At 62.7% G+C, this 51,767-nt stretch carries 62 protein-coding genes, 2 tRNA genes, 1 rRNA gene, 1 other RNA gene and 1 pseudogene; 36 read left to right on the top strand and 31 right to left on the bottom strand.

What is annotated here, in order from left to right:
- From rrf to NDI56_RS16130, 4 genes are all read left to right on the top strand, one after another.
- Nucleotides 1–120, top strand: a 5S ribosomal RNA gene (gene rrf, locus NDI56_RS16145); the annotation flags it as partial.
- 103 nt (nt 121–223) lie between these two features.
- Nucleotides 224–481, top strand: coding sequence for a DUF5789 family protein (locus tag NDI56_RS16140; protein ID WP_310920681.1), 258 nt, complete (start codon nt 224–226; stop codon nt 479–481).
- 46 nt (nt 482–527) lie between these two features.
- Nucleotides 528–603: transfer RNA gene (locus tag NDI56_RS16135), tRNA-Cys, on the top strand.
- Nucleotides 604–822: 219 nt separating this feature from the next.
- Nucleotides 823–3,051: an N-6 DNA methylase gene (locus tag NDI56_RS16130; protein ID WP_310920679.1), complete on the top strand. Its 2,229-nt coding sequence runs from the start codon at nt 823–825 to the stop codon at nt 3,049–3,051.
- Here NDI56_RS16130 and NDI56_RS16125 read toward each other — a convergent pair.
- Nucleotides 3,037–3,723: a hypothetical protein gene (locus tag NDI56_RS16125; RefSeq protein WP_310920678.1), complete on the bottom strand. Its 687-nt coding sequence runs from the start codon at nt 3,721–3,723 to the stop codon at nt 3,037–3,039. The genes NDI56_RS16130 and NDI56_RS16125 overlap by 15 nt on opposite strands.
- A 269-nt stretch (nt 3,724–3,992) precedes the next feature.
- On the opposite strand from NDI56_RS16125, the gene NDI56_RS16120 reads away from it, so the two are divergent.
- Complete coding sequence (locus NDI56_RS16120; RefSeq protein WP_310920677.1) at nt 3,993–4,853, top strand: hypothetical protein; 861 nt, start codon at nt 3,993–3,995, stop codon at nt 4,851–4,853.
- A 16-nt stretch (nt 4,854–4,869) separates the two neighbouring features.
- Here NDI56_RS16120 and NDI56_RS16115 read toward each other — a convergent pair whose 3' ends face one another.
- From NDI56_RS16115 to NDI56_RS16100, 4 genes are all read right to left on the bottom strand, one after another.
- Complete coding sequence (locus tag NDI56_RS16115; RefSeq protein ID WP_310920676.1) at nt 4,870–5,085, bottom strand: DUF8123 family protein; 216 nt, start codon at nt 5,083–5,085, stop codon at nt 4,870–4,872.
- 250 nt (nt 5,086–5,335) lie between these two features.
- A tRNA-Lys gene (locus NDI56_RS16110) sits at nt 5,336–5,409 on the bottom strand.
- Between the two features lie 34 nt (nt 5,410–5,443).
- Nucleotides 5,444–6,109, bottom strand: a complete 666-nt coding sequence (locus tag NDI56_RS16105; RefSeq protein ID WP_310920675.1) for a DUF7119 family protein — start codon at nt 6,107–6,109, stop codon at nt 5,444–5,446.
- Between the two features lie 46 nt (nt 6,110–6,155).
- Nucleotides 6,156–6,305 (bottom strand): hypothetical protein, encoded by a 150-nt coding sequence (locus NDI56_RS16100; RefSeq protein ID WP_310920674.1) that lies wholly within the window; start codon nt 6,303–6,305, stop codon nt 6,156–6,158.
- Nucleotides 6,306–6,572: 267 nt separating this feature from the next.
- Here NDI56_RS16100 and NDI56_RS16095 point away from each other — a divergent pair, with 267 nt between their 5' ends.
- Both NDI56_RS16095 and NDI56_RS16090 read left to right on the top strand, forming a co-directional pair.
- Nucleotides 6,573–6,911 carry a DUF8134 family protein gene (locus tag NDI56_RS16095; protein ID WP_310920673.1) on the top strand — a complete coding sequence of 113 codons (339 nt, stop codon included), beginning with the start codon at nt 6,573–6,575 and terminating at the stop codon, nt 6,909–6,911.
- Between the two features lie 97 nt (nt 6,912–7,008).
- Nucleotides 7,009–8,772 carry a nitrite/sulfite reductase gene (locus NDI56_RS16090; RefSeq protein WP_310920672.1) on the top strand — a complete coding sequence of 588 codons (1,764 nt, stop codon included), beginning with the start codon at nt 7,009–7,011 and terminating at the stop codon, nt 8,770–8,772.
- Nucleotides 8,773–8,809: 37 nt separating this feature from the next.
- Here the strand turns inward: NDI56_RS16090 and NDI56_RS16085 are convergent, their stop codons facing one another.
- The gene (locus NDI56_RS16085) at nt 8,810–9,052 is read right to left on the bottom strand and encodes a hypothetical protein (protein WP_310920671.1); all 243 of its coding nucleotides are present in this window, start codon (nt 9,050–9,052) and stop codon (nt 8,810–8,812) included.
- A gap of 101 nt (nt 9,053–9,153) precedes the next feature.
- Here NDI56_RS16085 and NDI56_RS16080 point away from each other — a divergent pair, with 101 nt between their 5' ends.
- Nucleotides 9,154–9,969 (top strand): hypothetical protein, encoded by an 816-nt coding sequence (locus tag NDI56_RS16080; protein ID WP_310920670.1) that lies wholly within the window; start codon nt 9,154–9,156, stop codon nt 9,967–9,969.
- A gap of 21 nt (nt 9,970–9,990) precedes the next feature.
- Here the strand turns inward: NDI56_RS16080 and NDI56_RS16075 are convergent, their stop codons facing one another.
- Nucleotides 9,991–10,662, bottom strand: coding sequence for a helix-turn-helix domain-containing protein (locus NDI56_RS16075; protein WP_310920669.1), 672 nt, complete (start codon nt 10,660–10,662; stop codon nt 9,991–9,993).
- A gap of 184 nt (nt 10,663–10,846) precedes the next feature.
- On the opposite strand from NDI56_RS16075, the gene rnpB reads away from it, so the two are divergent.
- The 5 genes from rnpB (at nt 10,847) to uvrB (ending at nt 15,772) form a co-directional block, all read left to right on the top strand.
- Nucleotides 10,847–11,232: RNase P RNA component (gene rnpB, locus NDI56_RS16070), an RNA gene on the top strand.
- Between the two features lie 103 nt (nt 11,233–11,335).
- Nucleotides 11,336–11,944: a rubrerythrin family protein gene (locus NDI56_RS16065; protein WP_310920668.1), complete on the top strand. Its 609-nt coding sequence runs from the start codon at nt 11,336–11,338 to the stop codon at nt 11,942–11,944.
- Nucleotides 11,945–11,987: 43 nt separating this feature from the next.
- The gene (locus tag NDI56_RS16060) at nt 11,988–12,887 is read left to right on the top strand and encodes a helix-turn-helix transcriptional regulator (RefSeq protein WP_470303418.1); all 900 of its coding nucleotides are present in this window, start codon (nt 11,988–11,990) and stop codon (nt 12,885–12,887) included.
- A 353-nt stretch (nt 12,888–13,240) separates the two neighbouring features.
- Complete coding sequence (locus NDI56_RS16055) at nt 13,241–13,549, top strand: hypothetical protein (protein WP_310920666.1); 309 nt, start codon at nt 13,241–13,243, stop codon at nt 13,547–13,549.
- A gap of 165 nt (nt 13,550–13,714) precedes the next feature.
- Complete coding sequence (uvrB, locus tag NDI56_RS16050; protein ID WP_310920665.1) at nt 13,715–15,772, top strand: excinuclease ABC subunit UvrB; 2,058 nt, start codon at nt 13,715–13,717, stop codon at nt 15,770–15,772.
- A 13-nt stretch (nt 15,773–15,785) separates the two neighbouring features.
- Here the strand turns inward: uvrB and NDI56_RS16045 are convergent, their stop codons facing one another.
- Nucleotides 15,786–17,225 (bottom strand): aldehyde dehydrogenase family protein, encoded by a 1,440-nt coding sequence (locus NDI56_RS16045; protein ID WP_310920664.1) that lies wholly within the window; start codon nt 17,223–17,225, stop codon nt 15,786–15,788.
- Nucleotides 17,226–17,395: 170 nt separating this feature from the next.
- Here NDI56_RS16045 and NDI56_RS16040 point away from each other — a divergent pair, with 170 nt between their 5' ends.
- The 3 genes from NDI56_RS16040 to NDI56_RS16030 all read left to right on the top strand — a co-directional run bounded on the left by NDI56_RS16040 (nt 17,396) and on the right by NDI56_RS16030 (nt 19,342).
- Nucleotides 17,396–17,884: a cation:proton antiporter regulatory subunit gene (locus NDI56_RS16040; RefSeq protein WP_310920663.1), complete on the top strand. Its 489-nt coding sequence runs from the start codon at nt 17,396–17,398 to the stop codon at nt 17,882–17,884.
- Between the two features lies 1 nt (nt 17,885).
- Complete coding sequence (locus NDI56_RS16035) at nt 17,886–19,073, top strand: cation:proton antiporter (RefSeq protein ID WP_310920662.1); 1,188 nt, start codon at nt 17,886–17,888, stop codon at nt 19,071–19,073.
- An 89-nt stretch (nt 19,074–19,162) separates the two neighbouring features.
- The gene (locus NDI56_RS16030) at nt 19,163–19,342 is read left to right on the top strand and encodes an HVO_0416 family zinc finger protein (protein WP_310920661.1); all 180 of its coding nucleotides are present in this window, start codon (nt 19,163–19,165) and stop codon (nt 19,340–19,342) included.
- A gap of 181 nt (nt 19,343–19,523) precedes the next feature.
- Here the strand turns inward: NDI56_RS16030 and NDI56_RS16025 are convergent, their stop codons facing one another.
- A complete protein-coding gene (locus NDI56_RS16025) occupies nt 19,524–19,979 on the bottom strand; it encodes a PadR family transcriptional regulator (RefSeq protein WP_310920660.1) in 456 nt (151 codons plus the stop codon).
- 174 nt (nt 19,980–20,153) lie between these two features.
- On the opposite strand from NDI56_RS16025, the gene NDI56_RS16020 reads away from it, so the two are divergent.
- The 4 genes from NDI56_RS16020 to NDI56_RS16010 all read left to right on the top strand — a co-directional run bounded on the left by NDI56_RS16020 (nt 20,154) and on the right by NDI56_RS16010 (nt 23,058).
- Entirely contained in the window at nt 20,154–20,504 is a 351-nt protein-coding gene (locus tag NDI56_RS16020) for an ArsR/SmtB family transcription factor (RefSeq protein ID WP_310920659.1), read from the top strand.
- Nucleotides 20,505–20,526: 22 nt separating this feature from the next.
- The gene (locus tag NDI56_RS16015) at nt 20,527–20,826 is read left to right on the top strand and encodes a DUF7521 family protein (RefSeq protein WP_310920658.1); all 300 of its coding nucleotides are present in this window, start codon (nt 20,527–20,529) and stop codon (nt 20,824–20,826) included.
- A gap of 89 nt (nt 20,827–20,915) precedes the next feature.
- A complete protein-coding gene (locus NDI56_RS21875; RefSeq protein WP_470303417.1) occupies nt 20,916–21,074 on the top strand; it encodes a DUF7563 family protein in 159 nt (52 codons plus the stop codon).
- Between the two features lie 142 nt (nt 21,075–21,216).
- Entirely contained in the window at nt 21,217–23,058 is a 1,842-nt protein-coding gene (locus tag NDI56_RS16010) for a UvrD-helicase domain-containing protein (RefSeq protein ID WP_310920657.1), read from the top strand.
- A gap of 3 nt (nt 23,059–23,061) precedes the next feature.
- Here the strand turns inward: NDI56_RS16010 and NDI56_RS16005 are convergent, their stop codons facing one another.
- Nucleotides 23,062–23,313 (bottom strand): DUF7533 family protein, encoded by a 252-nt coding sequence (locus NDI56_RS16005; RefSeq protein ID WP_310920656.1) that lies wholly within the window; start codon nt 23,311–23,313, stop codon nt 23,062–23,064.
- 200 nt (nt 23,314–23,513) lie between these two features.
- On the opposite strand from NDI56_RS16005, the gene NDI56_RS16000 reads away from it, so the two are divergent.
- Entirely contained in the window at nt 23,514–24,005 is a 492-nt protein-coding gene (locus NDI56_RS16000; RefSeq protein ID WP_310920655.1) for a metallophosphoesterase, read from the top strand.
- On the opposite strand, the gene NDI56_RS15995 is transcribed toward NDI56_RS16000, so the two are convergent.
- The 3 genes and pseudogenes from NDI56_RS15995 to NDI56_RS15985 form a co-directional block, all read right to left on the bottom strand.
- Complete coding sequence (locus NDI56_RS15995; protein WP_310920654.1) at nt 24,006–24,431, bottom strand: HVO_A0114 family putative DNA-binding protein; 426 nt, start codon at nt 24,429–24,431, stop codon at nt 24,006–24,008.
- Nucleotides 24,428–24,709, bottom strand: a complete 282-nt coding sequence (locus tag NDI56_RS15990) for a toxin-antitoxin system TumE family protein (protein WP_310920652.1) — start codon at nt 24,707–24,709, stop codon at nt 24,428–24,430. The genes NDI56_RS15995 and NDI56_RS15990 overlap by 4 nt, the downstream gene beginning before the upstream one ends.
- Nucleotides 24,710–24,784: 75 nt before the next feature.
- A pseudogene (locus NDI56_RS15985) lies at nt 24,785–24,907 on the bottom strand (NAD(P)-dependent oxidoreductase); the annotation flags it as partial.
- A gap of 116 nt (nt 24,908–25,023) precedes the next feature.
- Here NDI56_RS15985 and NDI56_RS21770 point away from each other — a divergent pair.
- Nucleotides 25,024–26,064, top strand: a complete 1,041-nt coding sequence (locus tag NDI56_RS21770) for a tyrosine-type recombinase/integrase (protein WP_417936025.1) — start codon at nt 25,024–25,026, stop codon at nt 26,062–26,064.
- A gap of 51 nt (nt 26,065–26,115) precedes the next feature.
- Here NDI56_RS21770 and NDI56_RS15980 read toward each other — a convergent pair whose 3' ends face one another.
- On the bottom strand, nt 26,116–26,634 hold the full coding sequence (locus tag NDI56_RS15980) for a hypothetical protein (protein WP_310920651.1): 519 nt from the start codon (nt 26,632–26,634) through the stop codon (nt 26,116–26,118).
- 1,390 nt (nt 26,635–28,024) lie between these two features.
- Between NDI56_RS15980 and NDI56_RS15975 the strand changes: the two genes are divergently transcribed.
- Nucleotides 28,025–28,699 (top strand): hypothetical protein, encoded by a 675-nt coding sequence (locus NDI56_RS15975; protein ID WP_310920650.1) that lies wholly within the window; start codon nt 28,025–28,027, stop codon nt 28,697–28,699.
- Nucleotides 28,700–28,923: 224 nt separating this feature from the next.
- Here NDI56_RS15975 and NDI56_RS15970 read toward each other — a convergent pair whose 3' ends face one another.
- Both NDI56_RS15970 and NDI56_RS15965 read right to left on the bottom strand, forming a co-directional pair.
- Nucleotides 28,924–30,222, bottom strand: coding sequence for a hypothetical protein (locus NDI56_RS15970; protein WP_310920649.1), 1,299 nt, complete (start codon nt 30,220–30,222; stop codon nt 28,924–28,926).
- Nucleotide 30,223: 1 nt separating this feature from the next.
- Complete coding sequence (locus NDI56_RS15965; RefSeq protein WP_310920648.1) at nt 30,224–30,643, bottom strand: hypothetical protein; 420 nt, start codon at nt 30,641–30,643, stop codon at nt 30,224–30,226.
- A gap of 385 nt (nt 30,644–31,028) precedes the next feature.
- Between NDI56_RS15965 and NDI56_RS15960 the strand changes: the two genes are divergently transcribed.
- Entirely contained in the window at nt 31,029–31,382 is a 354-nt protein-coding gene (locus tag NDI56_RS15960; protein WP_310920647.1) for a hypothetical protein, read from the top strand.
- Nucleotides 31,383–31,512: 130 nt separating this feature from the next.
- Here the strand turns inward: NDI56_RS15960 and NDI56_RS15955 are convergent, their stop codons facing one another.
- Both NDI56_RS15955 and azf read right to left on the bottom strand, forming a co-directional pair.
- Nucleotides 31,513–31,926, bottom strand: a complete 414-nt coding sequence (locus tag NDI56_RS15955) for a hypothetical protein (RefSeq protein WP_310920646.1) — start codon at nt 31,924–31,926, stop codon at nt 31,513–31,515.
- Between the two features lie 479 nt (nt 31,927–32,405).
- Entirely contained in the window at nt 32,406–33,179 is a 774-nt protein-coding gene (azf, locus tag NDI56_RS15950) for an NAD-dependent glucose-6-phosphate dehydrogenase Azf (RefSeq protein ID WP_310920645.1), read from the bottom strand.
- 167 nt (nt 33,180–33,346) lie between these two features.
- Between azf and NDI56_RS15945 the strand changes: the two genes are divergently transcribed.
- The 3 genes from NDI56_RS15945 to NDI56_RS15935 all read left to right on the top strand — a co-directional run bounded on the left by NDI56_RS15945 (nt 33,347) and on the right by NDI56_RS15935 (nt 35,369).
- The gene (locus tag NDI56_RS15945) at nt 33,347–33,703 is read left to right on the top strand and encodes a dihydroneopterin aldolase family protein (RefSeq protein WP_310920644.1); all 357 of its coding nucleotides are present in this window, start codon (nt 33,347–33,349) and stop codon (nt 33,701–33,703) included.
- A gap of 39 nt (nt 33,704–33,742) precedes the next feature.
- Complete coding sequence (locus tag NDI56_RS15940) at nt 33,743–34,822, top strand: DUF7544 domain-containing protein (protein WP_310920643.1); 1,080 nt, start codon at nt 33,743–33,745, stop codon at nt 34,820–34,822.
- 106 nt (nt 34,823–34,928) lie between these two features.
- A complete protein-coding gene (locus NDI56_RS15935; RefSeq protein ID WP_310920642.1) occupies nt 34,929–35,369 on the top strand; it encodes a DUF5790 family protein in 441 nt (146 codons plus the stop codon).
- Here NDI56_RS15935 and NDI56_RS15930 read toward each other — a convergent pair whose 3' ends face one another.
- On the bottom strand, nt 35,370–36,077 hold the full coding sequence (locus NDI56_RS15930) for a creatininase family protein (protein WP_310920641.1): 708 nt from the start codon (nt 36,075–36,077) through the stop codon (nt 35,370–35,372).
- 59 nt (nt 36,078–36,136) lie between these two features.
- Complete coding sequence (locus tag NDI56_RS15925) at nt 36,137–36,658, bottom strand: DUF6789 family protein (protein WP_310920639.1); 522 nt, start codon at nt 36,656–36,658, stop codon at nt 36,137–36,139.
- 111 nt (nt 36,659–36,769) lie between these two features.
- On the opposite strand from NDI56_RS15925, the gene coxB reads away from it, so the two are divergent.
- From coxB to NDI56_RS15910, 3 genes are read left to right on the top strand one after another with little or no spacing between them, the layout of a single operon-like run.
- The gene (coxB, locus tag NDI56_RS15920) at nt 36,770–37,558 is read left to right on the top strand and encodes a cytochrome c oxidase subunit II (protein WP_310920638.1); all 789 of its coding nucleotides are present in this window, start codon (nt 36,770–36,772) and stop codon (nt 37,556–37,558) included.
- The gene (locus NDI56_RS15915) at nt 37,555–40,167 is read left to right on the top strand and encodes a cbb3-type cytochrome c oxidase subunit I (RefSeq protein ID WP_310920637.1); all 2,613 of its coding nucleotides are present in this window, start codon (nt 37,555–37,557) and stop codon (nt 40,165–40,167) included. The genes coxB and NDI56_RS15915 overlap by 4 nt, the downstream gene beginning before the upstream one ends.
- Nucleotides 40,164–40,430 carry a cytochrome C oxidase subunit IV family protein gene (locus NDI56_RS15910; protein ID WP_310920636.1) on the top strand — a complete coding sequence of 89 codons (267 nt, stop codon included), beginning with the start codon at nt 40,164–40,166 and terminating at the stop codon, nt 40,428–40,430. Before NDI56_RS15915 ends, NDI56_RS15910 begins: the two co-directional genes overlap by 4 nt.
- Before the next feature lie 42 nt (nt 40,431–40,472).
- Here NDI56_RS15910 and NDI56_RS15905 read toward each other — a convergent pair whose 3' ends face one another.
- Nucleotides 40,473–40,901: a hypothetical protein gene (locus NDI56_RS15905; RefSeq protein ID WP_310920635.1), complete on the bottom strand. Its 429-nt coding sequence runs from the start codon at nt 40,899–40,901 to the stop codon at nt 40,473–40,475.
- Nucleotides 40,902–41,042: 141 nt separating this feature from the next.
- On the opposite strand from NDI56_RS15905, the gene NDI56_RS15900 reads away from it, so the two are divergent.
- Nucleotides 41,043–41,201: a hypothetical protein gene (locus NDI56_RS15900; RefSeq protein WP_310920634.1), complete on the top strand. Its 159-nt coding sequence runs from the start codon at nt 41,043–41,045 to the stop codon at nt 41,199–41,201.
- A 48-nt stretch (nt 41,202–41,249) separates the two neighbouring features.
- Here the strand turns inward: NDI56_RS15900 and NDI56_RS15895 are convergent, their stop codons facing one another.
- Both NDI56_RS15895 and gap read right to left on the bottom strand, forming a co-directional pair.
- Nucleotides 41,250–42,458, bottom strand: coding sequence for a phosphoglycerate kinase (locus tag NDI56_RS15895; RefSeq protein WP_310920633.1), 1,209 nt, complete (start codon nt 42,456–42,458; stop codon nt 41,250–41,252).
- Nucleotides 42,459–42,572: 114 nt separating this feature from the next.
- The gene (gene gap / locus NDI56_RS15890; protein WP_310920632.1) at nt 42,573–43,580 is read right to left on the bottom strand and encodes a type I glyceraldehyde-3-phosphate dehydrogenase; all 1,008 of its coding nucleotides are present in this window, start codon (nt 43,578–43,580) and stop codon (nt 42,573–42,575) included.
- 175 nt (nt 43,581–43,755) lie between these two features.
- On the opposite strand from gap, the gene NDI56_RS15885 reads away from it, so the two are divergent.
- Both NDI56_RS15885 and NDI56_RS15880 read left to right on the top strand, forming a co-directional pair.
- On the top strand, nt 43,756–44,142 hold the full coding sequence (locus tag NDI56_RS15885) for an Hsp20/alpha crystallin family protein (RefSeq protein WP_310920631.1): 387 nt from the start codon (nt 43,756–43,758) through the stop codon (nt 44,140–44,142).
- Between the two features lie 11 nt (nt 44,143–44,153).
- Nucleotides 44,154–45,017 carry a hypothetical protein gene (locus tag NDI56_RS15880; RefSeq protein WP_310920630.1) on the top strand — a complete coding sequence of 288 codons (864 nt, stop codon included), beginning with the start codon at nt 44,154–44,156 and terminating at the stop codon, nt 45,015–45,017.
- A gap of 160 nt (nt 45,018–45,177) precedes the next feature.
- Here NDI56_RS15880 and NDI56_RS15875 read toward each other — a convergent pair whose 3' ends face one another.
- The 3 genes from NDI56_RS15875 to NDI56_RS15865 form a co-directional block, all read right to left on the bottom strand.
- On the bottom strand, nt 45,178–46,050 hold the full coding sequence (locus tag NDI56_RS15875; protein ID WP_310920629.1) for an ATP-grasp domain-containing protein: 873 nt from the start codon (nt 46,048–46,050) through the stop codon (nt 45,178–45,180).
- Nucleotides 46,051–46,108: 58 nt separating this feature from the next.
- Nucleotides 46,109–46,318 (bottom strand): hypothetical protein, encoded by a 210-nt coding sequence (locus NDI56_RS15870; protein WP_310920628.1) that lies wholly within the window; start codon nt 46,316–46,318, stop codon nt 46,109–46,111.
- 432 nt (nt 46,319–46,750) lie between these two features.
- The gene (locus NDI56_RS15865) at nt 46,751–47,284 is read right to left on the bottom strand and encodes a 50S ribosomal protein L16 (RefSeq protein WP_310920627.1); all 534 of its coding nucleotides are present in this window, start codon (nt 47,282–47,284) and stop codon (nt 46,751–46,753) included.
- Between the two features lie 165 nt (nt 47,285–47,449).
- Between NDI56_RS15865 and NDI56_RS15860 the strand changes: the two genes are divergently transcribed.
- Nucleotides 47,450–48,451, top strand: coding sequence for a glutathione S-transferase family protein (locus NDI56_RS15860; RefSeq protein ID WP_310920626.1), 1,002 nt, complete (start codon nt 47,450–47,452; stop codon nt 48,449–48,451).
- 2 nt (nt 48,452–48,453) lie between these two features.
- Here NDI56_RS15860 and NDI56_RS15855 read toward each other — a convergent pair whose 3' ends face one another.
- Nucleotides 48,454–49,161, bottom strand: a complete 708-nt coding sequence (locus tag NDI56_RS15855) for a sugar phosphate nucleotidyltransferase (protein WP_310920625.1) — start codon at nt 49,159–49,161, stop codon at nt 48,454–48,456.
- 74 nt (nt 49,162–49,235) lie between these two features.
- Here NDI56_RS15855 and NDI56_RS15850 point away from each other — a divergent pair, with 74 nt between their 5' ends.
- Nucleotides 49,236–49,976, top strand: a complete 741-nt coding sequence (locus NDI56_RS15850) for a DUF429 domain-containing protein (protein ID WP_310920624.1) — start codon at nt 49,236–49,238, stop codon at nt 49,974–49,976.
- A gap of 72 nt (nt 49,977–50,048) precedes the next feature.
- On the opposite strand, the gene NDI56_RS15845 is transcribed toward NDI56_RS15850, so the two are convergent.
- Genes NDI56_RS15845 through NDI56_RS15835 form a run of 3 tightly spaced genes read right to left on the bottom strand, consistent with a single transcriptional unit; the run spans nt 50,049 to nt 50,637 of the window.
- Complete coding sequence (locus tag NDI56_RS15845) at nt 50,049–50,243, bottom strand: cold-shock protein (protein ID WP_123537499.1); 195 nt, start codon at nt 50,241–50,243, stop codon at nt 50,049–50,051.
- 2 nt (nt 50,244–50,245) lie between these two features.
- The gene (locus NDI56_RS15840; protein ID WP_123537499.1) at nt 50,246–50,440 is read right to left on the bottom strand and encodes a cold-shock protein; all 195 of its coding nucleotides are present in this window, start codon (nt 50,438–50,440) and stop codon (nt 50,246–50,248) included.
- Nucleotides 50,441–50,442: 2 nt separating this feature from the next.
- Nucleotides 50,443–50,637 (bottom strand): cold-shock protein, encoded by a 195-nt coding sequence (locus tag NDI56_RS15835; RefSeq protein ID WP_004515390.1) that lies wholly within the window; start codon nt 50,635–50,637, stop codon nt 50,443–50,445.
- A gap of 168 nt (nt 50,638–50,805) precedes the next feature.
- On the opposite strand from NDI56_RS15835, the gene NDI56_RS15830 reads away from it, so the two are divergent.
- A complete protein-coding gene (locus NDI56_RS15830) occupies nt 50,806–51,315 on the top strand; it encodes a hypothetical protein (RefSeq protein ID WP_310920623.1) in 510 nt (169 codons plus the stop codon).
- A 26-nt stretch (nt 51,316–51,341) separates the two neighbouring features.
- Here the strand turns inward: NDI56_RS15830 and NDI56_RS15825 are convergent, their stop codons facing one another.
- Nucleotides 51,342–51,599 (bottom strand): hypothetical protein, encoded by a 258-nt coding sequence (locus NDI56_RS15825; RefSeq protein WP_310920621.1) that lies wholly within the window; start codon nt 51,597–51,599, stop codon nt 51,342–51,344.
- Between the last annotated feature and the right edge of the window lie 168 nt (nt 51,600–51,767).

Below are 51,767 nucleotides of genomic sequence, written 5' to 3'. Positions count from 1 at the left end.
GGCGGCCATAGCGGTGAGGTTGCCTCCCGTACCCATCCCGAACACGGAAGATAAGCTCACCAGCGTTCCGGCGAGTACTGGAGTGCGCGAGCCTCTGGGAAATCCGGTTCGCCGCCACCATTCATTCCGGTTTTTCAGCCTACTGCGGAGAGTCATCTCTCCGCAGTGGGCTTTCCCTATTTATGCAGAGTGTAACTACTGTGTCGCGCGTAGAAGCATCAGTATGGCTCGCGAAGTCAAACTGAACGAACTGACGGAACTGCTCGATTCCGCGTCGTATCCACTGTCGGTCGATACCGCTCGACAGGAGTTCGAGGACGTGGAACTCGTCTATGCCGACGGCACCGAGTCGCTACGCGATGTGCTCGACCGTGTCGAGGACAACCGGTTTGACTCGGTGGACGAGGCCCAGTCGTCGATTCTCAACACCGTCCCGGTCGAAGGCGTCGGCGAACCCGGGCAGTCCGAGGGCGAGGGCTAGCGGAATTCGCTACTCTTAAGCGACTCACTCTTTTACTGTGAACTGCGCCAAGGTGGCAGAGTCCGGCCTAACGCAGCGGCCTGCAGAGCCGCCCATCGCCGGTTCAAATCCGGCCCTTGGCTTTCTGTGACGAACAGTCGGTGAGCGGCAGCCACGCGCATCTGTCACTCTGAGAGAAGCCTCTATCGGGACTGCGCTTTCGAGTTGTTAGCCGGACAGCAACAGTCTCCCCGTGGAGATACGCGTCCACCTTGCAGGGCCGTTACCCGATACTTATCTTACCGTGCAGAGTACAAGAGCCAATACGTAGCAGATCCCGGCTGCCGGCCAATCTTATAACTATGAACGAACTGCAACAATTCGACCAGTGGGGTCGTGACAGTCAACTGTACGCGGATTTCGTCGACAACGCACAACGTCTTCTGGCCGAGGATAGGGAGTTCCAGACGGCACGAGACGAGTGGCAGGCGTTTTTCACTACCAGCCACGGGGACATCTTCGGTTCGCTGCCGCTGGATAACCCGGTAGATGACCTGTTCATCGACTCACTGTACTACGATTTCGTCGTCGACCAGCTCATCGAGTTCGCGGAGCAGTCCTTCGAGTTCACCCTCGTCAATCAGGAACCGCGGGTCAACACCGAGACGCTCTCGTTCAGCTTTCAGGCCCTGCACGAACGTGTCCTCGCTACCGACACCCTGACAGATACGTTTGCGACAGCGCTCTCGAAAGACGACCTCCGCAACGCTGACACCGAGTTCCTTCGGTCGCTCTACGAGACTGTCTTCCCGCGCGAAATCCGACTCGCCCTCGGGGAGTACTACACACCGCGGGGCGTCGCCGAACTCGCCGTCGACGCGATGGAGGTCGCTGATATGGCGAGCGCCTCGTTTCTCGACCCCGGATGCGGGTCCGGCGTGTTCACCGCCGTCTGTATCGACCGGAAAATAGCTGCGATGGAAGCGACACACGAACCGGACGAAATCCTGTCCAGCGTCACGGCTTCGGTCTTCGGTATGGACCTCAACCCCGTCGCGGTGAAAAGCACGAAGCTCAACTATCTGTTGACACTGCTTCCGGTTATCGAGGAGGCGGACGCTGAAACGGTCGAAATACCGGTCTTCTTGACGGATGCACTCAAACTGACGCGGGACGAACCGATGACGGTCGACGGTACGGCCTTCGAACCGTCGGTCACCCACCTCGTCGGCAATCCGCCGTGGATTACCTGGGGGCGGCTCTCCGAGGACGTGAAAAGCCAGTGGCGCGAAACGTACGTCGACCAGCTCGACCTCCTGCCACACGACGGCGCAGTGTCACGGCTCGGGCACGGGAACGACGACATCGCCGTTCCGTACATCTGGGTCTGTGTCCACCACTACCTGCAGGAGAACGGCCAGGCCAGTTTCGTGCTGAAGCGCGACATCATGAAGGGGCCGGCCGGGAAGTTACTCCGAACGCTCACAGTCGCGGACCGACCGCTGGATGTGAGCCACATCCACGATTTCAACAAACTCCAGCCGTTCGGCGACCAGGTGGGAGCGAACGCCGCTGTCTACACGCTGTCGGCGGACACGGAGCCGACGTTCCCGATAGACACGACGTCGTGGACGGCCGATAGCGCTGTCACCGATTTCGCCACGACTGGGGCCATTCGAGAGACGCTGCGGGCGAGGGAAACCACCATCGTGCCGCTCGACGAGGACGATAGCACTTCGGCGTGGATTCGAGCCGACGCGGAACGGGGCGCGCTCGGCGACTGCGACCAGGAGATTCGCCACGGCGTAAAGGACGATGCACAGGACGTGTTCTCGATCGACCGGGAGCAACTCGATACCCTGGAGCCGGACCACGTCTACCCGTACATCAAATCGAAACACGTCGTCAAATACGGGCTGTTCGGTCACGAGCTCAGACTCGTCCCGATCCGGAAGGCAAACGAGGACAACGAGGACGAACTGCGAAGCAACTCACCGAAAACGTATCAGTATCTCGCGGACCGTCGGGAACAGCTCGAAGACCGGGCGTCGTCGTGGCTGGAGCAGGGTCCGTTTTACAACGTCTTCGGTCTCGGCGACTACACGTGGGCCGATTACAAGGTGGTCTGGTGTCGACTCGGGTTCAAACCGAACTTCGCCGTCGTCTCGACGGTCGAGGACGACGACCTGGGCGAAAAGATGGTCGTTCCCGGCGACCACTACATGTTCATCGGGACGGATTGCGAAGAGGAAGCCCACTTCCTCTGTGCGCTGCTGAACTCAGCTATCTACCAGCGCTCGCTGAAGGATATCGCCTCGGAGGGGAAGGCGAGCCTCTCTAAGTCAGTGGTCTCCCAGCTGGAACTCCCGGCGTGGCACGAGACCGAAGAGAGCCTGCGTCTGGCGGAACTCTCGATGGAGGCACACGATATCGTTCCGGCGTATACGGACACGAGCAAGCGCTCGTACAACAAGACCACTATCGAAGAGCTGGAACCGGTTCAGGCGGAGATCGACCGGACTGTCGAAGAGATGCTGTCAGCGGGGACGCTGTTCCCCGAGGTGGGTCAGCGCACGCTATCCACGTTCTGAGGTGTACACCCGGTCAGCGCCTTCCGGGACCTCCCCTTTCATCTGCGTGTAACTGAAGCGCCACTGGACAGCGGGACTAATCGTGATAACACCGGGTTTCGGCGGGTTTTCGATCATGCTCTCGAGCTCGGTTTCCTTGATCTCTGTCACGTCGTCGGACTTCTCTGAGACGAGATCTTCGAGCGCTGTGCGGAGTTCGGGTCGCGATATCTCGTCGTCGTTGTACGCCTGAATCCGCTGTGCTGCTGCGACGCTCTTCCGGTGGTCACCCGTCCGTTCTTTCGGGATATAGACGCAGTTCTCGAAGGTGTACCGCTCACCGCCCTCGACGTCTTCCCGACTGTAGACGATAAGGAGGATGTTGTACGGAACACCGACCAGGCGTTCCCCGAACGCTCGAATCTTACTCGACGACTGCGGGCGCGTGATGCGCGTGGTTTTCACGTCGACGTTGAAGTGCGGGAGGTCGATACCGGACGCTGCGCTACCGCGCCGTTCTAATTCGAGGGCCTCGTTCAGGTGCGCCCGCAGCGAGTCCTCGAAGTGGGTACCGATGTCTTTCGACTTGGTGGATTCGAGAACCGTCCCGTCGTTCGCCCCACACCAGTCGGCGACGAGATCGAGATGGTTCCGAAGATCTACGACCTTTTCAGCGTCCGAACTACCTGTCATACCTGTAGGTCACCGACTTGGTCTCAGTAGTCGCTACCGAAGAAACCACGCCTAAGAGTCGATATATCGTCAGTTACTTTCTAACGGGGGCTCTGTACACCGTGTCTACCTGGGAACGAACCACGGCTCCGCGTCGAAGCAGCGATACCCGGACAGATGCGTACGGATTTCGTCCGGAGTGGCGGGCCGTCCCTGCGCGCGTGACGGCCATGGCTGGCTGTACGGTCGAAAAGTAATCATTAAACCTCGCGGCGTCTGACCGTTGGAACATGCAACGACGAGCCGCGGCGGCATACTTCGTGTTCTTCCTCGTCGTCAGTGTCGCAGCGTATGCGTACATTGGCGTCGCGGAGAGTCAGCGGCCGGAGGTGGAACTCGACGGGGCGGAGCTGTCTAACGATTCCTCGTTCACCATCGACGGGCAGACCTACACTGTCTCGAACATCCACATGTCCGGTGGCGGCGGTGGTCACGGCGGTGGCGGTGGGTCGATGGCGGCCGACCTATCGTGGACGAACAACTCCTCACAGTACACTGCGACGGTAGAGGCAGGGTCTACGACGACGCTCGACAACACGACCTACAACGTCTCAACCGACAACTCGACGGGCACGCTGACGCTTACGGCCCAGCAGAACGTGACCCAGCTGCTCCGCGCGGACAGCGCCGTCGAGAACTCGCTGGCGACGCAGAACGGTACGGAGTACGTCGTCTACCGCCAGAACGACTCGCTCCGCCCGGTTTCGGAGTGGCTCCCGGAGCCCGAGACCCGGACGTTCACGACCGGTGACCAGTACACCTACCCGGCCGAGAGCGGGACACAGGCCACGACTATCACCAACGTGACAGACAGCGGCGCGACGGTCGAGTGGACCGCACCGCGACAGCGGACGGTCGAACTCAGCGAGGGCGGGAACCTCACGCTCGCCGACGGCCGGTACTTCGCTCACTTCCCCGACCAGAGCAATGTGCAGGTCGTCAGCGTCGACCAGTATCCGCAGTATCAGGAGACCCTCGACGCACAGAGCTACTTCCACGAGCGCAAGAACGGCATCTGGGGCATCTCGATTCTCAGTGGCATCGCGGCCGTGTTGATGCTCGGGATGGCGTACCTGCCGAACCGCGGCTGAGCGCGAAAACGGTTTTTTACTCGTCGCTGTTCCAGCTGACGTAGGCGAGCGCGACACCGAGCACCGCCATCAGCACCGAGCCGATTATCTGGAGCACTGCCCCGCCCGTGGTCGCCTGTGTCGTCCACGGGGCACCGATTATGGTGCCCGCCGCGACGAGCACGAGGAAGCTCCCACCGGCGATACCCAGTGGTTTCAGTGGATCTTCGAAGCCGTCGGTGAATGCGTTCATACTCCACGGCTGGGCGGTGAGGGTGGTAAATCATCCGGTCTGTGACGTTCGCCGTCGCTCGCGGAATACGAACGGGTCGGGAGGGACTGAGCAAACGCCTCGCGTTTGCGAGGGTCGAGAGACGCCAGCGGCGTCTCTCGGAAGTTGAACCGGAGAGAGACGGTCGGCCTCACTTCGTTCGGCCGCTGCGACTCTCAGGGTTCAACTCCTCCGTAGCCGCTCCGCTCCTCACGTCCGTTCGTCGCAGGAGCGGGCCGGGAGGGAGTTGAACCCCCGACCATCTGGTTAAAAGCCAGACGCTCTGCCTAACTGAGCTACCGGCCCTCGATAGGAGGTGGGGGAACCGGCGGCTAAGTACTTACGGTCCGTCGCCGAGCGTCGATTCCAGCGACTCGGTGACGACGCTGCTGGGATCCGTGGCGTCGAGCGCGGCCCGCCGGCGGAGCTTGCAGTAGGCGTCGGTGTCGATGTCGATCGTGAGCTCCCCGAGCCGGTACCCCTCCGCTGCGAGAGCGTCCTCGATGGTCGCGCCGTCGTTGACGCCGCTGGCGACCGAGCGTATCTGGCGGACGGTCAGCCCGTGGTCCAGTGCGGCCCAGGCGAGCAGGAGGCGAGCCTCGCCGGCGAGACGGGCGATGTGTTTGGCTGCGGTGGGGGCGATTTCCCCCTTCGCGACGTGGATACGTATCGAGCGGGGGAGGTCGTGGACGCGGGACCACTTCCGGATGAAGGAGACGGTCGCGTCGCCGCCGGCACGTTCGGCGGCCGCCTTGTAGGACCCCTCGCCACGGACCAGTGCCGCACACGCCGCCGCCCCGCGGAGCATGTAGACGTTGTCGTCGGCTCCGGCGGTGTTCTCTGAGAAGCGCCGCACGGTCTGTGCAGCGAGCCCGAGGCTCTCCGGGTCGTCGGGGTCGAACTCGACGGCCTCGTCTGCGTGTTGCCCGGTGAGTGTCGGGTCGCCACGGATGACTGGTTTCCCGACCGGTGACTCCCGGTCGGTCGACGGTGCGTCGTCTGGCATCAGTACGCGGTTAGCGGTCCCAGCACAAAAGCATCCCGTCCGGGAATCAGTCGTCCGAGGCGCTCTCGCGCTCCTCGCTCATGTGTTCCCAGATCTCGGTGCAGCCACATCCGTCCTCGACGTCGTCGAGGTGGTCGGTGGTTGGTTCGTCGACTTCGGCGTCGGCTTCGTCGTGCGTTTGGTGTGCGTTCGTCATCGTTTCTGGTAGAGCAACGACGGATGTCGTCGCCTGTCGCTACTCCGTCCTAATGGCCCACTTACCTTAAGCCCGCACTCTCCTGTAAGAACAACCCACACTGCGGCTTACCGGCAACCCGTGCAGCTACCTTGTACGGGGGCTGACAAATCGAGGACCGTGGTATCTAGTCGCATGCACCGCAAGACAGCGACGGTGTCTCTCCGGCACCGGCGAAAGTTGACAGCGCCGATGCCCTGAGGTATCTCGGAAATCTAATGAGATGTAATGACGACCGACGTTCACCAGCTCGACGACGGTGCGTGGATATCCGTCAACGACTCCCGTGAAGTGAACGTCTCGGACCTGTGGCGGCTGGCGCAAACGGACTTCTGTGGGTGTGAGATGGCCGATTTCCTCGCCGAAGGGTTCGTCAAAGTCGGCGTCGACTACCCGAATATCGAGGCCAGAATCGCCGGCCAGTGTATCGCGTGTGGCGAGAGCGGCGTCACCGACTGGCTGACGGTCGGGCGCGTCGTCGAGCCGGATTCGGGGGAGTTCTACGGTGTCGTCCACGAGAGCGTCCATTTCCCGGGGAAACACGCCCGAGACACCGACTCGGAATAACTGGCAACAATCTCCTGTTTCGGGTAGTGGGGGAGACGGTTGACGAGAAGGCGTGTCCTATAAGACTGGCTCGCCAGGGATACAAACAGAACTAGCTATGCCGAGCAAGGTCGAAGGATGGAAAGACGAGGTCTACGGTAACGAGATCCGCGAGCATCTACTGGAGTTCGCGGAAGAGGGATGGGAGTCTATCCCGGAAGACGAACACGACGCGTGGTTCGAGCGCTTCAAGTGGTGGGGACTGTACCACCAGCGGTCGGGTCAGGAGTCGTATTTCATGATGCGTATCGGGACACCGAACGGCGTCATCAAGCCCGGCCAGCTCGAGGTCATCGGCGAGGTCGCCCGGGACTACGCCCGCGGTCCCGCCGACAACCCCGAGTTCGGTCCGGCCGTCTGTGACTGGACGACGCGCCAGTCCATCCAGCTTCACTGGATAAAACTGGAGGATATCCCGGACATCTTCGAGAAACTGGAATCCGTCGGCCTCTCGACCCAGCAGGCCTGCGGTGACTCCTGGCGCAACATCGTCGGCTGCCCGGTCGCCGGCAAGGACACGCACGAGCATATCGACGCTTGGCCCGTCGCCGAGGAGCTCCACGAGACGTTCAAGGGCAACGACGACTACGCGAACCTCCCCCGCAAGTGGAAGGTGGCCGTCACCGGCTGTGACGAGGGCTGTGGACAGGGCGACATCAACGATCTGGCCTTCGAGCCCGCCGAGAAGCACGGCGAAGTCGGCTTCAACGTCCGCGTCGGCGGCGGCCTCTCCCGGAAGGAAGCCCGACTCGCCCGCGACATCGACGTCTGGGTCCCGGCCGACCAGGCCGCCGACGTCGCCCACGGTATGTCCGCGCTGTTCAACGAGTACGGCGACCGCGAGGACCGCTTCAACGCCCGCATCAAGTTCCTCATGGACGAGTGGGGGCCCGAGAAGATGCGTCAGGTCCTCCAGGACGAGTTCGTCGACTTCGAGCTCGAGACCGCCGGCGAGGACATGCGCGACCAGTACACCTACAACTCCGGCGGCCAGACCGGCCACAACGACCACGTCGGTATCAACGAACAGCCCGACGGCAACTACTACGTCGGCCTCAACGTGCTGGTCGGCCGGATGGGCGCCGAAGACACGCTCGAACTCGCCGAGCTCGCCGACGAGTACGGCTCCGGCGAAGTGCGGCTCACCCAGCGCCAGAACGTCATCATCATGGACGTCCCCGAGGAGAACCTCGAGGAGCTCAAGAGCGAGCCCCTCCTCGACGACTACTCGCCGACCCCCTCGCCGTTCATGCGTGGCTCCATCGCCTGCACCGGCACGGAGTACTGCTCGCTCTCTATCGTCGAGACGAAGAACCGCCAGGTCCGCTACGCCCGCTGGCTCAAGGAGAACGTCGAACTCCCGGCGGACCACGAGGACTTCCACATCCACCTCTCGGGCTGTACGGCCTCCTGCGCCCAGCCCCAGATCGCCGACGTCTCCCTGCGCGGGATGAAGACCCGCAAGGACGGCGAACCGGTCGAGGCGCTCGACATCGGCCTCGGCGGCGGCCTCGGCGAGGACCCGCGCTTTGCCGACTGGGTGGAGATGCGCGTCCCCGCCGACGAGGTGCCCGGCGCCATCCGAAACCTCGTGAACAACTTCAAAGAGCTCCGCGAGGACGGCGAGACCTTCCGTGACTTCGTCGAAGCGCGTGACGAGGAGACGCTGGCCGACCTCGTGGAACCCGAGGAGACCGACTACGACGACCCCTACATGCACAACACGAAGATGACGTGGTACCCCTACGCCGAGGACGACGACATGAGCGCCTCGCCGGCCCCGACCGACGGCAACGGCCAGCCGCTCAACTCCGACGACTGAGGCGTTCGGTCTCCCTGTTTTGGCCGGTCAGTGACCGCTACATCGGGGTGTCAGACTGCACCTTGTACGTCTTTGCCTTCTCGTAGCGCTTGTACAGATACACCAGTGGAACGGGGGCGAGGACGAGCGCCAGCAGGTATCGCTCTTTCGCGACGGCGTAGCCCGACAGCGCCGTCACCAGCAGAATCGAGACGTGGCTGTATATCCAGAGCCACCGCGTCAGCGACTCGTACTCGCCGTAGCAGTAGGTGTAGTAGAACGACTCTATTCGCTCCGGCATGGTGCCGTCATGTGTCCTCCGGCATGTAAAATTTACAGCCGTCGGCCGCTGTGCAACATGTTGAACGAAGCTTCAACCCCCGATACCCGAACTACCAGCCCATGCAGGAGACATACGGGAGCGGCCGCGGAGCGTTCGACCCGGAACTGACGGTGGCGGAACTGAAGTCCAGAAACGCCGTCCTGTTCTGGACTGCCACAGCGAGCAGTCTGCTGTTCGTCGTCGCGCTCGTCGGCGTCGTACTGGACCCCAGAACTGTCGCAGGCGGCGAGGCCGTCTGGTTCAAACCCATGCGGTACGCGATGGCGATGGCGCTGTTCACCGGGACGCTGGCGTGGCTCACGCCGCATTTCTCCCTCTCGGACCGACTCTTTCGCGGCGCTTCGTGGGCAGTTGCGTTCGCCGTCGTCTTCGAACTCGCTGCGATCGCCGGGCAGGCCGCCCGTGGCGTGGACGCCCACTTCAACCATCCGGCCGGCTTCGACAGACTCGTCTACCTCCTGATGGGGGTGGTCATCGCCAGCATGACCCTGCTGGTCGCGGCGCTGTTCGTCGCGGGGACGTGGACGGGGTTCGACGTGCATCCGGCGTTCTCGCTGGGCATCACGCTCGGCGGCCTGCTGTTCGTGGTGGGTTCGTTCGAGGGCGGCGTGATGTCGGCGCTGACCACCCACACCGTCGGCGGCGGCTACACGCTCCCGGTGGTCGGCTGGACGCTGGTCGGTGACTTCCGGGTCGCACACTTCGTCGGCCTGCACTCGTTGCAGGTGCTCCCGCTGGTCGGCTACCTATCGGCCATCGGCGGACAGCAGGGGCGAATCGACCGTCCCCGGCGGCTCGTCTGGCTCGTCGGACTCGCGTACACGGGACTGTTGGCCGGCGCGCTGGCGCTCGCTCTCTACCCGGTGCTCGGATGACGGTGTCCCAGAACCGGTGATTTACGGCGGCTCGGGCGCGTTCTGACCGACGAGGAACCATTCGAGAATCCGCTCGGAGCCACGCCGAATCGTCTTGCTCGCGGTGGACTTGTCGACGCCGATTATCGCCGCCACGTCCGCGAGCGTACACTCTCTGGGCACGCTGAAGTACCCCTCCCGGAGCGCCACGGAGAGACACTCCCGCTGGCGGTCGGTCAGGACCGACGCCGACTCCCGGGCGCTGACGACCGAGACGACCTCGTACGCCTGCTCTCGCCCCTCCAACACCGCGCCGATGCGCTCGAACTGGTCGCGGTCCACCGTCACGTCGAACTCCATCACGCCGTTCTCGACGACCACTGGGAACTCGGGCGGGACCGACACCGCTCGCAGATAGTTGAAGAACTTCCGTTCGGTCCACTTGAACCGGGCGAGCAGCCGCTCGGCGTCCGCGTGCAGTTCCTCGTAGCCGGTGATATCCGGATGGGTCCGAATCGCGTCGCCGGCGGCGGTGGGCTCGGTACCGACCGTCGCCCCCAGCCCCAGCACCCCGTCGGCGACCGGCGTGGCAGTGAGGAGTTCGAACCGCTGCTGTGGGAACGCCGACGATATCTCGCCGATCCAGCTGTCGGCGACGAGCTCTTTCCGGAACCGTGCGCTGACCATCTCCGCTGTCGAGCTGTCTCCGGTCACTGTCGACAGGACACATTCGACTGTAGTGTGAAAGCGTTTCCCACCCACGATAGCACGCAGTCCCCGGAAGTTGTTAGGCCAACCGCTCGATGCGGTCGAACGCCCGCCGGCTCGGTTGCGCGCCCGCGCCGTACTCGAACCGGGAGAAGCAAAGTTAATCAACGCCAGTAGTTTAGCTTCGACTGGCAGCGGGAGGCCGGCCCCCGTGGCGAGAGCCATGAGGAAAGTCCCCCCACCCGTCGGACAGGTGACCGGGCACAAGCCCGGGGCGGGAGACCGTCGGCTATGGAACAGCAACGACACGTCGTCGTGGGACCGATGAGGTGCGCGAATCCCGAGCGAAGCGCCGTGGTGCCGTCCGCTGAAGCGAGGGAGAGCTAACCCACCGAGGACCCGTACCGTGGCTCGCCATCCGGCGTGTCACGCTCCCCACGACGGACCGATGGAACGGCGAATCCTCACCGGTGCAAGGGCGCGTCGACAGGTAGTCCGACACCGCGCGCAAGCGCTCGGACGCGACCGCTCAGCCGAATGCCGGCCCGAACAGAAGGGGGCTTACTCCCCGCAGCCACGATTTACCATCACGTCGAGTCCGACCGATAGGCAGCGAGCGCCGGGTGACCGGTCTGGGTAGGTCGATGGTTACAAGCCGGCTCCGGCACCAGTCGGAGATATGCCCGCCGACGACCTCATCGACGCCGTCCGAGACGACCAGCAGACCGAGCTCTCCCGGCTCGGTTCCTCGAAGACCCTGTACGCGGACACGCGCGGGGAGATGGAGCCCGACGCCGTCCACGCCGCCGCCGCGGCCCGCGAGGCCGCCGCCGCCGGGACCTTCGAGGCGTGGGCCGACGACGAGAGCGACGACGCGGCCGCCGAGCTGTTCGCCGACGCCGCCGCCGACGCCGCCGCCCGCCGGGGCGACACCGACCCCGCCGACCGCGACTTCTCGATGCACGACGTGCTGGCGGATCTGACGACGACAGTCGAGCGACTGGGCGGCCTCGTCGGCTGGACGCTCGTCGACAAGAAGGTCAAAGAACAGCTCACCGGCTTCTTCACCGGACAGGCCGACCCACAGACCGCGAGCACCTACCGCAGTGCCGGCGGCGAGGTCGAGGAACTGCGGGCCGACGCCGCCGGTCTGCTTGCGGAGGTCTGCGAGGGTGACGGGGAGTGGGACGCCGCGGAGGCGGCCGCTATCGACGTGGTCGCGGCGGCCTACGACGACTACGTCGAGACGCTCGAAGAACTCGGCGTGAACCCGAAGAACGTCTGCTGAACCAGTCGAGACGGTACAGTCGTCACCACGGCCACAGCAGCGACTGAGGTTCGACTCGACTCCGTCGACATATCGCGCAGGTTTCCGGCGCCTTCTCCGTCCCCTCGCGTTTGAACCTAATCCTTTTCTTTCACTCGCTAGTCTTTTTGTTCGCAAAAAATGTAATGAAACTATGGAATCGATCGCGTTTATATCCCGGTCACCCATTCGTGTCGCGGTGCTATCGTCGCTTTCAGACGGACCCAAGCGGCTGCACGACATTGTCGAGGATGTCGACGGGCCCCGAACGACCGTCCGCGACAACCTCAAACAGCTCACGGAACGCGGTCTGCTCGAAGAGGACCCCGGGCGCCGGTATCAACCGACGACACGGGGGCAACTGGTCTTCGAACTGTATCGGACTTGCGAGCAAGAGACTGCGGTGTTAGAGCGTCTCGACCCGTTCTTGACCCACGTTCCGACCGATGCTCTCCCCGACTCGATAGTACTCTTTCGGGACGTCAACCTCGTCGCCCGGTCACTAAGCGACCCGTACAATCCCCTCTCGACCCTCGCTGACCTGCTCTGTGACACGGCACAGATACGCGCGCTCATGCCTATCGTCCCGGCACCCGTCTCTGCCGCCATATTCAGTTCCCCCGAGGCGACCCCGCTGTCAGTACGGCTCCTCACCGAAGGGCCGACCGACTTTCTGCTCGCCGAACAGTCCGACAGCGACCCGGAACCCGCTATCACAATCCGGCAGACCGAGACGCCGCTCCCGTTCGGCCTCGCCGTCAGCGAGGAACGCGTCAGTGTCTGCTGTTTCGACGACGAGATGGTCGCGAGGGCACTCATACACACCGACGACGCGGCCGTCCGTCGATGGGCTACACAGACGTTCCATCGATACTGGGGCGGGGACGAGCCTCATCCTCCATATCCGGACCGGATGTCGTACTGACTCGGACAGCCGGGTTGCTCGCCGCATCGGCCCGCCACCGACTGTTCCGGAGCAGTTCGATACCGCTCGCCACGGTTGTCGACCGTGGTGTCGGTCCGGGAACTGACGAGGCACACGCCACCACCGTGACGACGGCTCTGGTCTGGGTGGACACTGGGCACGGCACGACTGTGTCCGCCCACGGGAAGTGACAGATGACGAAGGTGTCGTCAGCGGCGACAGCCTCGACGATCGACCGGGCTCGCGACAGTGACGGCCCGCTCGTCAATCATGAACTGCCAGTGATTGGCGGGTGCGGACTATGATACTCCCGCCGGCACACCTATCCGGTACGGATGGACATCACGAAGCTGATGAATATCCGTTATCTACCGATGAACGCACTCTCGCAACTCAAGAAGCGAAGTCGAACTGCACTCAAAACAACGGCTGCCGGCGCGACTCTCCTCACGCTCGCTGTGGGCGGCGCTGCTGCACAACCGGACCAGGCGGCCGCGGCGGCAGATCTCGTTAGCGGGAACGCGCTCCAGATCGCACAAGACACGGCCGATTCGAGCACGGCGTACCTCGGCGAGCGAGCCGGCGACTGGGTCCGCTGGGTTCTCAGCGAGACCGGCGAGTGGGTCCGCTGGGCTGTCAGCGAAGGCGCCGAGCAGAACTGATCAGGGCCGGATAGTCGGACACCACCGACGAGTTACGCCTTCGCCGAGCGACTCGGCCGGGGCGCTCACTTGTACAACGTTCAGACGGTGTCGAGACGAAGTCGAGGCCGTCGGTCAGTTATCCACCCCGAGCGGCTAAAGTCCCTTCAGCCCTAGCACTCACCAATGAGTGACGCAGGCGGCCCCCTCTCCATCGACCGTCCGGACGCCGACACCGACTTTCGCGTCGACGCACCGTTCGACCCGGCGGGCGACCAGCCCGAGGCCATCGAACAGCTCGCGTCGGGATACCAGCAGGGGATGGACACACAGACCCTGCTCGGCGTGACGGGGTCGGGCAAGACCAACACCGTCTCGTGGGTCGTCGAGGAGATTCAGCAACCGACGCTGGTCATCGCCCACAACAAGACGCTGGCCGCACAGCTCTACGAGGAGTTCCGCAATCTGTTCCCGGACAACGCCGTCGAGTACTTCGTCTCTTACTACGACTACTACCAGCCCGAGGCCTACGTCGAGCAGACGGACACCTTCATCGACAAGGACGCCTCCATCAACGACGAAATCGACCGGCTGCGCCACTCCGCGACCCGCTCCCTGCTGACCCGGGACGACGTCATCGTGGTCGCGAGCGTCTCGGCCATCTACGGGCTCGGCGACCCGCGCAACTACATCGACATGTCGCTGTCAATCGAGGTGGGCCAGGAGATAGAGCGCGACGAGTTGCTGAAACAGCTCGTGGACCTGAACTACGAGCGCAACGACGTGGACTTCACGCAGGGCACCTTCCGGGTGCGCGGTGACACGCTCGAAATCTACCCGATGTACGGCCGCTACGCCATCCGCGTGGAGTTCTGGGGCGACGAGATAGACCGGATGCTGAAGGTCGACCCGCTGGAGGGGGAAGTAAAGAGCGAGGAGCCCGCCGCGCTGATTCACCCCGCCGAGCACTACTCCATCCCCGAGCAGCGACTGGAGCGAGCCATCGAGGAGATAGAGGAGCTGCTCGAACAGCGAATCCGGTACTTCGACCGCCAGGGCGACGCCGTCGCCGCCCAGCGCATCGAGGAGCGGACGACCTTCGACATCGAGATGATGCAGGAGACGGGCTACTGCTCCGGTATCGAGAACTACTCGGTCCACCTCTCGGACCGCGACAGCGGCGAGGCGCCGTACACCCTGCTCGATTACTTCCCCGAGGACTTCCTCACTGTCGTCGACGAGTCCCACCAGACGCTGCCCCAGATTCGGGGCCAGTTCGCGGGCGACAAGAGCCGGAAGGAGAGCCTCGTCGAGAACGGCTTTCGCCTGCCGACCGCGTTCGACAACCGCCCGCTCACCTTCGAGGAGTTCGAGGCAAAGACCGACCGGACGCTGTACGTCTCGGCGACGCCGGCCGACTACGAGCGCGAGGAGAGCGAGCAGATAGTCGAACAGATCGTCCGGCCGACCCACCTGGTCGACCCCGCCGTCGAGGTGGCGTCGGCGACCGGACAGGTCGAGGACCTCCTGACCCGTATCGACGACCGGACCGACCGGGACGAGCGGGTGCTGGTGACCACCCTGACAAAGCGGATGGCGGAGGACCTCACCGAGTATCTGGAGGAAGCGGGCGTCGACGTGGCCTACATGCACGACGAGACCGACACGCTCGAACGCCACGAGCTCATCCGCTCGCTCCGACTGGGCGACATCGACGTGCTCGTCGGTATCAACCTCCTGCGCGAGGGGCTGGACATCCCGGAGGTCTCACTGGTCGCGATACTGGACGCCGACCAGGAGGGGTTCCTCCGGTCGGAGACGACGCTCGTCCAGACGATGGGGCGGGCGGCCCGCAACGTCAACGGCGAGGTCGTCCTCTACGCCGACGAGCGGAGTTCCGCGATGAACGCGGCCATCGAGGAGACACAGCGGCGACGGCGCATCCAGCAGCAGTACAACGAGGACCACGGCTTCGAGCCGACGACCATCGAGAAGGCGGTCGGCGAGACGAACCTGCCCGGGAGCAAGACCGACACCGGCGGCGTCGCCGGCGAGGGACCGGCCGACGACGAGGAGGCCGCCCGCCAGATTCAGGAGTTGGAGACACGTATGGAGGAGGCCGCGAGCAACCTGGAGTTCGAGCTGGCCGCCGACATCCGGGACCGCATCCGCGAACTGCGCGAGGAGTTCGACCTCGGCGGCGAGGACGAGGGCGGCGTGCCCGCGCCCGGACCCGACTTCTGAGTTTGGCGGCCGGTCAGAGGACTATCGTCTTGGTCGTCAGGAACGACTCGATGGTGACACCGAGCCCCTCCCGGCCGATACCGGAGTCCTCGTTGCCGCCGTAGGGGATATCCGCGAGGCCGTGGCTCGGCGCGCCGTTGATGCGGACGGCGCCGGCGTCGATGCGGTCGGCCATCGTCATCGCCCGGTCGTAGTCGCTGGTAAACACCGACGCGTCCAGCGCGAGGTCGCCGCTGTTTGCCACTTCGATGGCTTCTGTCTCGTCCTCGACTGGAATCACCGGACAGACCGGGCCGAACTGCTCGTCGGTGACGATGTCGGCCTCGCGGGGCACGTCGGCGAGCACGGTCGGCTCGAACCAGGTGCCGTCGCGGTCGCCACCGCGGACGACCTCGGCCCCGCGCTCGCTGGCGTCGTCGACGAGTTGCTCGACCCAGTCGGCGTGGTCGGCGTCGATGAGCGGTCCGATGTCCGTCGACTCCTCGAAGAGGTCGCCCCGGTTCCACTCGCCCATCGCCGCGTCGATGCGGTCGGCGAGCTCGTCGTGGACGGAGTCGTGGGCCAGCACGCGGCTGACGGCCGAGCAGCGCTGGCCGGCGTACTTCAGGCTCCCCTTCGCGGCGGCCGCGGCCGCTTCGTCGAGGTCCGCATCGGGAAAGACGACCAGCGGCGCGTTGCCGCCGAGTTCCATGTGGAGCTCGACCATTTCACTCTCGCGGGCGATGTGTTTGCCCGCGCCCGACGACCCCGTCATCGCGATGGCGTCGATGCGCTCGTCGCCGGCCAGCGCGTCACCCACCTCGCTGCCGCGGCCGGTGACGAGGTTGACGGCGCCGTCCGGGAGGCCGACCTCGTCGACGACCTCGGCGAGCATGGCCGCGCTGACGGGCGTGTTCGAGGCGGGCTTGAGCACGACGCTGTTGCCGGCGGCGAGGGCCGGTGCGACCTGCAGCGCCGCCGTCGCCAGCGGGTAGTTGTAGGGGCTGATACACAGCACCGTCCCGACGGGCTCCGGTCTGACCAGCGCCTTCCACCCCTCGTGGCCCGCCGTCGTCCCCTCTCGGTAGCTCCCCTCGACGTTGCGGGCCTCCTCGACCGCCCGCCGGAACCGCTCGGCCGCCGAATCGACCTCGCTCCGCGCGCTCGGTATCGGCTTGCCGGCCTCCCGGACGATGGTCTCGGACAGCGCCGCCGTCCGGTCGGCGATGCCCTCGGCGATGGCCGAGAGCCACTCGGCCCGTTCCGGTATCGTGCTCTCGCGCATCTGCCGCTGGGCCCCGACGGCCGACTCGACGGCGCTTTTGGCCTGGCCGTGCCGGGCCGCCGCGACCGTCGCGAAGGTGGTCCCGTCCGTCAGGTCCCGTACCTCGATTCCGTCCTCGCTGTCGTGCCACGCGCCGCCGATGTACAGCTGCGTCGGCGGCCGGCCGTGGTCGGTCTGTTCGTATACCATGGGTAGTGTGGACTGTCGGTGCCGGAGCCCTCGTTTCGCTGGAACTCGCGCCGCGGTGTCGACAACCGAATGACAGCTTCCGCCGCCGCACGTATTACTGTTGCCTCGCACGAAGGAACGTCGGCCGACGCGGGCACCGGGTTTATTCTGTGCGCTGTCGTTGTGCCAGTATGACTGTCTACGAGACCGACGTGCCCGGCGTCGGCAAGAAGTTCGAGGTGGAGATCGACAGCGAGGAACGGCTCGTCATCCTGTTGCATCACGACGGGAAGCGGGAGGTGTTCCACAAGGCGGACCCCGACGCCGACGCCGAGCGGTTGTTCTCCCTCTCCGGACAGCTGGCCCGCAAGGTCGGGGCGATCCTCCAGGGGGCGTACTTCCAGCCGGTCGAGACAGACGAGGTGGAGGTGCCGCTGGGCGAGGCCATCATCGAGTGGCTTGACGTGGGCGAGGGCGCAGCGCTCGTCGACCAGACGCTCGCCGAGGCGGCGATACGCCAGCAGACCGGGGCCTCCGTCATCGCGATCCAGCGTGACTCGGAGACCCTCCCCAACCCGGGGCCCGAGGAGACGGTCGCAGCCGGCGACATCCTCGTCACCATGGGGACCCGCGAGGAGCTCGAATCGCTGGAAGCGCTCGTGGAGTCGAGCGACGCCTGAGATGGCCGAGCTCCTGCTGGAAGTCGGTATCGCGCTGACCGCCGTCGCGCTCGCCGGCGCGCTCGCCAACCGCGTGGGGCTCTCGGTCATCCCCGCGTACATCGTCGTCGGCATCCTCATCGGGCCGAACCCGCCCCAGTCGATTCTGGGGATGTCCCTGACGCTCGTGGCCGACGGCGAGTTCATCCAGGTGCTCGCCGAACTCGGCATCGTCTTCCTACTTTTCTTCCTCGGACTGGAGTTCAGCGTCGACCAGCTCCTCCGGGACCGCGGCCGCATCAGCGCCGCCGGCGGCGTCGACTTCGCCATCAACTTCGGTCTCGGCGCCGCAATCGGACTCGCCTTCGGCTGGACGGTTCTGGAGACGCTGTTTCTGGCCGGGGTCGTCTACATCTCTTCGAGCGCCGTCATCACCAAGTCCCTCATCGAGGAGGGGTGGATCGCCAACGCCGAGAGCGGCCCCATCCTCGGGACGCTCGTCTTCGAGGACATCCTCATCGCGGTGTATCTCGCGATACTCGCGGCCGTCGCCAGCGGCGGTGACCTCGAGTCCGCCGCCGTCTCCGTCGGCACGGCCTTCGTCTTTCTGGGCGCTATCACCGCCGTCGCGTGGTACGGCACGGACTGGCTCGACCGCTTCTTCCGGGCGGGGTCGGACGAGCTGTTCCTCCTGCGTGTCGTCGGTGTGACGACGCTGGTCGCCGGGGCCGCACTGGCGCTGGGCGTCAGCGAGGCCGTCGCCGCCTTCTTCCTCGGCACCGGCATCAGCCAGACATCCCACGTCGAACGCATCGAACACATCGTCGCGCCTGCACGCGACATCTTCGCGGCCGTGTTCTTCTTCAGCATCGGGCTGTCGACCGACGTGACGCTGCTTTCGGGTGTCGCCGCGCTGCTCGCTGTCGCGGTCGTCGTGACCACTGTCGGCAAGTTCGTCAGCGGCACGCTCTCGGGCCGGTTCTACGACCTGGACCGCCGGCGCTCGCTGCGCGTGGGGCTGGGACTGGTGCCCCGCGGGGAGTTCTCGCTGGTCATCGCGACGCTCGCGGCCGGTATCGGCACCGGCCGCCTCGCGACCGTTCTGCCCGCGTTCACCGTCGGCTACGTGCTGGTGATGAGCGTGCTGGGGTCGGTGCTCATCCAGCAGGCCGACACCATTACCGACGCGCTGGCGCCGTCGAGCGGGTAGCTCGGCGGTAGCCGTCCGTGACCGTGTGGTGTGGCAACGCTTCCCGGCACCGATAACTCTATATGCTGGTGTGCTATACCATAGCACGTATGGCGAGCGCACCGAGATCCGACGAGATGTTCGACGAGTTCCTTTCGCAGCGCGGTCACGAGGTCGACGACGTTGGATGGGAAGAAAACTACAACAAGAAGCAGTGTCCCGACTGTGGCGGGCTCCACGAGTCCGCCGCGAGCGAGTGCTCGGTGTGTGGCTGGACACCGGTAAACTGACTCGACGTCCGTCGCGGTCCCGGTTTTTCCGCTCTCGGCTGTCCGAAAGAGTGCCAGCTACCCCCCTGGTTCACCCTCGGCTGCCCGGTCGGTCCGGCGCTGTCACCGTAGAGCTCGCGCCCGGCCGACCGGGGTCAGGAGTCGGCCGGGCGTAGCTCGAAAGAGAGAGAGACGTGGAATGTCACACCGCGTCGAGTGACGCGTGCAGGAACATCCCGATGACGAAGTGCCTGTATGCCGCTTCCTCGATCCGTGACGCCGCCGTTTCGGCGTCGTCGATCGAGTACTGTTTGGTCTGCACAAGTTCGTGAACGGTGAGCGTGTCATCCGCTTCGAGGTCGTGCAGACGCGGATACACCGTGCCCGGACTCAACTGCGCGTCGAACAGACGCGACAGTGCCTCCATGAGCCCTGTCCCGTGTGTCTCATCGTCCGACAACGCGATCATCGCGAGCAGGATTTCGTCCAGACTTTGGGTCACAAGACCGTCGTCGACGGCGATGTCGCCATCGGCGATATCGTCGATGACCGAAGCCAACAGCGACTCCGGGATGGCGTCGTGACTGGCTATACCATGGGCGCTTGGGTCGCTCGTCCCGACGAGGGGGGTCAGTCGCTCGTCGGGTCGGTCGCCCATCGTCTTGCCCGTCGTAACGCGACGGAGGTTGTCTCCGGACATCGTTTCACCTGGACGGAATCCGCAACTGGTCCTTCTGCCGGCATCGGCATATAAACCCCTCAGTGTTTTCGGAGCGTGAAACAACCACCCGGCTCGTAAACGTTTATATGAAATGGGGAGTAGGAATGTGTAGTGGCAGAGGACAAGAGCATCGAGGAGATCCTCGATACAATCGGTGACCAGCACGCTCGGCGCGTACTGGCCGCAATCAGTCGCGAAGCCCAGTCCGCAAAGGAGCTCGCAGAGGAGTGTGACCTCTCTTTGCCGACCGTGTATCGACGTATCGAACTCCTCGACGAGTACGATCTGGTCACAGACCACACTCTTGTCGCCGAGGACGGGAACCATTACAAGGTGTACGAGTCCAACTTCGAGTCGACAGTCATCTCGCTCGAAGACGAGGAGTACAAGGTCCGAATCTATCGCGAGGAGAACCTCCCGGACCGGTTCAGCCAGCTGTGGGACGAGCTAAACCCCGAATGACCATGGACGGACGGAACTGACTATGGAGGACGGGGTCGTCATCGCACGCGGCGCGCTCGTGTTGATGCGGATGGTCGTGTTCGGCCTGACGCTCGGTATCACGCTCATCAGCTTTCAGGCCTACCGGAAACGCCCCTCCGAGCGGCTCCAGTACGCCTTCGTCGGCTTCGCCTTTATCAGCATGGGCGTCGCCATCACCAGCGTCATCACGCAGCTGTCGACCGGCCAGACAGGCGCCCTCGCCGGCGTTTTCTTCCAGATGGCCGAGACCTTCCCCTTCATCATCGGCTTTTCGATGCTGTACGTCTCGCTGTACCGGTAGGCGATGTGACATTCCATAGCTATATATTCGTTGACAGCAACGTCTCAGTAGATGCTGTCAGCCACGCACGACAGTATCGGAGAGAGGGTATGCCAGAGTGCCAGAACTGTGGGTCCTTCGTAACGAAGGACTACGTCCGTGTGTTCACACCGTCCGACACTGATGACCCTCGGGTCTGTCCCGCCTGCGAGGATATGATCCGCGACGGGGCGGAGGTCCGAGAAGCACGTTCACCACGGCAACCGTAGCATCGTCACACGACCGCTCGTTCGGCTGTCGAAACGACCGCAGGCGCTCGTCTGTCGGTCGTCGATGAACGACAGTCGACGGTTTCCACGCCGTTTTTCCAAAGCACGTTGTTTATTGGGGCGGCCCTCTAGTATATGTGCAATGACTGATTCCACCACCGAGGTTGTCCGCCTGTTCGGTGGGCCGGGGAGCGGGAAGACGACTGCCCTCCTCGACCGCGTCGAGGAGTTGCTCGAAGACGACGACGTCGACTTTCGGGACGTGCTCGTGGTCTCGTACACCCGGGCTGCGGCGGCCGAGATCCGTGAGCGACTCGCCGAACGACTCGACGTGACTCCGCGTGCCCTCCAGGGGAACGTCTGTACGATGCACGCGAAAGCGTACGAACTGCTCAACCTCTCCCGTGGCGACGTGGTCGGCGAGAACGACAAGGAGGAGTTCTGCGACCAGTTCGGCATCGACTTCGAGGACGAGTACGAGGGGTCGCGCCGACGCTCGGCCCGCTCGACGACGCTCGGCAACAAGATTATCGCGACGAGCCAGTGGCTCCAGCGGACCCGCCGGGACGTGGCCGACTGGTACGACGTCCCGTTCAAGTGGGACGAGGAGGAGGTCCGCCTCCCCCCCGAAATCGACGACAACGCCCAGACCGGCAACAAGTACACGCCGACGTGGCCGACCGACGACGACCGCGTCGACGTGCCCGCCGCGATTCGGGGCTGGCGGACCCACAAGGGCGACAACGACCTGACCGGCTTCGCCGACATGCTCGAACGGGTCGCCCAGCGCTCGCTGTTGCCCAACGTGGACTACCTCATCATCGACGAGTTTCAGGACATCACGACCCTGCAGTACGACGTCTACGACGAGTGGAAACCCCACATGAAGCGGGTTCTCATCGCCGGCGACGACGACCAGGTCGTCTACGCCTGGCAGGGCGCCGACCCCGACCTCCTGCTCGAAGAGACGGTCACGCAGGACGAGATACTCCCCAACTCCTACCGGCTCCCCTCGCGCATCCTGAACGTCGTCAACCGCGAGGTACGCCACATAGAGAAACGCCAGGAGAAAGACCTCAACCCCCGCAAGGAGGGCGGTCGCGTCGAGGCGGTCCAGAACCCCTCGATGTTCGACCTGGCGCGAAACGTCATCGGCACCGTCGAGCAGTCCGACGAGACCGTGATGGTCCTGTTCCGGGCCCGCTACCAGATGTTCCAGTTCATCGACGAGTTCATCGACGAGGGCATTCCATTCTCCTGTCTGACCGACCAGCGGATGTGGACCGACCGGCTCAGCGAGTACGTCGCCGCCGTCGAGGCCGTCGAGAACGACGAGCCCCTCTCCGTGCTCGAAGCCCGCCGACTGGCCGACATGCTCGCCGACTCCGCCTTCGGCACCGGCGAGCGCGACGACCTCTTCGACGCGCTGGAAGACATCGAGGAGGACCACGAGGCCGACGACATCGCCGAAATCGACATCGAGCCCGACGTCGTTACGGAGCACGTCCCCTTCGTCCCCGACCCGGCCTCCGCCAGCGACATGCTCCGGAAGGTGACCAACTTCCAGGAGCGCACCGTCGGCGCCTACTTCACCGGCGACTACCGGGGCATGGACCCCGACCGCGTCCGTCTGGGTACCATCCACTCCGCGAAGGGTCGCGAGGCCGACCACGTCTTCGTCGCGACGGACCTCACCGAGAAAGTGGTCGAACAGATGGCCGCCACGGTCGACCAGAAGGGCATCGAGGTCCCCGAGGTCGACGAGTTCACCAAACACACCAGCCCCGTCCCCACGCTGACCGACAACGAGCGCCGCGTCTTCTACGTCGGGATGTCCCGGGCCCGCGAACGGCTCGTCCTGATGGAGAACCTCGTCGACGGCGCACCGACACTGCCCATCGACGTGTTGCTGGAGAACGCCCCGAGCGAGCGCTCCATCGACGAACTGCTCGACGAGGCCGGCAACACCATCGCCGCCGACTGACCGCTACCGCTCTTCGGTGTCGGACTCCTCGGTCTTGACCACTTTCCCCACCGTCTTCTCCGCGACCATCCCCGGCAGGTCCGTCGGCGTCGTGAGATACTGCTCGACGGCGACCAGCCCGACCGCGATGCCGACGTAGGCCAGCCCCGCGACCAGTTCCCCGCGAACCAGATGTTCCGCGCCGAAGAGCCCGATCGGGATCGCCAGAACCAGCGTGGCTGCGAGGCCGATCGTCTCCAGAATTCCGCGTGCCATGGCTAGCGACTGGTCGGTGCGGGTGATAAGGAACGCGGGTCTCGCCCGTCGTCGACGGTTCTCCGCCCAGCACGACCGCAGACAGCCAGACAGCCTCTCTCGCAGTCGACTGAACACTCTGGGCACAACGGCGGAAGCTCACACGCCAGTGACTGCCAGTGGGCCATACGTTCTTATTCCCAGCCGAAGAATCACGACCCATGCTAGTCGGTATCGTCTCGGACACGCACGACAACGGCGAACAGGTCGACGCGGCGGTGGAGACGTTCGAGGACGCCGGGGCCGAGGCAGTCGTCCACTGCGGCGATTTCGTCGCGCCGTTCTCGGTGACCCCCTTCGACGGCGACTGGGAGTTTTACGCCGTTCGGGGGAACAACGACGGCGAGTGGGCCGTCGAGTCGACCGTCGAGGACTTTGGCACCTACATGGGCGAGATGGGCGAGCTCACGCTCGGCGGGCAGGAGGTCGCCGTCTATCACGGCACCAGCGGCGCCGTCGTCGACGCACTGGTCGAGTGTGGCACCTACGACTACGTCTTCCACGGTCACACCCACGAGGCCGGGACCGAGGAGTACGAGGGGACGGTGCGGGTGAACCCCGGCGGGATTTCGATTCCCCCGGCGCCGGGCGCGTTCTCGGTCGCGACGCTGGAGACGGGGAGCGAGGAGCTAGCGTTTCACGAACTGGGGTGATCAGTCGGCCGACGCGCCGGCATCTGTTGGCGTACGAATCGGGAACTGAAACGAGAAGTCGACGCTCTGGGCACCCGCCCGGAGTTGTGGCTTCTTGCGCTGCCCGTCGGCTTCGAACTCGATGACGCCAAGTGATTCGAGCTCTTTCAGGTTCCGATGGACGTCGCGGTAGTCACGGTCGACGACCGCAGCGGCGTCTTGGATGCTCTCGGGCCGGTGTTCGACAACCGCTTCGATGAGCTTCAGATTCCGCTCGCGCATCAACTGCTCGACGTCGCTGTACGCCTCGAAGTTCAGGATGAACCGGGCGTCCTGCTCGATAGCCGCGCCGGCCTCGCCGGCCTCGGCTCGCTGCAGTCGTCGCTGTGCCGCGTCGCGGTGGGTCTCGCGTTGCCTGAACGTGATTTTGAGTGAGTTGTCTGTCATTGTCGGGATTCCACCTCATCGACGAATTTCTGCCGAAGTGCCGACATTCCGGGGAACTCGATCGCCTGGATACCGTCGGCCGTGTGTCGCTCGTGGCGTCCGGGCGTCTCGTTCTCGTTGTCGTAGCGCAGGATAGTTCCCCGGCCGTCGGTGTAGCCGTAGTGGAGCGCGTAGCGATAGCCGCTCGGAAACTGCGGGTCGTCCGTCTGCAGTATCTTCCGACGGATGACCGTCTCGCCCACACGGTCTTCGACGTCCTCGACCACCGTGTAGCTCATCGCTACACTATGGTACGAATCCCATAGTCATAACACTATGGGGGTGGGTCTATATCCTGTCGGGAGAAAAATAGCTCAGACGTCCGGTTCGACGACCCGGTTTTCGCCGTCGAAGTGTGCGGAGTTGTCCTGCGGGCGGTAGTTCAGGACCTCTTTGGCGCGGTCGATGGAGTAGTACTTGCGGTCGTTGTCGGAGATTTCGCCAGACGGGTAGTCTGGCTCAGTCGACGTTTCGCTGCGCGAAAACTTACGACACCGTAGACGGTCTCACAGTCGGTAGGTGGCCTGTCCAGTCAGTCGATTCGGTCCAATCAATGACCCGAACGACAGAAGTTCCCGATAACGACGGACAGCACCGATTAGAACCACTGGAACCGAGTAGCGCCAAGTCACTGTATCTTGAATCCCGTCAGGACGACTTGGCCGACCGTTCGCTCGAAATGCACGAGAAACACGTCGGCTCGTTCGTCACCTTCTGTGACGACAACGAGATTATGAACATGAATGACGTGACAGCTCGGACAGTCCATGAATACCGTCTGGAAATCCGAGAGGGGTTCCAACAGTCGACCCTGAGTATCTACCTCTCGACGGTGCGTCAGTTCATTCAGTTCTGTGAGTCGATTGATGCCGTCGAACCCACTGTATCGGAGCGAATTGTGTTACCCGACAGGGACCGAACAGCCCGAACTGAAACCTTGGAGAGTGATGACGCGACGGAGATTCTCTCCTACTTACGGCAGTATCACTATGCCAGTCGAACCCATGCCTTGATGTCCCTACTATGGCACACTGGAATCCGAACAGGCACCGTACAGGGGCTTGATGTCTCCGACTTCGACGGCGAACGTGAGCGGCTACGTATTCGACACCGACCAGAGACTGACACACCACTCAAGAACGGGGACCGAGCGGAGCGATACATCGCACTGTCTACCGAGGTAAGCGATGTCCTCAGTGACTATATCAGCGAACATAGACACCCTGTGACTGACGACAATGGCCGTAATCCATTGTTCACGACCAAGCGGGGCCGTCCTGCAAAAAACTCTATCAGACGAAATATATACGCTGCTACAAGGCCCTGTGCGACGGGACGGGGATGTCCACACAACAAGGACCCCGACACCTGTGAAGCTGCACAACGGACTAACGATGCCTGTAAGTGCCCGTCGACGGTATCGGGCCACCCTGTCCGTCGTGGGGCAATCACCCACCATCTACGTCAGGATGTCCCCGAGAAAGTTGTCTCGGACAGGATGAACGTCTCTCAGGACGTGTTGGACCAGCACTATGATAGACGGACTGAGGACGAGAAAGCTGAACAACGTCGCCAGTTTATCGACAACCTCTAAACGTCGTTGTCGAACCCCGTTTTCGACACGTCAGGTATGGGGTCAGGCCACTCAAACAGGCAAACGCTCCCCCAATCGCTCTCGATTCCGAATAGAGTACAGACCCAGTGGTCCAAGACCAGCACCACCGAGTAGACTCATCCATGCAACCATATTTCTCATTTCTCTATCCGACTCGTATTCCTCTTTAGTTATCTCACACGGTCCTACTGGTTCATTAGCGTCAACAAATTCAAGACGGTCACATCCTTCGGGAATAGAATTAGAATAGAAGGTATCAGCAACTCCAATCCCAATTACCATTGCAATGATTACACCCACGATGACAGCCACACTATAGACACCAATTGTTTTCAGTCCCTGCGTCGACGCTGCTTGCTCTCGTTCGTCCTCTGGGATAGTCTGGTCAGGACGTGCTAACAGATACAATAGGACTCCAACGATACCGAATAAAACCGCTATAACAGTCCAGACACCCTCATCAACACCACGACTGTAGGCGTCTCGATACACTGCGATAGCCAGTACTCCCTGGAAAAACAGCCCGATCAGTAACAGTCCAAGTATCATATACCATGTGCTTGTCAGTCTCCTACACTTCAACGTTTGTGAAAGTATGAATAACGTCTACCCTACGCAGTCAGAAGTGGCGAACGAGCTATCTTGAATACATTGTTATGTCTGACTCAGTAAACTAGCCTCCAGTTATATCAAAATTCATATACACATCAAATTACTATTGGGTATTTGATACAGTGTCTTGCAGACTCCCCAGTGTATCTGTCTCAGAAAGCAAGAAGGTAGGTCACATCTGCCTGTTTATAGATCTCGGACCCAGCAGTGAGCCATCCCTATAGCCACTCACAACGGCGTGAGGGCTGTGTCAGGAGCATTAGATAGTAACCGAGAGGGATACATCATATACTAAATTTGGATAGATTTGAACCCCCTTCATACTATTATTTGTATAAGAAGCAAATCTATCGTTACTATCTCGACTGAGCTGCTTCAACCACCGAACGTTTCTACTGATTGCTGTTGATGGGGGGATGGGGTGTGCCGATGAAACTTTTTGGGGTACGTAGTACCCTTTTTGAAGGGGTTACTCGACTGTTAAGGAGAGTAACGCATCGTTGCTGTAAGCAACGCTCCTTACACTGAATCGACCGTAGGGAGATTCATTGTCCAATTACTACTGAACAGCAATTCTACATTGACACTGGCGTATTCAGTATTTACTACGAAGATTAGTGAGTATGTAGTATCTCAGGTCTTCAGATCAAGGGAGACTGGTGTAACTACAGTAGACAGGGTATAGACTAGAATCACAGGTGCAACTACAGTAAGCCGTGCAAGGCCACATGAGACAAGAACCTAAGATACTGGTATTATTACACTGTCTATGGTCGACTCACAAATGTCAGAAACAAAATATTAATTCAGAATAACAAGTAACAATCAAGGATGACGACTGATAAGACCGCTATTGAAGCAGCCTGTGACCTTGGTTATATCCACACTTCTTGGGAAGGGTACCGCAGACTAAATGAAGATCTCCAGCAGAAGTAATTAGCTCATTTATATTCTAAGGTGCTTGTGACTGTTTTCAAGAGCGTCTATACAATCCCAAGTAGGTTTCATTGTCTAACTTAGGAAATGGGACACAAGGCTTTACAGAGGATTCTGTGGCACAGGTGATTTGCCCCTCCCCAGTACTGAATAGGAAATAGGGGCCAAATTAATAGTAAGAAAACTTAGGTATATCGGGAATTTCCCAAGATATATTTGATATATGATAGTAATCTTGACTCAGTATCGGACAGTACTCGTTTCGGCTGCCTACTTAAAGGCACAATGAATATGGATTAGTCAAATACCATGCCCAATAAAAACGTTTTCTGTACCGTTTATAGTATCAGAGACCCAAACTAAATTAAGAACATAGTATGACCATCAAAGTATGGAAAACAAATCACGCCGTAGGTTCATAGTGGCACTCACCACGAGTGCTATTGCTGGGTGTTCAGGAACCACAGACCAGTCGGCGAAAACGAATTCATCTGCTACACCTACTCCCACACCTACACCTGAACTCTGTGACCACCCATATGAATCGGATGGAGAGCAAGTCAGTTATCAATATAGTCAGGCGTATGAACAACTCAATAGTATCACTTCTGTCATTGGCGATCCTAAAACGGTAGAACAGGCACAGGAATCTGTGTTCGGTGGTGGTTCTGCATTGTACAAATTACAGTGTGATACATCTCCATGTGAAAGCTCTTTTTATGACGCCATTGAGGCATTTCGTGCTGTCCAGAACCAAGCACAGACGACACGTGATGATTTCAATGCTGTTGAATCGATGGCAAAATCATGTGATATTGAACTTACTGACTACGTAACCTCAGCAACGAACAGCGGGGCAAAAGTGGCATCCCATCTAAAAACAGCGGCTGAAGAATTTGAGCAAAGCGCACAGAACCAGATAGACAACGACAATACAACCTTCCAGACTGACAGTGCTTTTGAAGCTGGTATGTCTACATACGAGCAGGCAGAAGCAATTGATGTGCCAAGTGCAACCAGCGTAGATAACCGATTAACCGTGTACAGCGGTGAGACGGCTGAATAACACTGTTCAAAATACTCTTTAGTCCTTCTATTGAGAGACCATCAGCGTCAGAGAGTCAATCTGCACCGTTGGCACAGTATGTCTCATACAGATCAAGACACTACCAGTGCAGTAATTATGAAGTGACCCGTTCACACTGGCGTAGCACTTGGTACGGTAGGCTCCACACAAGCAACAACATCACAAGGACGGCGACCGTGGCCTGCCCCGCCTGACACCAGTGGTTAGGTTTCTTTCTTACGTCTATCGACCCAACTATCTTTGATTACGATATCTTCCGCCATGTCAGTGTGAATCCCGATGTTCAGACGACTTTTCGAGATGTTCCCACTGTTGTCGTCGTCAGGACTCACCATGTGATGAATACGGTTCACTTCGTAGGTGAGTGGCACCGTTTTCTCTGCCTCTGTGCGGCACGTGGGACGGGCTTCAATCGTATCGAAGGGTGTGAGTCCACCAGCAAGCAACGTCGTCATGTCGCCAGCTGTGGCCTCGTCTATAGCCTCTTTCAGTGCAGACCGAGCATCGTTTTTCACTTCTGCCTTTGTCTGTCCATCACTCTTGATGAACGTATCGGCGTGTAGTTCTGTCTCGCCTGCTCGCTGGTATAGCCCTTTGTGTCGGGCTTTAGCAATGACGTACTTCTTCACACCAGTGTTTAGTTCAAAGGAACCAACTGATTCTTTTGAACGTGTTGCACTTCCCTTTACCTCAATCGTATTGATGGGTGCCAGTTCAGCATAGGCATTGTTATCGATGACTGTTATATCGCCACCGAGATAATGGGCTTGGTGAGACGTGTTGGTTGGCTTCTTCAGTGGCAGTAGCGTAATGCCATCTTCAGTTGGTTGAAACCAAAGCCGAAGGCTGTTTTTCGACCGAAGCCAGTCAACTACGTCTTTTAGTGTGTGGCGGTTCTCTTGGAACGTCTTCGGTGCCAGGTCTGGAATACTGTCATTGTCGGGGAAGATAAAATCAGCAAGACTCTCTATATCGTCGTAAATTTCGATGTCTTCCAGTGAGTCATCCGCCGTCTCACTGAGAGAGGTAACGTTGAATTGACTGTTCTCGTCCAGTTCAGAAAGTACGTAATCAACAACAAATTTACCAGTACAACTGGTAAATTGCTTCCCTGCTGTGACACTGGTCAGTAAATCGGCTGGACCACGAGCCCGACATTGCCACGTCGAGGCTTTGTCAGTCGCCCCAACGCCTGTTACAAAACCCCGAAATGTCGGGATGAACGTATCATTGCTGTCTTTCAATTCGATGTACAGTGTGTCGAACGATGTCTGGTTCTGTGGTTCTTTCGTCTGGAACAAATCGACGTACCGTTCACCCTGATACGTTGCAGGAAACTGAACTTCAGCGTATCGTGTAACGTCTAATGCTCCCTCTTTCCGAAGATGAACATCAGCATTGGCGACGGGAATCCGAGTTCCATTGACGTAGATGCGACTGTCACAGTCACCCTGTGGCTCGTGATCACTGACAGTACCCACGTCGAAGGTTCTTGTACTCATGTTACGCCTCACCGCCTGTGGGACCATCGGACAGTGTGAACGTGAGTTTCCCGTCGTCGCTGTCGTCACCGTCATCATCCGTCTGCTCACTCTGAGAGTCGGCGTTAGTGCTGTCGTCATCCTTCACTGCAACAGTCATCGTCTTCCCACAATCGAGTGTAACCTCCTTTGTCTCCCCACTGTACCGACCAGTGTAGACCCACATCCGCTGTCCCTTGTTGTCGAAGTCGTCGCTATGGTCTGTGATGAACTGCTCTGTAACCAGCTCCAGGGCGGCGTCACGGCTACGCAGGTCTTGCTCATATCGGTCATCGAGCCATCGGGCAATTTCCATCAGATTTGACTTGACACGGGGTCGAACCTGCATTCTCGAATACGAGGGAGCAACAGTATCAGACTGTGGATCAGAAGAATCTTCCATACATATCCTTTGTACCTGAAACTATTTAAAATGTAGGATATTTTATATATTTGATATGAAAGAACTGCGTAACTGTCTGAACACATAGTCAGAAAATTCTGAGAGAAACAGCGGGGTGTATCGCAGTTCGACAATATATACGTCTTTGACGGTGGGTGACGTATCAGCCTGAACGGAGAAGTGTCAGTACGGCGATGCAGACCTCCTCCCCCCATGTCTGAGCAGTGGCCTTTGTCTCTGTAATCGTGATACGGGGGTAGAGGGCCTGTATCTAAGGCTTTATCTACTCTACTGTTTGACTTTGCACTTGTAAACTACTTGCGTAGCGGCCAACATATCAGATACTCTTAACACTAAGTCAATCCCGTCCCTCTGTCTAATTGCGATGGCCGAAATCAAACACAACGTGGTAGATGGCACCGACTGGGGACGAATCGAGCGGCCTGACGACGACGTGTGTATGCGTCTGTTGGCTGCTGTGGCTACTGAGTACCAGCTTGGTGACGACGATGTGACCGATGACACTGGTTCACTCATCGACAGCAGTGTTCTTGATTTGGCGTACATCATCCGCCGTGGCACCGTGGCCGAACCGAACTACAGTGACGGGCAGATTGTCGTCGCCACTGGGAAAACGCACCCCTTCGCTGACGGCGATGGCAGGCTCACTGTGTGCGTCAGGGCCGACCGAGATACCCACGAAATCGAGAGTGTTGAAGTGAGCGCATATCTGTACTGATTGACGCCCATTCCTTCGAGTGTTGTACGTGTGGCTGTTCTGTTAACCAACAGAGGACGCTGACAACTCCTTTTTGTTGGTTAAGAGTTATCGTGTGTTCCGACACATCGGCAGAATAGCAACCCCTGATTTACTCTTTCTGACTACCTGCCTGCTGTTCCAGTTCTTCAATCCGTTGTCGAAGACGAATAATCCGAGCGACAGCGGCGTAGGTCGTTACCAGCCAGAGAAAAAATAGAATATTGATTGACAGCCCCAGTGGGAGCGGTGTCGTCCGAACATTGATATCACCAGTTACAGGGGTTACTCGGGTAAAGAAAAACTGATAGACAGTTCCAGTGAACTCTAACACACCCTGCATCACGAACCACCCCAGTAGTAGCCCTACAAACCACCTGACTACAGGGTGATTCCCGAACCATTCCCACACAGAGACACCAATATTCTTCAGTCCTGTGGACGTGTCTGAAATCCCGTCGACCACCTGTCCCGACCCTGTAGCGAGATGTTCAGAGGGGTCCTTCTCCGACTCATCACCAGTCATGTTTAACGTATTGACCACCTGCTATATCAACGGATGTGGAAGTCTTGCCAGTGCTTCAGAAACATCTCGTGTTTGAATCCATCCCTGTGATGGAACCTTCTCACTGGTCATGTCGTGTTCGAGCGAGCGACCGAGGCAGTCACGTCGCTCTGCGACTGACTAACGAGTGTCGCCGCCGAACCGACTGGCCACAATACTACTGCTGTCACAGTGGCATAGCACCCCCAACACTGTATGCCAATCCCGTGAAGTCATACATCACGAGCAATCTGCTATGCTCAGAACCACAGAGTGACTTGAACGGTCGGAAGAATGATTACCCGTCAGGTGGATACTACGAGCGAATCGACGGATGGCAGTGCCCACCAGACAGGCTGTGTATGACTACGAGATAGGCCACTCTGAGTATCACGTCTCAGAGAGTAACAGTGCCTATGTCAGCGGAACGGACGAAATCTCTAAAACGGCGTTAGAAACCTCTAAGCATCGGGCTCAACCACTCGGTTTTCGCCGTCGAAGTGTGCGGAGTTGTCCTGCGGGCGGTAGTTCAGGACCTCTTTGGCGCGGTCGATGGAGTAGTACTTGCGGTCGTTGTCGGAGATGCCGTAGACGATCTCGAACTCGTAGTCGGCTTCCAGCGCGCACTGGTGGATGTGGGCGCAGTCGGGGTAGGAGAGCCACATCGCCTGGCCGCGCTCGTAGTCGATGGGCGGGTGGCCACGCGTGAGGTTGCCGATGCGGATGTTACAGACCTTGATGCCGTGCTCGTCGTGGTAGTAGCGACCCAGCACTTCGCCGGTGGCCTTCGAGACGCCGTAGAGGTTGCCGGGTCGGGGAAACTCGGTGCCGTCCAGGCGGAAGTCGTCCTCCGGCCGGTACATGTCCGGGGTTCGCTGGTCGGTCTCGAAGGAGCCGACGGCGTGGTTCGAGGAGGCGAAGACGAACTTCTCGACGCCCTCCTCGACGGCGGCCTCGTAGAGCTTCTGGGTGCCGTCGATGTTGTTCGAGAGCACCGAGTCCCAGGGGGCCTCCGGACGGGGGTCCCCGGCGAGGTGGATGACCGCGCCGACGCCCGCGACCGCTTCCCTGACGTCGTCGGGGTTGTCGACGTCGCCGATGAGGTACTCGTGGTTGGGCTGCTCTGCGGGCGGATTGTGGAACATGAGCTTCCAGTAGTAATCCTCCCCGAGGCCCTCGAGGATGGCCTCCCCGACCGCGCCGCCCGCACCTGTGAGTAGAACCGGGTCGTCCATTCGTATTGGGTGGATAGTCATGACACAATAGGTAGCTTGCGGTTCCAGTATGTCCCACACAGCCGACGGTACTGTCGGACGGCCAGCGAGCCGTTACCGTCGTACCGCCGGCAGGCGAGGCCGTCGGGTAGCGAATCGCTTACCACGGTACAGCCACCAGTACGGCTATGGAGCCGACAGCCCCGCAGGCCGCCTGCTTCGAGGCCGGAATCAAGTTCGGGTCGCTCTACCACCAGTTCGCCGGCACGCCGGTGAGTCCCGACAGCGCCGACTCGCTGGCCCGAGCCATGGAGGAGGCCATCGAGAACCAGCCCTACTGTGAGTCCGTGACCGTCGCGGTCCGTGCGGAGCCGCTCCGGGAGGCCATCGAGAACGCCGGCGCCGACTACACCGAGCTGACCGGGCGCTTCCTGGATGTCTCGATGACCATCGACTACGAGGGCGTCACCGTCGAGACGAGCATGGCGATGGAAGACGGCTACCCGCTGATGCAGGTCGATTCGGTTGGTACACCGTCCCAATAGTACGAAAATTTTACACGCGCCCGCCGTACAGTTGATGTGATGCCCCTCCACGCAATCGACGATATCGGCGACGCGATAGACGCGACGAAGTCGTTCCTGTTACCCTTCGCCGCCAAGACCTGGCTCAAACTGGCGGTCGTCGTCTTCTTCATCGGCGGCGGTGGCGGCGGGTTCAACGGGCTCCAGAACGTCGGAAACTTCGGTGGGCAGGACCAGCCGGCCGACGGCGGCCAGTCCTTCCCCGACGGGGCCCCGACGACGGTCGACGGCGTGTTGGCCGAGTTCGGGACGGAGCTGTTCGTCATCATCGGTCTGGCACTGTCGCTCGTGCTCGTTTTCGCGCTCCTAAGCAACCTCATGGAGTTCGTCTTCGTCCAGTCGCTCGTCTCCCGTGAAGTCCACGTCCGACGGTACCTCCGCGAGAACGTCGGCAACGGCCTGCGGCTGCTCGTGTTCCGACTGGCCCTGACGGCGCTCTCGCTCCTGCTCGTCGTCGGCTTTCTCTACACCGTCTTCGTCACCGCCTTCGGCGGGAACGTAGACAACATCACCGTCGAGGGGGTGTTCGCCATCCTCCCCCTGGCCATCGTCTTCTTCCTCGTCGTCGGGCTCTTCCAGGGCCTCGCGACCGGCTTTACCAACATGTTCGTGATTCCGATGATGCTCACGAGCGACCGCGGGGTGCTCGCGAGCTGGAAGCGCCTTCTGGGGTCGATGCGCCGAAACGTCAAGCAGTATCTCGCGTATCTCGCCTTCTCCGTCGTGCTGGCAATCGGCGTCGGTATCATCGCGAGTATCCTCGGGTTCGTCGCAACCGTGCTCGTCGCGATTCCGTTCGTTCTGGTGGCCGCAGTTTGCTGGTTCTTCTCCCACTGGGTCGGGCTCGCCGGCGGGACGCTCGTGCTGGCGCTCTTCGCCGTCATGGTCGTGCTGTTTGTCCTGATGCTCCTGCTGGTGACCTCCCTCATCCAGGTCCCGCTGCAGGCGTTCCTGCGCTACTACGCGATGCTCGTGCTGGGTGACATCGACGAGCCCCTGGACCCGCTGCCCGAGGTTCGAAGCGATATCCGGGCGGACGAGTTCGACGACGGGGAGCCGCCGGCGGCCGACGGCGTCTGAGCCAGGGGAGCTTTTCGGTTTCTCGAAAACCCACCCGTTCACGTCGTGCGGTTTCACTTTCACTTTCAGGCGGGCTTTTAATCCCCTCCCACGTGAACTGTTACCTATGAGTCAGACCAGTCTGGACGACGACGAGCTGTTCGGCGAGGCCGCAACCGAGATGCGAAGCGACGTCGAGGCGTCGCTGGCCGAGGCCCGCGGGGCGCTCCCCGACGGCGACGCCGTGTGGGACGTCGAGGCCGACAACACGCTCGGCGTGCTCAACGCGCTCAAGACAGCACTCGACGTGGGCGACGCCGAGGACCACCTGCGTGACGCCAAGAAGTGGTACACGATGGGCGAGCGGGCCGACGCCTTCGAGGACGCCGACGACCTCGCCGAAGACATAGCGAGCGTCGAGGCCCTCATCGAAGACGTCGAAGACGCCCGCGAGCAGGTCGGTGGCCTCACGTCGACGATTCCACAGCTCCGAAGCACCCTAGAGGAGTTCGAGGACGATGCGGCGGACGCCGAGGCGGACGCGGACGCCGAAGAGGCCGAGGCCTGATCACCGTCGCGCGACGCGGTCGAGCAGTGCCGCGAGCGCCTCGCTCGCCTCGTCGAGTAGCTCGTCGCCCCGCTCGGCGCTCCCCTCGCCGGGGTCGCCGACACAGCCGTTCTCGCTGAATTCGCTCGTGTCGTAGGCCAGATTGACGCCGCTGACCCACTCGCCCCAGCCGTCGGCACCCCCGTCGGCGGCCTCCTCGAAGCGGTCCGCTCGGACGAGGTCCGGACGGGTGTGCTGGAGGAGACTGGTCTCGACGGGGCCGCCGTGGCCCATCTCCGGCGCGTCGACGGCGTCGAACCAGGTGAAGGCCCACGCGTCGGCCTCGTCGTGGCGCGTGATCCGGGCACAGACCTCTCGTAGCGGCCCGACGTTGCCGCCGTGGCCGTTGACGACGACTACCTGCGTCCAGCCGTGGTGGGCCAGACTGGCGACCGTCTCACGGACGTAGTCACGGAAGGTGTCTTCGCTGACCCACAGCGTCCCCGCGAAATCGCGGTGTTCCTCGGCGACGCCGACGTGTATCGGCGGAGCGACGACTACTTCGCTGTCGTAGGCGGCTTCGGCGGCGTCGGCGACGGCCTGTGCGGTCAGCGAGTCGGTGCCCAGCGGCGCGTGGGGGCCGTGCTGTTCGGTGCTGCCGACCGGGAGCAATGCGAGGTCCGTCTCGACGGCCTCGGCGTCGGTAGCGGTCGCGTCGCTGAGGTGCATATCCCGACGTGGACGCGAGGGAACACAAACGTAGTGGTCGCCAGCGGAAAGGAACGGTCTCAGACGATAGAGTCCGGTCGGCTCTCGAAGTAGTCGAACACCGCGCCGAGCCCGAGCCCGTAGACGACGTGTGCCACCAGCGTCAGGACGGCGTACAGTACCAGCGAGAGCCCGGTCTGGTCGGTGTAGAAGGCCAACACGAAGCCGGTCCACATCGCCGCGCCGAAGAACGCGCCCTCGATCGGACTCGACTCGCCGGGGAGGTACGTCTTCAGGGACGCGAACAGCAGCGGCCAGGGGAACATCCCGCCGCCGAGGAAGATAACGAAGCCAAAGAGGACGGCCGGCACGTACGCCGTCAGCCCGAGCAGTTCGGTGAGGATGGCGAAGTCGGTGAGTGCGAAGGCGCCTACCGACTGGGCGATGAGGAAGACGACGGTCATCATCGCCGTTCCGACCAGCCCGCCGGCGGCACCGATGACGCCGTCTGCGAGGATACCCCGGAGGTTGTCGAACTCCTCGCTGGAGCTCACCACGTCGTTGTCCTGCGTCTCCTGGATATCGGGTGGCGTGTCTGGCATGGTGTGACGTAACATGGCAACGGAGAAAAACCTTCGCGCCACTGGCATATCGATACGAACTATCAGAAAGATGTCCAGAATATCTAATACATTACGCTGTCGAGCATAGCTATGGTGAGTCACTCGGTGTCATGGGGCACACTCGGTCCCCTACTCCACGGTGGTGACGTTCGCGCCCCAGCGGAGGTGTTCAACAGCATCTTCGAGGTGTTCCTGGTCCTCGGAACTGTGGTCGGCGTCTTCGTCGTCGTGTACACGTTGTATCACGCGGTCAAGTACCGAGCGACCGACGATTCGGACCCCTTCGCGGACACCGTCGACCGGCCGCGGCTGGGCGAGCTCCCCGCGGGTGGTTCGGGCGGGCGGAAGGTGTTCCTCTCTCTGGGCATCAGCGCCGTCATCGTCGTCTCGCTCATCGGCTGGACCTACATGGAGCTCTCATACATCGAGGACGGGCCAGAGGTCGAGGGCGAGGAGGATATCCGGATAACCGTCGAGGGGTACCAGTTCGGCTGGACGTTCGTCTACCCCAACGGCTACGAGAGCACGACGCTCCGAGTGCCCCGCAACCGCGTCGTCAGGCTGGACGTGACGTCCCGGGACGTGTTCCACAACTTCGGCATCCCGGCCTTCCGCGTCAAGGCCGACGCGATTCCCGGCCGGACCACCTCGGCGTGGTTCACCGCAGAGAAGACGGGAACCTACGAGGCCAACTGCTACGAACTGTGTGGGAGCGGACACTCCCTGATGGCCACCGACGTCGAAGTCATGCCCCAGGACGCCTACACCGAGTGGTACAGCGGGACGGAACCCGAGACGACCTCGGGAAGCGCCAACGACAGCACGAGTGCGGAGGCGGCGTCGGGGACCGAGACGCCGACGGGCGGTGGTCCGGCATGAGCGAGGCTCACGAGGGCGGTCTGCCGCCCAAATCCAGCGTCCGCCGGTGGTTCCTCACGACCGACCACAAGGATATCGGCGTCCTCTATCTCCTCACCGCGCTGTTCTTCCTCGTCTTCGGCGGCCTACTGGCCCTGCTCTTTCGCCTCGAACTGCTCACCCCCGGCGCCGACCTGCTCGGGCCGCTGGGGTACAACCAGGCCGTCTCCACGCACGGGCTGTTGATGGTGTTCTGGTTCATCTCGCCGTTTGCCTTCGGCTTTGCCAACTATCTGGTCCCGCTCCAGATCGGCGCCGACGACCTCGCTTTCCCGCGACTGAACGCCCTCTCGTACTGGCTCTACCTCTTTTCGGGTGTCCTGATGGGCGTCTCTTTCTTCCAGGGGTCGACCTTCGCCGGCGGGTGGACGATGTACGCGCCGCTGAACACGCCGGCCTACATCCCCGGCGAGGGGCTGGGCGCGACCTCGGTCGTGCTGGCGCTCGTCATGTTCTCGACCGCTATCACGCTGGGGTCGGTGAACTTCCTGACGACGATGTATCGGATGCGCGCCGAGGGGCTCCGGATGCGGGACCTCCCGCTCTTCTCGCTCTCTATCAACCTCACCGTCTGGATGATGCTGTTTGCCTTCGCGGCGCTGCTGGCGGCGCTCGTGATTCTGGCCTCGGACCACATCATCGGGACGACGTACTTCCAGTACGCCAACGACGGGTCGACGATGGCGACCGACGCCGACAACCCCGGGGCCTCGCTGCTGTGGGCGCATCTGTTCTGGTTTTTCGGCCATCCGGAGGTGTACATCGTCTTCTTCCCCGCACTGGGCGTGATGGCAGAGTGCTTCCAGACGTTCACCGGCAGACGGCTCGTCGGCCGCAAGTGGTTCGTCGTCGCGATGGTGCTCGTGGCCGTCCAGAGCTTCGCCGTCTGGATGCACCACATGTTCCTGACCGGAATCAACCTCCCCATCAAGACGGTGTTCATGGCGACTACTATCGGCATCTCGCTGCCGTTCGACCTGATGGTGTTCTCGCTCGTCTACACGATGGCGAAAGGGCGGGTTCGGTTCACGACGCCGTTCCTCTTCTCGCTGGGCGCGCTGGTCCTGTTCATCGTCGGCGGCATCACCGGCGTCTTCCTGGGCGCCATCGTGCTCGACTACCAGTTCCGGGGGACCTACTGGGTGGTCGCGCACTTCCACTACGTGATGGTCGCCGGCGTGACGGCGCTGGTCGGCGGGCTCTACTACTGGTATCCGAAGATAACCGGGCGAATGTACGACGAGACGCTCGGCAAGCTCCACTTCGCGGTGTATTTCGTCGGCTTCAATCTCCTCTACTTCCCGATGTTCGTCGCCTGGGAGACCCCGCGGCGCGTCTTCGAGTACCCGTCGGGGCTCCAGCCCTACCACACGATGGCCACCGTCGGCGGCTTCGTCCTCGGTGCGAGCTTCCTCGTCATGTTCTACAACCTCTTTGCCTCGCTGTGGCGCGGTGCCGAGGCCGGCGAGAACCCCTGGGCGTACGCCAGAACCGCCGAGTGGGCGGTCGCTTCACCGCCGCCCCTGGAGAACTTCCCCGGCGTCCCGAGCTACGCCGACGGCTCGCTGTCCTTCCTCTCAGAGGCGGCGGTTGTCGAACGGACGCGGGGGCCAGAGGGTGTGGCCGCCGACGGCTCCGGAGCCGCGTCGGAACAGCGGTCCGGCGGCGGCGAGACGAGCGGCGCGGGACGGGGGTCGTCCGGTCGTCGTCCGGACGGTGGGACCGCGTCGGTGACGCGAACCCGTGCCACTGGAACGCCCTCGGCCCACGAAGCCACGGGCGGGGCCCACGCGAGCCACGCGAGTTTCTGGCCCGTTCTCGTCGGACTCGCCGGCTTCGTCACCTTCCTCGGGCTCTCGGGCGTCCGAACGGGGAGCGTGGTCTACGTCTCACTGGCCGCCGCGGGCGGGCTGGCGACGGTCGGCTCGCTGCTCGGCCTGACCCGCGAACCGTTCCACGCGCCGGAGATGGCTATCGCCGAGCGCTGGCCCTTCGCCCGCGTCGAGAAGCCGAAACTCGGGCTGTGGTTCTTCCTCGCCAGCGACATCGTCCTCTTTGGCGCGTTCGTCGGGTCCTACGCCTTCGTGCGGGTCGCCTACGGCTGGGAGGCGTGGCACGAGCTCGTTCCCGCCGCTCACGTCACCACGCCCGGCCTGATCAACACCTACCTGTTGCTCACGTCGAGCTTTCTGGTCGTGCTGGCGATGGTCGCCGCCGAGCGCGAGAGCCGCCGGGGGACCGTCGCCGCGCTCGCGGGTACGGTCGCGCTCGGTCTGGCTTTTCTGGGCAACAAGGCTCTGGAGTGGACCCACCTGTTCCACCTCACCAGCGGGCAGTTCCCGGACGGCTGGACCCTCTCGACGAACATCGCGTCGTCGACGTTCTACCTGACGACTGGCCTCCACGGCGCCCACGTCGTCGTCGGGCTGCTCATCTGTTCGTACATGACCGTGCGGGCGTGGAACGGGGCCTATCAGGGCGACGACAGCGCCATCGAGTACTTCGGGCTCTACTGGCACTTCGTGGACATCGTCTGGCTGTTCCTGTTCCCGCTGTTCTACATACTATGAACTGGAAAGGATACACCGCGGTCTACGTCCTGTTGTTCGCCCTCGCGACTGCCCAGGCCGTCGTCGAGCTCGCGGGCTACGTCGACAGCGCCTACTGGGTCGCCTTCGGCGCCATCCTGTCGCTGTCGGTCGTCAAAGCCGTCGCCGTCGCTGCCTACTACCAGCATCTGCGCTGGGAGCCCCGATCGGTGAGCTATCTCGTGCTCGGTGGAGTCGCCGGCGCGCTGGCTCTGACTGCCGCTGCGGCGTACTCGATAGTGTGACCCGGCAACACAGCCGGGGAATTCGGTAGTGTAGCCCGCAGGTCAACCGACGAGCTGTGCGGTCACCGCGACCAGAAACAGCGCGCCGGCGACCGTCGCGGACTCGGCGACCGCCAGCGACCGCGGGTGTCCCCGACTCAGCGCCGCACTGTAGACGCCAAAGAGGAGATAGCCGGCGAGCACCCCGCCCGTGGCCAGCGCGACGGCCGTCCCGACCATCGGCTGCTGGTCGACGGGACCGGCGATGTAGGCGACCACGCCGCCGACGGCGCCGACGAGGAGCACCGCGAACGTGACGGCGAGCGCCCGCGGGTCCTCCGAGAGCCGGGTGTCCGCCTCCCGGGGTCCCACTGCGAGCCCCGTCACGCTCGGCGCGTAGTGGTACCAGCCCTGCCGCCACGCGAGCCAGCTCACGACCCCGACCACCAGTACCCCCATCAGCGCCGTACTCGCGAGAGCTGTCGCTGCCATGGTATGCTAGTACATGTCAGTCGGCTATAACTGTTCGCCGGGGCGGTACCGGAGATTGTTTCCGACACTCACTCGTTTCTGAGTGAGTATATCGCAATTATTGCCGGAAGAAATTTATCGCCATCCGCCGTACCGCGGTGTATGTCCCAGCGGCCGACCGCAACCGACGACGGCAACGACTGGATCGCACGACACGCCCGGATCCGCCCGTGCGGGGACGGGCCGTCGGTCATCGTCGAGGAGCTCGACGACGACTGGGCGCACCGCCACGCGGAGACGCGGCGGTGCGGTTCCAACTGATACGAGTTCACACCGACGACAGCCGCGTGGCCGGGTGTCCAGCGACGTTCAGTTAGCGTTCTGCAGCACTTCGACGCCGATGAGGGCGTCGCCCGTGAGCGCGCGGATGTACGCGCCACCGGCGATGGAGACGTGGTCGAAGGAGTCCTCGCTCATTCCGTACATCGTGATGGCGCGGGAGGTGTCGCCGCCGCCGACGACGGAGAAGCAGTCCGTCTCGGCGACAGCCTCGAGAACGGTGACGGTGCCCGTCGAGAACTTCTCGTCTTCGAAGACGCCCAGTGCGCCCTTCACGAAGACTGCGTCGGACTCGCGAGCCAGTTCGGCGTAGTCTTCGGCGGTGTCGGTGCCGATGTCCATGATGCCCAGCCCCTTCTCGTCGACGTCGTCGACGTCGACCTCGACGCGCTCGCCGTCCTCGCCGTAGGCCACGTCGTGTGCGACCGTGATCTGGTCGCCCCGTTCCTCGAGGATGTCCTCGATAATCTCCTGGTTGTTCTCCCACTGCGTCGTAAAGAGGTCCATATCGCCGACGTCGTAGCCGATGGGGTAGCCCTGTGCCCGCAGGAACAGCTGACCGGCGATACCGCCCAGGACGAAGTCGTCTATCTTGTCGCCGATGTGGTCGATGACGCCGATGACGTCGGTGGCCTTCGTCCCGCCCATGGCCATCGTCACCTGCCCGTCGAACTCCTTCTCGGCGATGGCGGTGTTGGCCTGGTACTCGGTCTCCATGACGCGGCCGGCGTAGGCGTCCATCACGAGCGGGAAGCCCACGAGCGAGGCGTGCGAGCGGTGGGCCGCCGAGTACGCGTCGTTGATGTAGGCGTCGAACTCCGGGGCCAGCGTCTGGACGAACTCCGTCTCGGCCTTGACCTCGGGCTCCTCCTCGGGCAGTTCGCCGTCGGCCATCCGGGTGTTCTCCAGGACGAGCACGTCGCCGCCTTCGAGGGCGTCGATGGCGTCGAGAGCCTCGCCGCCGAAGGTGTCCGCGACGTGGTCGACGTCGTGGTCGATGTGGTCGGCCAGGATGTCGGCGTGCTGGGAGAGCGAGACGAAGTCCTCGTCACCCGGTCGGCCCTGATGGGCCATGACGGCCACGGCGAAATCCCGGTCGACGAGCTCGCTGATGGTCGCCGCGTGGCGGCCAAAGCGGCGGTTGTCCTGTACCTCGCCGTCCTCGACCGGGGAGTTGAGGTCGAGGCGTACGAGCACGCGCTGTCCGTCGTCGAGGTCGTCGAGCGTCTGGAACGTCATACGTGAGAGTCAGCCGCCGTCCGTTTAATCGTTTCCGAGTCCGGCGACCGACGACGACAAAATACGACAGTTGTGGCCCGGACGGCGGGAAAACAACGCAGTCGGCGCCGCGGCTTACTCTTCGGTGATGTACTCGGCGACGTCGAGCATGCGACACGAGAAGCCGTACTCGTTGTCGTACCAGGTGAGGATCTTCGTCAGGCCGTTGACGATGTTCGTCGAGGAGAGGTCGACCTGCGAGGAGTAGGGGTCACCGAGGATGTCCGAGGAGACGACCTGCTCGGTGGTGACGCCCAGCGAGCCCTCCATCTCGCCGGCTGCGGCTTCCTCGAACGCGGCGTTGACGTCTTCCTCGGTCACGTCAGCTTCGAGGTCGACGACGAGCTCGGTGATGGAGCCGTTCGGGACCGGGACCCGAATCGCCATCCCGTCGAGTTTCCCCTCCAGCTGCGGGAGGACCTCGGTGGTCGCCTGTGCGGCGCCCGTCGAGGTCGGGATGATGTTCTCGGCGGCGGCACGGCGACGCCGGGGCTTGCTGTTGGGGCCGTCCATCAGGTTCTGGGAGCCGGTGTAGGCGTGGACGGTCGTCAGCTGCCCGGAGACGATGCCGAACTCGTCGTCGAGCACCTTCGCGACCGGCGTGATGGAGTTCGTGGTACAGGAGGCGTTCGAGACGACGTCCTCACCGTCGTACTCGTCCTCGTTGACCCCGTAGACGATCTGCTTGACCTCTTTGTCGCCTTTCGGCGGCGCGGAGATGAGCACCTTGTCGGCACCGGCTTCGAGGTGCTGGCTGGCGTCCTCGTAGGTACGGAAGATGCCGGTCGCCTCGAAGGCGACGTCGACGTCGAGCTCGTCCCACGGGAGTTGGGTCGGGTCTGTCTCGTGGAAGACACCCGCCTCGAACTCCGTGCCGTCGACGGTCAGGACGCCGTCTTCGACGCCGGCTCCGGGGAGTTCGCCCATGACCGTGTCGTACTTGGCGAAGTAGTCGATCTCGTCGTCGTCCATGACGTCGTTGATACCGACGATTTCGACGTTTTCGTTGTCCAGCGAGGCACGCATTACGTTCCGGCCGATACGGCCAAAGCCGTTCAGGCCGACGCGAACTGGGTCACTCATTCCTCTAGAGAAGCACTGTTACCGAGTAAAGGGTTTTCGGAGTTACTTCGAGATAGCCGTCGTTTTACCTATAAATACGGCTGTTTGTCACAGCTTTGGCCGTCCCGCTGGACGGTTCTGGCAACTGGGTCCGTCAGAAGGCTTTTGGGACCGTCGCACATACCACCCGCTACTGATGAGACGGGACGACAACGACGACCCCTTCGATGAATTCTTTCGGGAGATAGAGCGGATGATGGACGAGATGATGGGCTCCGAAGGGGACGTTCACATCGACCGCGACACCGCCGCCGAGAGTGGCGACCTCCACGTCGATGTCCACGAGACGGACGAGGAGGTCCGTGTCGTCGCCGATATCCCCGGTGTCGAGAAAGACGGTATCGACCTGAAATGCGACGGCAACGTCCTCACCATCGACGCCGGCACGACCCACCGGGAGTACCACGAACGGCTCACGCTCCCCAGCCGCGTCGACGAACACTCCGCGTCGGCGACTTACAACAACGGTATCCTCGAAGTCACGTTCGACCGTGAGGACGAGTCCGCCGATATCGAACTGTAGCGACCCCGGACGTGGGGACCCTCGACACCGAACTGAGGTGGAACCGGGGGCCAGCCAACAGCCGTCTCACACGCTACTGCCTCTACGTCTCGATTCTCCCGGTACTCGGCCTGCTTCTCTCCGGGCTGGTGCTGTTTCTCACACTGCTGCCCGAACTGCTCTCGAACCCCGAAGCGCTGGTACTGGTGCTCCTGCTCGCCGTCGTCGGCGGGCCGGTCTCGCTGTTGTACCTCTGGCCGGTGCTTACCGACCCCGAGCAGCGCTCCGGTGTCGTGGACGACTCGTGGCTCGGGGCGCTTGACCCGCTCGGGGTCGCTGTCACGGCCCTCGTCGGACTCGTCGCAGTCGTCGGGTCGTTCCGACTCGCCGACTACGGCATCGTGGTCCTCGTTGGCGTCTGCATGGGAGTCGGGCTCCCGGTCGCCGGTCTGCTGGCGACACGCGGGCGTATCGACCCCGAGACGCTGACGCTGTACGTCGAGCGGGACCGCAACTACACCGGTGGGCTCGCCGTCGAGATGCGAAACTGGACCGCGCTTCGACGCCACCGACTCGGCTCTGTTACCGTCTGTATCCCCTCCTACGCCCCGGGCACCGACGGCAGTGCGCCGAGGCTGTTCGTGCTCCCGACGAGCGTCGCCACCGAGGCCGACGGGGTGTTCCAGCGCGCGCTCGCGGCGTCGACCGACGCCCCCACACGCCCGGGCAATCCCGCGGTCGCAGTCACGCTCGCCGCCTTCGGCGTCGGTACGCTCGCCCTCGGCGCCGGGCTCTGGTGGCTCGTCGACCTACCGACCGGTATCGCGCTGTGGATTCTGGCGTTCTGTGTGACCTTCGGGCTCCTCTTTTTGCTGCTCGCGAAACGCGAACGGTGAGTTGCGCCGTCTCCCGAATCAACGCGGCCGGCCCGCAGTTTCCCGAATCAGTCCCGCCAGCTCGTCCCGAGACCACCTTTTTCAGCGTCGGGTGTCCCGCTCACTCCGTTCGCTCTTGACACCACTCCTGGAAAAACGTGGGCGAAAAACCGGCCACTCGCTACGCTCGTGGCCGGCCCGCAGTTTCCCGAATCAGTCCCGCCAGCTCGTCCCAAAAGCCCGCCTCGTACTTGGTCGCGCTGTCGATGGTCGGGCGGGCGTTCGTCTCGTTGACGACCGCTCGCTCGTCGCTCACGAGCAGGTCCACACCCAGGTAGTCGATGTCGAGCACTGCCGCGGTCCGTTCGGCCAGTGCTCGGAGTTCCGCGGGCAGTTCGACGCCCTCGGCGACCGCACCGCGGTGGACGTTGTGTTTCCAGCGGCCGGTCTCTCGGGCCGCCGTCGGGAGCCGTCGCTCGACTGCACCGACGTACTCGCCGTCGACGACCATCGCCCGGTAGTCGGTCGCGCCGGGGAGATACTCCTGGACGAGAAAGGACTGGTCGCCGGTCGCCCGGTAGTCGTGGACGAGGTCCAGATAGTCCGCGATACCCAGGAAGGAATCGAGGTCGTGGGCCGTCGTCACGCCGACGCCGCGGGTCGTGGAGTTGGGCTTGACCACGACGGGCGCGTCGAGTCGCTCGAAGGCCGCGACGAGCTCGGATTCGTCGGCCGGGTTCGATATCATGACCGTCTCGGGCACCGGCACGTCGGCCCGACCGAGGCGCGCCAGCACGTCCGCCTTGTTTCGCGACCGGAGGACGGCCTCGCGGTCGTTGACCCACGGGACGCCGAGGAAGGCGTCGGCGACCGCCCCCTCCATGACCCGCGACGGGTAGACGAAGCCGGCGTCGTAGTCGGCAAAGGGGCTCTCGGCGAGGGGAATCGCTCGCTCGGTGGTGGCGACGTGGCCGACCTCGATGTCCCGCTCGGCCAGCGGCTCCCCCATCCGCTCGTAGGTCTCGCTGTTCGTGGCGACCGCGAGGCGTAGCATTCGCTCCTCCCTTGGAACCGTCACCGCATAGAAGGCTGTGGTCGCGCGCCGGATGCCGTCAGGCTTCGGCCTCGGTGGTGTCGCCCCGTCCCGCAGCCAGCACCCACAGCACGATGACGAGTCCCTCCAGGCGCGCGACGGTGTACACCCACGACCGCAGTTCCACGTCCGATTCCGTCGTCGCCAGATTCATCCAGAAGTCGACGACTTTCTCCGGGGCGAGCAGTTCCGCGAGACCGAGCGCGAGGAGGAGCAGTCTGATTGCCATATCCCGAGATTCGTCGTGATAGCTGAATACTATTTCGTGTCGGTGCTTTCAGCGCCGTTCGCACCAGCCAGAAAGGCCGCCAGGGACAGCTATCGCGAGCGCGACGAAGCGCGCTCGCGGATAGGGCCACCACTCCTCCCCGGTCGCTCGCATCTGCGAGCGACACGCGTCCTAGATACGGGTAGTGGCTGCTGTGGCCGTGAGCGCGTTTCATCGCGCGAATCGGGGAAGGGCAGGCTGGCTGTAGCGACAGAAGACAAGTCTGTGAGTAAAGCGTATCCGGCGTGCAGAGCGCGCCGGTTCCACCGCGGCGAACCGACCACCGCGCGGCTTCGCCGCGCGACGGGAAGTGAAGCCGCGATTTTTCCCAGGTTTTTGCCCCGGTTGCGGGCCGTCGGCCCGCAACCGAACGACGGTGCAAAAAGTGGGTGTCTAAGAAATAAGCAGCTCTTCGCCGCGCTCGACCTTGATGCGACAGGAGGGCGTGATCTTGTTGTAGGCACGGCGGAACGCCTCCTTGACGTGCTCGGCGTCCTCGACGTTGCAGTAGGCGGTGAACAGCTGCTCGCCGGCGTTCATCCGGGCGGCGGTGCCGACGATCTTCCCGAAGGCGGCGCGCATCCCGTCGGAGACACGGTCGGCCCCGGCACCGGTCGCCTGCTTGTTCTCTCGCAGGACCTGGTGGGGGAACTTCCGCAGGGTCATGCGGTAGTCGCCCTCCTCGCCGATGGTCTTGATGAGGTGGCGGTTCGCGGAGAGGCGCGAGGCCTCCAGCGAGCCGTGTCGGAGCTGGACCGACTCCTCGACGATGAGGGAGATCTGGACGGGGTACTCGCCCTTGTCTTTGGTCTTGCGACCCATCTCGTGCTGTGCGATCTTCGAACCGGGGATGCCCGTGATGTACTCGCGCCGGGTGTAGGACGGCTTGTCGATGTCCCGGTACATCGAGGCAGGTTTGTCGGACATAGGTACTCTTGGTCGAGACGTGGCCGAGCGCCCCAATAAGGGCTTCGATGGGGGCCGCTCGGGTGCGCCGAGGTGGCACACACCGCGACCGGCCCGACACGGGCGGTGACACGCGTGTAACCTCGCTTGGGTGTTTATGCCGGTCGAGCGCCAACCAGCGGTACCATGAACATGTTAGTCGACGGCGAGTGGCGCACAGACGCCTATCAGAGCACGAACGAGGACGGCGAGTTCGACAGACAGGAGACCAGTTTCCGGAACCGTATCGAGGACGACCCCGACGCCCGCTTCCAGCCCGAGGCCGGCCGCTACCACCTGTACGTCTCGCTCGCGTGTCCGTGGGCCCACCGGACGTTGCTCGTCCGAGCGCTGAAGGGGCTCGAAGACGCCATCAGCGTCGACGTCGTCGACCCCTACCGGGGGGACGGCGGCTGGCAGTTCACGCCCGAGAAAGCGGGCTGTACCGAGGACTCGCTGTACGGGTCGGACTACCTCCGGGAGCTGTACGCCGAGGCCGACCCCGACATGACTGGCCGCGTGACGGTCCCCGTTCTCTGGGACACGCGCGAAGAGACCATCGTCAACAACGAGTCAAAGGAGATCCTCCGGATGCTCGACACCGAGTTCGACGCGGTCGCGGAACACGACGTGGACCTCTACCCCGAGGGGTATCAGGACGATATCGACCACATCATCGAGGACATCTACGAGCCCATCAACAACGGCGTCTACCGCTCCGGTTTCGCCGACACGCAGTCGGCCTACGACGAGGCCGTCTCCGAACTGTTCGAGGCGCTCGACCACTGGGACGACGTGCTCGAAGACCAGCGCTACCTCGCCGGGGACCGCCTGACCGAGGCGGACATCTGTATGTTCACGACGCTGGTCCGGTTCGACGAGGTCTACCACACGCACTTCATGTGCAACCACCGGCTCATCCGCGAGTACGACAACCTCTGGCCGTACCTCCGCGACCTGTACCAGACGCCCGGCGTGGCCGAGACAGTCGATATGAGCCACATCAAGGAGCACTACTACACCACCCACCCGGACGTGAGCCCGAAGCGTATCGTTCCGATGGGGCCCGACCCCGATTTCGAGGCGGCCCACGACCGCGACGAGCTGCCGGGCGACCTGCCCGGGGACCTGCTGGCAACGCCCCAGTAATCTCACTCCAGCCGCTCTGTGACTCGTTCCCTGTCGGCCGGCTCGTTGACGTTGTGACACCAGCCGTCGAGCTCGACCGTCTCGACGCGGTGGCCCCGCCGCAGGAGGCTGTCGATGGCGTCGGCGAGCTCGTACTCGCCCCGAGGGGCGGGGTCGATGCGAGACAGCGCTGGCCCGATGTCCGGCCCGAACGCGTAGAACCCGCGATTTACGAGCGTCGACGGCGGCTCGTCTGGCTTCTCGACCAGTCCGGTGACGCGACCGGCGCTGTCGGTCTCGACGACGCCGGTCGTCCGGGCCTGTTCGCGGGAGACGGATTCGACCAGCAGCGTCGCGGCCGCGTCGGTCTCGCGGTGTCGGGCGACCACACCGTCGAGGTTCGCCCGGCAGACGTTGTCGCCGTGCAGCACGACGAACGGCGCTTCGACCACGGGTATCGCCTGTTCGAGCGCGTGGGCGGTCCCCAGCTGGTCGGCCTGTTCGACGTGTTCGATGGGCGTGTCGCGGTAGCCGTCGCCGTAGCGGTCGACGATTTGCTCGCCCCGGTAGCCGACGACGACCGCGATGCGGTCGACGCCGACCGACAGCAGGGCATCGAGGGCGTGCTCCAGCAGCGGCTTCCCGGCGACCTCGACGAGCGCCTTCGGTCTGTCGGCCGTCAGCGGGCGCATTCGCGTTCCCTCGCCCGCGGCCAGGACGACGCCGTCCATACGCAGTCGTGGCGACCCGGCTACAAAACGGTGGGCGGGTCAGGTTTTTGCGCCCGCGCCACTGATAGCCACCGATGGCCGAGGACCGCTACGTTGGCGTCGCGTTCTGTGCCGGGTCGTGGCTGGCGGTAGCGTTCACGGAGGCCGGCTACGAAGAGACGAGCGTCTTCGACGGTATCGGGGACTGCTGGGCGGCCTACGAGGAGGAGACGCGCCGGATGCTGGTCGACGTTCCCGTCGGCCTCGTGGGGTCGGGCGACCCCGTTCGCCGGTGTGACGAACGCGCTCGCGCCGTGCTCGGCCCGCGCAGCGTGGCTGTCGTCGACCCGCCGGTCCGGGAGGCCACCCGGAAGCGCCGCTACTCGACGGCCAATCGGGTCCACGAACGCAAGGCCGACACGCGACTCGCCGAGGCCGCCTTCGAGCGCGCCGACGGCGTCGCCATGTGTGACGAGCTGCTACAGGAGGTCCCCGAGGCCGCCGCGGTCGTCCGCGGGACCCATCCCGAGCTCTGCTTCCGGGCCTTCGCCGGTGAGCCGCTGACACACGACGAGACGACCGCTGCGGGGTACGCAGAGCGGATGCGGACGCTCGCCGGCCACGACCGCGACGCGCCGCCCGTCGTCCAGAAGGCCGCCGAAGCGACCGCCGGCCACGACGTGCCTGTGTCGGGCGTGCTCGACGCCGTGGTCATGGCCTACACGGCCCAGCCCGGCGGCGGCGAGCTCCGCACGCTCCCCGAGGACCCGCCGACCGACGCCAGCGGGCTGCCGATGGAACTGGTCTACCGGGCGGCGGCACCGCTGGGCGAGTGAGCGGCAGGCCGCGAGCGTAGCCGTCGCTCACGACTGGTGATAATAGTTCGGGACTGTAGACAGAAAACCGTCTTACAGTCGCTCGAGGTTCGTCGCGCGCGGACCCTTGTCCGCCTGCTCGATGTCGAACTCGACTTCCTGTCCTTCTTCGAGGTCCGGGCCGCCGACGTCTTCCATGTGGAAGAAAACGTCTTCGTCGGCGTCATCGGTGTCGATGAAACCGTAGCCGCCCGTGTCGTTGAAGAAATCGACTTTGCCTTTCGCCATCGTTAGAGACGCTCCAGGTTGGTCGCTCGCGGACCCTTGTCCGCCTGCTCGATGTCGAACTCGACTTCCTGACCCTCTTCGAGGTCCGGACCGCCGACGTCTTCCATGTGGAAGAAGACGTCCTCGTCCGCGTCGTCAGTGTCGATGAAACCGTACCCGCCCGTGTCGTTGAAGAAATCGACTTTGCCTTTCGCCATTGTTAGAGCCGGGTAACGTTGTTTGCTCGCGGACCCTTGTCCGCCTGCTCGATATCGAATTCGAGTTCCTGTCCCTCTTCGAGGTCCGGGCCGCCGATATCTTCCATGTGGAAGAAGACGTCCTCGTCCGCGTCCTCAGTATCGATGAAACCGTAGCCGCCAGTGTCGTTGAAGAAATCAACCGTTCCTTTCGCCATTGCAACCAAAGAGAGTCCGGGCCGACGGATAACAGTGTCGGTACAGTCGCCACGGCGGAAACACCGTAATCGGCGGACTCCGGCGGTGTGTGTCGTGATACTCCCTCACACGACGCTTCGGTGGCCGGAGCCACACCGCTCTTGTGGTTCGGTGGTAATCGTCGGAGTATGTTGCGTCGACTGCGCGAAAACGGGCCCGTCGTCCTCGTGCCGCTGGCGTGGACCTTCGCCACAGCTGCGCATCTGGACCTTCTCACGCTCCGAACCGTCCTCATCGCCCATCTGGTGATGGACGCCATCATCGCGGCCTTCACCGTTCTCTCGTGGCGGGAGATGACCGACGGCGTCCTGCTAGTGTGGAAGCGAGTCCTGCTCGCCGGACTGGCGATCACGCTCGTGGGAACCGCCGGACTGCTCACTGAGCCACCGGTGGAACTACTGTTGTCGGCGACCGTCGTCGGCTGGATGCTCGTCCCGGGCGCCGGACTGCTCGCGACCGGTCGGCTCGTCGACCGCCGCCCGCGGGCCTACCTCGCCGGCGGCGCCCTGAGCGTCGCTGGCGCGGTGGCCTACGTCGGCGGGCTCTCGGCGGCGCTTCCCGCGGCCCTCGTTGCCGGGCTGACGTTGACAAACGTCGGCCAGACGGCGGGTATCGTCGCCGCTGTCTACGACTACTGAGCGGTGGTCGGTGGCGACGTACCTGTTCAGAACGAAGCGAGTCCCTGCTTGAACTTCCGGATGATATCCTTCTGCTGGAGGTAGCTCGCGGCCGCGAGCATGGTCGGCGCCCAGAGCCCGACGAAGATACCGGTCTGTTTCTCGCCTCTGATGTAGAAGTTGTACCAGGCAAAGAGCACTGACGCGACCGCCGCTGCAGCGACGGGGTCACCGGCCGACATCGGCGTCGAGTCCGCCACCTCGTCCATCTTCTCTTTGGCGTTCGAGTCGTCTTGTTGTAGCATTGACATTGCGTTCGCACAAGGTGGGGCGCTCGTGTCGCCGTACTGCCTTCGCCTGCAAGCAGACTTAGTGACTGCTGCGGGGCATCGCCGCCCAGTCCGGCGGTTTGTTCGACTGCTGCACCGAGTGCCCGCCGGCGGTGCCACGCTGTGGCACCGGACGGCGTGGTT

Source organism: Halomicroarcula saliterrae (genome assembly GCF_031624395.1).
GTDB lineage: Archaea > Halobacteriota > Halobacteria > Halobacteriales > Haloarculaceae > Haloarcula > Haloarcula saliterrae.
Note: the sequence above shows the minus strand (reverse complement) of the source record. Positions and strands in the feature narration are given on the sequence as shown.

Bases quoted from the DNA above. Each gene is read 5' to 3' on its own strand.
- NDI56_RS16140 (WP_310920681.1), top strand. From the start codon at position 224: ATGGCTCGCGAAGTCAAACTGAACGAACTGACGGAACTGCTCGATTCC.
- NDI56_RS16130 (WP_310920679.1), top strand. From the start codon at position 823: ATGAACGAACTGCAACAATTCGACCAGTGGGGTCGTGACAGTCAACTG.
- NDI56_RS16125 (WP_310920678.1), bottom strand. From the start codon at position 3,723: ATGACAGGTAGTTCGGACGCTGAAAAGGTCGTAGATCTTCGGAACCAT.
- NDI56_RS16120 (WP_310920677.1), top strand. From the start codon at position 3,993: ATGCAACGACGAGCCGCGGCGGCATACTTCGTGTTCTTCCTCGTCGTC.
- NDI56_RS16115 (WP_310920676.1), bottom strand. From the start codon at position 5,085: ATGAACGCATTCACCGACGGCTTCGAAGATCCACTGAAACCACTGGGT.
- NDI56_RS16105 (WP_310920675.1), bottom strand. From the start codon at position 6,109: ATGCCAGACGACGCACCGTCGACCGACCGGGAGTCACCGGTCGGGAAA.
- NDI56_RS16100 (WP_310920674.1), bottom strand. From the start codon at position 6,305: ATGACGAACGCACACCAAACGCACGACGAAGCCGACGCCGAAGTCGAC.
- NDI56_RS16095 (WP_310920673.1), top strand. From the start codon at position 6,573: ATGACGACCGACGTTCACCAGCTCGACGACGGTGCGTGGATATCCGTC.
- NDI56_RS16090 (WP_310920672.1), top strand. From the start codon at position 7,009: ATGCCGAGCAAGGTCGAAGGATGGAAAGACGAGGTCTACGGTAACGAG.
- NDI56_RS16085 (WP_310920671.1), bottom strand. From the start codon at position 9,052: ATGCCGGAGCGAATAGAGTCGTTCTACTACACCTACTGCTACGGCGAG.
- NDI56_RS16080 (WP_310920670.1), top strand. From the start codon at position 9,154: ATGCAGGAGACATACGGGAGCGGCCGCGGAGCGTTCGACCCGGAACTG.
- NDI56_RS16065 (WP_310920668.1), top strand. From the start codon at position 11,336: ATGCCCGCCGACGACCTCATCGACGCCGTCCGAGACGACCAGCAGACC.
- NDI56_RS16055 (WP_310920666.1), top strand. From the start codon at position 13,241: ATGAATATCCGTTATCTACCGATGAACGCACTCTCGCAACTCAAGAAG.
- uvrB (WP_310920665.1), top strand. From the start codon at position 13,715: ATGAGTGACGCAGGCGGCCCCCTCTCCATCGACCGTCCGGACGCCGAC.
- NDI56_RS16045 (WP_310920664.1), bottom strand. From the start codon at position 17,225: ATGGTATACGAACAGACCGACCACGGCCGGCCGCCGACGCAGCTGTAC.
- NDI56_RS16040 (WP_310920663.1), top strand. From the start codon at position 17,396: ATGACTGTCTACGAGACCGACGTGCCCGGCGTCGGCAAGAAGTTCGAG.
- NDI56_RS16035 (WP_310920662.1), top strand. From the start codon at position 17,886: ATGGCCGAGCTCCTGCTGGAAGTCGGTATCGCGCTGACCGCCGTCGCG.
- NDI56_RS16030 (WP_310920661.1), top strand. From the start codon at position 19,163: ATGGCGAGCGCACCGAGATCCGACGAGATGTTCGACGAGTTCCTTTCG.
- NDI56_RS16025 (WP_310920660.1), bottom strand. From the start codon at position 19,979: ATGGGCGACCGACCCGACGAGCGACTGACCCCCCTCGTCGGGACGAGC.
- NDI56_RS16015 (WP_310920658.1), top strand. From the start codon at position 20,527: ATGGAGGACGGGGTCGTCATCGCACGCGGCGCGCTCGTGTTGATGCGG.
- NDI56_RS21875 (WP_470303417.1), top strand. From the start codon at position 20,916: ATGCCAGAGTGCCAGAACTGTGGGTCCTTCGTAACGAAGGACTACGTC.
- NDI56_RS16010 (WP_310920657.1), top strand. From the start codon at position 21,217: ATGACTGATTCCACCACCGAGGTTGTCCGCCTGTTCGGTGGGCCGGGG.
- NDI56_RS16005 (WP_310920656.1), bottom strand. From the start codon at position 23,313: ATGGCACGCGGAATTCTGGAGACGATCGGCCTCGCAGCCACGCTGGTT.
- NDI56_RS16000 (WP_310920655.1), top strand. From the start codon at position 23,514: ATGCTAGTCGGTATCGTCTCGGACACGCACGACAACGGCGAACAGGTC.
- NDI56_RS15995 (WP_310920654.1), bottom strand. From the start codon at position 24,431: ATGACAGACAACTCACTCAAAATCACGTTCAGGCAACGCGAGACCCAC.
- NDI56_RS15990 (WP_310920652.1), bottom strand. From the start codon at position 24,709: ATGAGCTACACGGTGGTCGAGGACGTCGAAGACCGTGTGGGCGAGACG.
- NDI56_RS21770 (WP_417936025.1), top strand. From the start codon at position 25,024: ATGACCCGAACGACAGAAGTTCCCGATAACGACGGACAGCACCGATTA.
- NDI56_RS15980 (WP_310920651.1), bottom strand. From the start codon at position 26,634: ATGATACTTGGACTGTTACTGATCGGGCTGTTTTTCCAGGGAGTACTG.
- NDI56_RS15975 (WP_310920650.1), top strand. From the start codon at position 28,025: ATGGAAAACAAATCACGCCGTAGGTTCATAGTGGCACTCACCACGAGT.
- NDI56_RS15970 (WP_310920649.1), bottom strand. From the start codon at position 30,222: ATGAGTACAAGAACCTTCGACGTGGGTACTGTCAGTGATCACGAGCCA.
- NDI56_RS15965 (WP_310920648.1), bottom strand. From the start codon at position 30,643: ATGGAAGATTCTTCTGATCCACAGTCTGATACTGTTGCTCCCTCGTAT.
- NDI56_RS15960 (WP_310920647.1), top strand. From the start codon at position 31,029: ATGGCCGAAATCAAACACAACGTGGTAGATGGCACCGACTGGGGACGA.
- NDI56_RS15955 (WP_310920646.1), bottom strand. From the start codon at position 31,926: ATGACTGGTGATGAGTCGGAGAAGGACCCCTCTGAACATCTCGCTACA.
- azf (WP_310920645.1), bottom strand. From the start codon at position 33,179: ATGGACGACCCGGTTCTACTCACAGGTGCGGGCGGCGCGGTCGGGGAG.
- NDI56_RS15945 (WP_310920644.1), top strand. From the start codon at position 33,347: ATGGAGCCGACAGCCCCGCAGGCCGCCTGCTTCGAGGCCGGAATCAAG.
- NDI56_RS15940 (WP_310920643.1), top strand. From the start codon at position 33,743: ATGCCCCTCCACGCAATCGACGATATCGGCGACGCGATAGACGCGACG.
- NDI56_RS15935 (WP_310920642.1), top strand. From the start codon at position 34,929: ATGAGTCAGACCAGTCTGGACGACGACGAGCTGTTCGGCGAGGCCGCA.
- NDI56_RS15930 (WP_310920641.1), bottom strand. From the start codon at position 36,077: ATGCACCTCAGCGACGCGACCGCTACCGACGCCGAGGCCGTCGAGACG.
- NDI56_RS15925 (WP_310920639.1), bottom strand. From the start codon at position 36,658: ATGCCAGACACGCCACCCGATATCCAGGAGACGCAGGACAACGACGTG.
- coxB (WP_310920638.1), top strand. From the start codon at position 36,770: ATGGTGAGTCACTCGGTGTCATGGGGCACACTCGGTCCCCTACTCCAC.
- NDI56_RS15915 (WP_310920637.1), top strand. From the start codon at position 37,555: ATGAGCGAGGCTCACGAGGGCGGTCTGCCGCCCAAATCCAGCGTCCGC.
- NDI56_RS15910 (WP_310920636.1), top strand. From the start codon at position 40,164: ATGAACTGGAAAGGATACACCGCGGTCTACGTCCTGTTGTTCGCCCTC.
- NDI56_RS15905 (WP_310920635.1), bottom strand. From the start codon at position 40,901: ATGGCAGCGACAGCTCTCGCGAGTACGGCGCTGATGGGGGTACTGGTG.
- NDI56_RS15900 (WP_310920634.1), top strand. From the start codon at position 41,043: ATGTCCCAGCGGCCGACCGCAACCGACGACGGCAACGACTGGATCGCA.
- NDI56_RS15895 (WP_310920633.1), bottom strand. From the start codon at position 42,458: ATGACGTTCCAGACGCTCGACGACCTCGACGACGGACAGCGCGTGCTC.
- gap (WP_310920632.1), bottom strand. From the start codon at position 43,580: ATGAGTGACCCAGTTCGCGTCGGCCTGAACGGCTTTGGCCGTATCGGC.
- NDI56_RS15885 (WP_310920631.1), top strand. From the start codon at position 43,756: ATGAGACGGGACGACAACGACGACCCCTTCGATGAATTCTTTCGGGAG.
- NDI56_RS15875 (WP_310920629.1), bottom strand. From the start codon at position 46,050: ATGCTACGCCTCGCGGTCGCCACGAACAGCGAGACCTACGAGCGGATG.
- NDI56_RS15870 (WP_310920628.1), bottom strand. From the start codon at position 46,318: ATGGCAATCAGACTGCTCCTCCTCGCGCTCGGTCTCGCGGAACTGCTC.
- NDI56_RS15865 (WP_310920627.1), bottom strand. From the start codon at position 47,284: ATGTCCGACAAACCTGCCTCGATGTACCGGGACATCGACAAGCCGTCC.
- NDI56_RS15860 (WP_310920626.1), top strand. From the start codon at position 47,450: ATGAACATGTTAGTCGACGGCGAGTGGCGCACAGACGCCTATCAGAGC.
- NDI56_RS15855 (WP_310920625.1), bottom strand. From the start codon at position 49,161: ATGGACGGCGTCGTCCTGGCCGCGGGCGAGGGAACGCGAATGCGCCCG.
- NDI56_RS15850 (WP_310920624.1), top strand. From the start codon at position 49,236: ATGGCCGAGGACCGCTACGTTGGCGTCGCGTTCTGTGCCGGGTCGTGG.
- NDI56_RS15845 (WP_123537499.1), bottom strand. From the start codon at position 50,243: ATGGCGAAAGGCAAAGTCGATTTCTTCAACGACACGGGCGGCTACGGT.
- NDI56_RS15840 (WP_123537499.1), bottom strand. From the start codon at position 50,440: ATGGCGAAAGGCAAAGTCGATTTCTTCAACGACACGGGCGGGTACGGT.
- NDI56_RS15835 (WP_004515390.1), bottom strand. From the start codon at position 50,637: ATGGCGAAAGGAACGGTTGATTTCTTCAACGACACTGGCGGCTACGGT.
- NDI56_RS15830 (WP_310920623.1), top strand. From the start codon at position 50,806: ATGTTGCGTCGACTGCGCGAAAACGGGCCCGTCGTCCTCGTGCCGCTG.
- NDI56_RS15825 (WP_310920621.1), bottom strand. From the start codon at position 51,599: ATGCTACAACAAGACGACTCGAACGCCAAAGAGAAGATGGACGAGGTG.